Origin of the sequence: Lichenicola cladoniae (assembly GCF_013201075.1) — a bacterium.
Classification (GTDB): domain Bacteria; phylum Pseudomonadota; class Alphaproteobacteria; order Acetobacterales; family Acetobacteraceae; genus Lichenicola; species Lichenicola cladoniae.
Map to the genome: position 1 here is coordinate 57,672 of NZ_CP053712.1, position 57,671 is coordinate 115,342.

Genomic DNA, 57,671 nt, shown 5'->3' on the forward strand with positions numbered 1-57,671 from the left:
CACCTGCTCCTGCCTCTGGCGGATGCGCGTAGCCATCTCCCGGAACAGCGGCCCGGCCGCGCCAAGCGCCTGCTCCACCTTCTCCCGAAGCCGAGGCACGGCCGCCTGCAGCTGGGCAACCACCCCGCCCTGCTGCCGAACCGCGTCCCGCAGCCCCTGCGCCATCCCCGCAACCTGCTCGGCGACGGTTTTCCGCCGCAGGCTGTGACGCAGCGTGGTCTTCTCCAGTCCCTCGGCCTGCCGCTGTTCCGCAGGCTGCAGTCCCGCCTGCAGCGCCCGCACAGCCCCGTGCCGCACGTCCCGTGCCCGCTCCAGGAACGCCAGCGCGTTCTCCTTCTCCGGCGCCCGCGCCAAGTTCCGCCCCATGTTTGCCCAGACGTCCGCTTCGCGGATGATCCGCATGTCGCCGAGCGGCCGGCGGCCCATGATCTCCTGCCGCTCCGCCCCATCCGAGGTTACCAGATACGTCGCCTGCCGGTGCCGGCTGGCCTGGGTGTAGGCCTTGTAGGCATTCACGTGCCGGGTGCCGGCCGGCATCGCCTCGATGTGCTCGCTGCTGGTCAGGCCCTGGGTCGCGTCGATCGACAACACGTCGCCGTAGCTCAGCCGAATACGCCGGCTCTCGACATCGCGCAGCGTGTCCCACTTCACCACGCCTTCACGACCCTGGGCGTTGCGCAGCGTGACGCCAGCCGCCGCGATCGCGCACACCTCCAGCACCGAACCATTGTTGCCGATGATGCCGCGGCTGCGGTCTGGATAGGCCGCGTTCGTGCGCGCAAACAGCCGCACGCGATCGCCGACAGCAAGCGGCAGGTCAAAGGCGACGTCATTCTGATCGGCCGCCTGCAGCACCACCTGGTCGGGCCTGAGTTCGCCCGCTGCCCGACGATGAACCCGGATCGCTGCCGCGATCTCCCGCGCATCGGCATTGGTCGGCGCGCTGACGCTCAGCGTGTACGCCGGATCATGCGCATTGGCCTGCCGCCGCGCCTGCCATAGCGCAGCGACGTACTCGACCGCTTCCCGATATCCGCCCGGCACGATCTGCGCAGTGCCGTCTTCGCGCTTCCGTGCCAGCGCCTCTGCCGCCTGACCTTCACGGAACAGCAGGCTGGTCTTACGCTCCTGCTCGGTCTGCTGCCGAACGGTGGAAAGCAGCTCCGGAACTGCCTCCGGCCCGAGCGCCTGGCGCAGCAGGTCGATGACCGCGCCGGCCTCGATCGACCGGCACTGCTTCGGATCTCCGACCGCCACCAGCTGGAAGCCGTGCTCCTTCTGCAGCCGCAGCAGGTCGAGCAGCTGGCGGGTGCCGAGCAGCCCGAGCTCATCGACCACCACCACGCTCTGCCGGTCGAGGCTGATCTGCTGGCGTGTCGCCCGGTCGAGGAACACCGACATCGCCGCCTGCCTTTCGGGCGCGATGCCGGCCTTCTGCAGGTCTTCCGACTGCCGCCACGCCAGTGCTGCGCCATAAACGGTGCGACCCTCTGCCGCCCAGGCGTCGACCAACGGAGACAGCAGCGTCGACTTGCCGGCGCCGGCGACGCCGATCGCGACCTCAAGCCGGCCACCCTGCCCCAGCCGGTCCATCACCGCGCGCTGCTTCTGGCCGTGCTCGCTGGTGAAGTCGTAGTCGCTGCGGTCGACCGCGGCATCGATCGCGCCGGCCGCCAGTGCACCGCTTCGGTCGGCCGCCGCTGATTGCGCCAGCGCTACCAGCTCCTCTTCGCGGGCCGCGTGCAGCGTCGTCGTGAGCTTGACCGCTTCCTGGCCGCGCGCATCCGTCACGACGCCCCAGATGAGCCCGGCCTCCTGCCCGTCATGCCGCACGCCGCGCTGCGCGAAGGCGCGCGTCACCGCGCTGATATCCTGCGGTCCCTCGATGCCGCTCGCTACCAGCGCCCGCGCCGCCGCCACACGCGCATCCGCGCCATCCAGAACAGAGTGTCGTTGCCACTGCCGGTCGAGCAGATCGCGCCCGACCTCGAAGGCGTGCTCGAGCCGCTCGGCGCGGTCCGGCATCGCCTGCGCTGCCTCGGGTCGCAGCACGCTGTCATGTTGCCATGCGAGTTCGCGGGCTTGGCGCTGCCATGATGGCCAGTCGCTCTGGTCGTCCTGCTTCACCTGCTTCGCGTCGCCCTGAATGCCCTGCTTGGCCAAGCCGACCTTCCGATCGGCATCCAGGCTGTCCCAGTCCAGCCCGAGCCCGCGCGCATAGATCCGTGCCGCCTCGGTGCCGTTGCGCGTGCGCTTGGAAAAGGCATCCCGCGCCTGACTCGGAATGGCCGTCACCCGGGCCGCACCCGTTTCCGGATCCAGCGCCATCTCGATCCCATGCCGGCGCAGGTTGGTAGCGAGATAGGCATGGTAGGTGGCGCCGAACTCCTTGATGCATCCCTCGAGCCGCTGCAGGTCGAGACCCCCGATCCGACCTTCCTCGGTCAGCACGACGTTCGGGATGGCAACATGGGTGTGCAGCTGCGGATCGCCGGCCACCTTCATGGTCACCAGCTGCGTGTAGGACTCGCCAGTGGTGCGATCGATGCGTGGCACCTCGACCGTCGGCCGGCTGGTGTAGTGGTCGAACCGCACCCACGCGATCCGCCCCGGGTCGTGGCCGTCCCGACCCGCTTTGCCTTTGCGAGCGCGGCCGATTTCCGTCTCAACGTACTCGAGTGCTGAACCGACGGCATCGCGGTGCGCCTGCATGACGATGTTCCGCTCGGCCTCGGTCGGCGCGAACGCCCAGGCCAGCGAAACCGACTTGTCGGCCGACCAGCACAGGTCGATGTAGCCGATGCGGGCTCGGGTGGCTGACAGCGCCTGCGCCAGCGGCGCCAGCCGCAGTTCGGCTCCGTCCGCCCGGCGGCCGGCCTGGATGTGAGCAAGCTCCTCTGCGGAGGCGTCGCGCTTGGTCGGGACGCCATACAAGGCGAGCAGCCGCTTGGCGGTGCTGCCCGGCATGGCTTCACTCAGCGCTTCCCCGTTCGCCCGTCGCCCGGCCGCGACATGCTCGATCTCCCCGGCCGACGGCACACGAGCCGCATCCAAGCCCAGAAGTTCAGCCAGGCTCTCAGTCGCCTTCTGGACCTGCTTGCCAGCGATCGGCGCGCCGTCCGTGCGGTTACCGCTGAGCAGCTGGGCGATCTCGTCCCGCGTCGGCGCCCGGTTCGGATCCAGGTTGAGCAGTTCGACCAGGCGCGGATCCAGATCGCGCCGCGGCTCCGCCACCGTCACATCCGGTGTCTGTGCCTGCAGACCTTCCTGGTAGTACTGCGCGAGATCAGCCTGGGCCGGCGACAGCGTCTGCTCGAGCAGATGATCGGCCATGCCTGCTGCCGAGGATGGCGCGCCGGCGGCTCCGGTTCGGTAGGTAAGCATTCTACAGCCCGGCTAGCGCCGCCTGCAGGCTTTGCGTGACAGCGGCGCCGACCTCTGTCGGCAATTGTGCCAGCGTGCGCTGCACACTGTTCAGCGAGGTCATCTGCTCCCGCAAACCAGACGCCACCTCGGCCAGCGCATCGCTCAGGATACTGGTCTTTGGTTCCGGTGCTGCCGCAGCTACGAGAAGCTCCTGGAGCATTTTGCTGTGCGTCTGCTGTGTCTCCACCACCATCTGCAGGCCTTGGGTCAGGCGCTCGATCGCAAGCCGAAGCCGCGCCAAATCGTCTTGCCGGTCGTCCGCCATCTGCTTGCATCCCGTCTCGTCGATGGGCACAATCATGGCACATGATCCGCCACGAGAAAGCACCAAAGGTGCCTTGGTCTGTAGAAGACTGCTGACCTTCCAATTGTCCCGTGTCTGGGTAAGGTTCATGCTCAAGAAGGTCGATCACGGTCCTGGATGGAGACCACAGGAAGCGGATGGCACGCAAGAAAACGGCCCTGAAGGGCTTCATGCAGGACATTGAGGCAGCCCGTGCTGAAAGCGGGCGCAACACCCTCGCAGCCTGGTTTCGGGCCCATCATGACGAGCTCCTGGCCGAGCTTGGCGGCCGACCAATTGAGTGGGACCTCTACCTGGCCGTGTTCACCAAGCGCGGTCTCAAGGACGCCAACGGCAACACCCCGACCAGGAACACAGCGAGCAAAACCTGGCACCGGGTTCAGAGCGCCATCGCCGCGGACCAGGCACGCAAGCAAGCCCGAGCGTCCGCTGTGCCCGCACTTGCCGCGAACGAAATCGCGCCAGGCGTCCGACATCTGGAACCAGTCACGTCAGGCCAGAGCGATGTCACGCCAGAGCCGGCGCGACCCAGGCTGAAGCTCGACATCAGGCCATCTCGACCGCTGATGGACGCGCCACCCCAGGATCAAGCCGCCTCCAAACCACTCGCGCCCCAAGCAGAGGCTGCGAGGCTGGTAGACGCCCAGGAGCAGATCCGGCGCACGCTCGACGCCCTCGACAGCAAGCGGACCCCAATGCCTCGGATCGTTCGATGATGAAGGCTGACGCACAAACCAGACGCTTTGAACTGGTTCACGAAGCCCATCCCCGTTCGCGCCGAGTATCGCCACGATGACCCTGGACGACAGAAAGGAGGCCAGCATGGCCAAGCCAGCACCCACCGTTTCGACGCAAATTCCAAGTTTCATTGTGCCACTCGGTCGCGGCGGCCGTGGCAAGACCTGGTGGATCCGCTGGGTCGTGGAGCGCGCGCAAAGTCAGGGCAGAGAGATCGTGGTCGCCGACGCGGACCGCACCAATGCGACCCTCTCGGCCTATTTCGAGGGTGTCGTGTCACCGCCCTCCGCTGACGATCGCGACGTGCGTGAATGGCTGGCCGCCTTTGTCGAACAGCAGATCGAGAGCCGGTTCACCTCCGTCCTGGACTTCGGCGGCGGGGATCTTATCCTCAAGCGGGTTGCCCGAGAAATCGGTCTGGTCGACTTCCTGCTCGAGCACGGTATCCGGCCGATTGCGGTGCATCTCATCGGTCCCGATCGCGACGACCTTGCCTACCTCCAGGAGGTCGAGCGGGACGGTGTGTTCGCCCCCGAAGCAACCATTCTGGTGCTCAACGAGGCGCTGGTGTCGCCGCACAAAACGGCTGCCACGGCATTTGCGGAAACAGTGCGGTCGCATCCGATCCTCGAGCAGACGGTCGCTCGCGGTGCCCGCCTGGTCACCATGCCGCGCCTTGAGCCGGCGAGCGAAATCGACATGCGCCGGTTGACGTTCGCCGCCGCCGAAGCTGGCCGGGTCAAACCGGGACAGGATCCGATCGGTCCGTGGAAGCGCCAGCAGATCGCCCTGTGGCGGCGCAGCATGGAAGAGGCCTTTGCTCCCGTGGCGGACTGGCTGCCGTGATCACCGCCGCAGACTATTGGCAGCGGGTTCGCAAGGGCGTGAGTCCGCCAGTTCCCGCAGCCAGTCCACCTTCTGCACCCGCCGCCGTACCGGCCATCGTGCCGACACCGCCGCAGCCGGACCCGAGCGGCGAAGAGGTCGAGAAGCTTCTGGCCGAGATGCGTGAGGGCGCTCGACGCGCCGGCATGCAACGTGATGACCCGTTGATGCCGTTGCTGACGTCCCTGGCGCACTCCATCCGCTTCCTGGGCGATCGCACCTCTCGCAGCGACAAGGTGGCCCAGGATGCCAGCACACAGATCATCCAGGCCCTTCTGCAGAGCCGACAGAACGCGGATGCCGAGATCGCTCGCTTCCAGGCCGGGGTTGCTAGCAGCGAGGCAGACACCATTCAGCGTGTCGGCAGCGCGATTGCCCAAAGCGCTGATGCGGCTCTTACGCGGCGGGTGAAGGTCTTCGACCGCAACACGGCCCTGTCGGCTGCGGCGACTCTGTTTGGCGTGGCGATTGCATGTCTCGGCGGTGGCTACTGGTGGGGCCATCGCTCGGCAGCTGCGGAGATCCACGAGACCGAGCTAGGGTTGCAGGCAGCCTTCAAGGACGACCCCGCGACCGCCAAGATGTGGCTGGGCCTGATGCAGTGGAACAGCCTGTCCGATGCACTCACCCACTGCCGTGATCCCAGATTTGCCAATGTCCAAGATGGACGTCGTGGATGCGCAGTTCCGTTCTGGATCCAGGCGCCGGTTGGCACGACCCCTGATCTTCATTCGTGAATGAGAGGGTTTCATGTCGATCGGTTCGCCCAAGTGCAACGTCATCGCGGGTCCTCAACCTACATCGGCCACCTGCTAGATCAGAAAGATGTAGCCACTGTTGCGAGGATCGCAAAAGTTGAAGGATGGTCTGTACGGTTTGATGTCTTCAATTTCCTGGGCTCGTCATGTGGCTAGCTTCAGGGCAGCTTGGAGGGCCGGTAGATGCCGTAGTGGGCTGGGCGTGAACCCAGCCAGGCGCTGCAGGCGTTCGAGGAGGTGGGGCATCATTCCACCGACCAGAAGCGCCTGAGGATGGCGACATCTCGCGGCCAGAAGGCATGCTAGGATAATCGCACTAGCGATGCACGCAGCGCGCATATGACCTCTGGTTTATTTCTAACGAGAGAAACCAGATCCTTGTTGATACGTATGTAGTAGGATGATATATGTCTGACGATGGGATGCGGCGCCTACTGGACTATCATCGGCGACGTATCTGGATGGCAAATGGCTGGTGCCTCCGGTTCCAGGTCAAGGAAGTAGCTCTCACACAGGAGCGGCCGTATGGGATTAAGTACTCATTCACGCTTCATGACATGGACATGGCTCGCCTTCTCGGCTTCGATAATGCGCATGGTCTGCCGCGTCGAATAGCTTACGACCACCAACATAAGTTCAAGCGAACCGAACGCCTGGTTCCGTACATCTACCACGGCACAGACGAGCTTTTGGTCGACTTTTTTGATGAAGTTGAACGAGCATGTCTGGCTGACGGCGTCGAATTTGAGTTCGACGATCAAGAAATTGAGCTGGAAGAAGAACTAGACGATGGCAAAGAGGTCTCTGATTGAGCTCCGTGAAGAAATGCGTGCTGTTGCACGTGGAGATCGCCAGGCCTCGGCTCTCCCAGCCGGCGCCGTTCTTGACGTACTGTCGGTTCCGGAGAACCTCGACCTTCTGCGAATGATCGCAAACAGTGCGCCTGCGTCGGTATCCGAGTTGGCCGCATTGGCGAACCGCGCGCAGGCCAATGTGTCGCGGGCGCTCCATCGTCTGGCAACGCACGGGTTGATCAGCCTTGAGCGTGAGGGCAAGCAGGTTCGTCCCGTGCTAATTGCTCAAGAAATTCGGGTCAATCTTGCCCAAAGCACCTACCGGACCGTACGAGTTCTGGAGACCGCATAAGCAACGCGACCGGAATTTCGTTTACCAGCTGCAGCTGGCAAACTGGTATCTGGCTGCCAGTTTATCTAAAGGATCAACCTCGCGGACCGGCGTTGTTGCGTGGACCGGGCGGGAGGCAAGAGCTTGCCCTACCCGGTGATCGCTTCAGACGGTGGGAACGGAGATGGGCCTGGCGATCCGGATCATTTGGTTGAGGGCACAGATGGCGATGGCGACCTCAGCTTTCTGACCGGCGGTCGACCGCGCTCTGAGCTGCGGATTCCGAGGCAAAGCGGCCGGTGATTCCGGGCTCATCCGTGCTTTTGGTGCAGCTTGACGGCAAACATGGAGGAAACGGTCGTTATCATGCGGCAATCAGAACGCGGCGGCGAAGGAGGTCATATCCGGCGCGGCCATACATGGTCCGTTTCAGCACCTTCAATCGATTGATCTGTCCCTCAACCGGACTGGTGCTCCAAGGTTCAGTGAGTGCTGCCAATACGGCGCCGTGATCACGATCGATACCGCGGACGAAAGCATCGAGCTCCGTACCTCTGGCACCAGCCAACCAGTTCTTGAACTCCTTTGTCGGATCCGCCTTCGACCTCTTCTGCATGAGTGCCGCAAAACCGGTCGCCAGTTCTCCCGCCTGGGAAAGGCCCGGAGCCAGTCCAGCTAATTGGCTGATGAAGATACCTTCCTGATCGCTAAGCTTGTCGGATGGCGTCGTGAGCCATCGTGCGCAGCGTCGGCTCGAAGGCACAGGCCAGGCTGCTGCACGTCGTACTTCTGCTGCGTATGGCGACGGATCCTCATGGCGACGCCGTGCTACCCAGCGGGCCACAGGCCCTCGGCTGCCTGTAAAACCGCCTTGGCGCAGTTCCCGCCATAGCCGGCTCGCATTGCGACATCCTTCGCGCCAACGGTCTTCGAGAACCGGAATATGCACGTCCAGTGGCTGGGGCTGCCTGGGCTTGCTGTGCGCGGGCGGTCCACTCGCCTTCAGCCAGCGGCGGACCACGATCGCACTCATCCCCAATGCCGGGGCGATCGCCTCGGCCGATAGGCCACTCGAATGCAACCGGCGCAATTCCTTAAAGCGTGCCTGTCGCTGACCCTGTCGTTCTGCTCGCTGCCGCGATGCGCTCGTACTGTACGGTGACAACATCGTCTCTTCCGGCGCCGAACTTTCCCCTTGCACGACGGCCTTCGCTGCCTGACGCACCGCGCCACGATTGCGATCGACGGCTGCCTGCAGCGTGTCTCCGAGGTTGCGTAGCAGGTGCCAGCGGTCGGCAACCTGTATGGCCGCCGGCGCGCCTTGCCGAGCCCCTTCTGCGTAAGCCCCGGCACGATCACGGGCGATCACCTCTACGCCTGGATGTTGATGCAGCCAGCTCGCGACAACCTCGGCGCTGCGCTCGGGCAGTATATCAATGACACGCCTACGCTCCAGGTCGCAGATGATCGTTCCATAGCGTTTCCCGCGCCGCCACGCCCAATCATCGATCCCCACCACCCGAGGTGAAGGCTGCTGCTCCAGATAGGTCGCTCTGATCAGGCGTAGCAACGTGTCGCCGCTGATCGGCATGGCCAGACGACCTGCGAGCCGGGCTCCGGCTTCACCGCCCAAAGCAAAGCCGATATGGCGCTGGATGCTTTCCAGACGCGCAGTCCGGCGGGCGCTGGGGCACACGACATTAGGCAGTCGTTCAGTGAAGATCCGACGTGGGCAATCGGTAGTCACACAGCGAAACCGCCGCGCGTGCAACTCGACAACGACGGTACGTCCTTGCCACGGAAGGTCGGCCAGGGTTCGCCTGTAGCGGCTGTGGATCTGTCCAGACTGGATGCAACACAGTGGACATGGACTCTGGACCGACTTCGGCGCGGTGATGATGGTGACAAGATCAGGCCCGGGTATGACCTGCAGAACAGAAAGGCCGACTGGGATCAGCGGCAAAAGACAGCGAGACAAGGCAGAAAATCAAACCTTTCAAAGCACTGACCCTCATATGGAGCTCGCTAGCCCTCGCGCCATGAAGCTGCACCAAAAGCACGGATGAGCCCGGAATGCATGATCAGGATCCACCGGAATGAATGATCACGATCAACCGGAATACGCATACCGCGCAGTGTCAGGCGGTTGAGCGCCTGATATTTCGCCGTCTTGCTCTTGGTCTCAGACAGCAGACCGGAGAACCCCTTGCAGGGCGCCGACAGGAACAGGATGTGCGGGTGCTGGTGGCCGAACGCCCGATGGATGTCGGCCGCCGTCGCCTCGCGCCAGTCTGCCGGCGGCTCGCAGCCGTGGAACGCGCGGAATTGATCGTGGTCGAACAGGTTGAGCACCGTGCCGGGCACCCCGGCCAGCCGGCCGAAGTCGCGGATCGCCGCGGCGTCGACGTCGATGCCGCCGAGGCAGCGGAACTCGGCGGTCAGGCTCCTGACGCGCGCGCTCGCGTTGTTGAAGCCGCGCGCACCGCCGCCGAGCCCCGCGAAAAGGTGGGCATGGTTGATGACGTGATGAGTGCCGTCGTTCGTTTGCAGCATGTGAGGATCTCCCTGATCCCCTTCCCGCCGTCAGCTGGCGGTTGGCCGTGCAACGGCGACGCTCTGGCGTCGGGACCGGAGCCACGCGCAGGCCGGCTCGCCGGGCGAGCATGGCGAGGACTCAACCGTTGCGCGGGCGACCGCCAGATGAGAGGCCGGTTTTCTCCTGTCCGTCTCCGTTCTGCTTTTGAGGTCGCCTTATACCAACCCCGCTAGAGACTGACACACGCCCATTCACGCGTGCCGATTGATTTGATGCGAGCCGGGTCGGCGATTAGCCAGTTCCAGGCGCGTCTGCAGGCGTCCACGATGGAGGCGTAGCTTTCCCAAACCAGGGCGCAGAGTTTATTTTGGCGCAGGTAGTCCCAGACATTCTCCATCGGGTTCAGCTCGGGGCTGTAGGGTGGCAAATGCAGCAGGACGATGTTGTCCGGCACCACCAGCTCCCTGCCTGGCTGGTGCCAGCCTGCGCCGTCGCAAGTTAAGACAGCGATGGCGTCCTTTGCGACCTGCGTGCTGATCTCTGCTAGGTGCAGGTTCATCATTTCGGTATTGGCAGTCGGCGTAATCATCGCGGCGCCGACGCCGCGCGCCGGGCAGATGGCCCCAAAAATATAGGCGTTGTCATGCCGGTTATCGCGAACCATCGATGGCCTTGAGCCGACCGGCGCCCAGATATAGGCATGGGTGCCTTTCTGGCCGAACCTGGCTTCGTCCTGGAACCAGATTTCTATCGGCGTATTGGCCGTGGTGCCGGCGAGCTTGGCACGCACCAGGCTGGTGAAGTTTTTTTAAAAGCCTCCTCGGCCGCAGCATCCTTCTTCGGATGCACCGGACCCGGCTGCAGCCGGGTCAAACCAAGTTCGCCCAGCCAGACGCCGATCGTGTTCTCATGCACGTCCACCGACCACAGGCGCGCCACTTCCGCCCGTAGGTCGGAGCATCGCCAGCGCACCACCTTGTGGATGTCAGGGTCAGGGCCCTGGATCACCAGCGCGCGCAACTCTGCCTTCTGCGCCTCGGTCAGGAAGGGCTCGCGGCCCGGGCTTTTGCGCGACTTCAGGCCAGCAATGCCCTCGGCGTTATAGCGGTGCACCCAATCGCTCAGGGTCTGGCGATCCATGCCGTTCAGCGCAGCCGCCTCGCTGCGGGCGCGACCTTCGAGCACCAATGCCAGCGCCAGGATGCGCCGGACCTGTCCGCCGTCAGTGCATCTCGCCGAGGCCGCACGAAGCTCCGTCGCCGTATGCTCATCCCGCGTGATCGTAACCGGCGCGCCCATGCCCTACCCCTAACTGCGAATCGCAACACCGCGCTATCGAGTCAGACTTTGAGGCACATGGAAATCCCTGGAGAGTCAGGGTCATCCAGGGTTGGTATTATCTATGCAGCAGCCTTCAGCGCCATCGCTTGCCGGCGCCGGTAGAACCGTTCGAGGTCGGGGAGATCGGGATAGGCGGTTGGCACCTTCCAAAGTCCCTCGTCGTCGTGAAGGATCAGCATCCGCACGCTTATCGTCTGTCGGCGGCCGTCGCGGAGCGACCGCACGACCGCCAGATCCGACCGGCCGCTGATGAAGCGGCTTTCCCATTGGCCGGTCCGGGGATTGCGCCATGCTGCCCCGAGCGTTCCGTTCAGGAACGCCTCGACCATCCACGGCACCCGACAGACCGGCGTGCCACCGAACCGGTCACGAAAGAACCCTTGGTCCTGCAAGTAATAAATGCTGCCCACAGCGATGACGCCGACGCGCAGCGGGTTGAGGCCGCCTCGGGAGCTATGCCGGAATTTGGGTGACGCGGGTGATCAGGCGGCGTTGTGTGCTGGCGTGTTGATGACCTCGACGCCGTTCTTGAATGTGACGCCCTCGATGACCTTGGGCGACTGGTTCTCGCCTTTCAGCCGGCGCCATGTTTTTGCAGCAGCTGTAACAAGCTTGAACACCATGAGTCTGGCCGTGTCCTGCGACAGCGCACCCTTGGTGCGGACGGTGCGGTGCCTGACAGTAGCGAACACGCTCTCGATCGGGTTTGATGTGCGCAAATGGTCCCAGTGCTCGGCAGGGAAGTCGTAGAAGGTCAGCAGCCGGTCACGATCCTTGACCAGGCAGGTGACCGCCTTCTCGTATTTGACCACATACTTTTCGGCAAATGTCGCGATCGCTACTTCGGCCGTGGCACGATCCGGCGCTGTCCAGATCTCACGCAGATCGGCTTTGACCGCCGGCTGGAGGGACTTGGGCATCTTGTTCAGCACATTTGCCGTTTTGTGCACCGTGCAGCGCTGATGCCGCGTCGCCGGGCAGACCTCCTCAAGCGCCTTCCAGAAGCCCAGGGCGCCGTCGCCGGTGGCGAGCTCGGGTGCGATCGTCAAGCCGCGGGCCTTCAGGTCGACCAGCAGCTCGCGCCAGCTCTGGGTACTTTCCCGCATGCCCACCTGGAAGCCGACCAGCTCCTTCCGGCCCTCCGGGGTGGCGCCTATCAGCACCAGCATGCATTCCGCCTGCGGCTCCATCCGCGCCTGCAGATAGACGCCGTTTGCCCAGATGTAGACGGAGCGCCGGGCCGACAGGTCGCGCCGTTGCCAGCGCGTGTAATCGGCCTGCCATTCGTCGCGCAGCCGGGCGATCACCGACGGCGACAGGTTCGGCGCGTCGCGACCCAACAGCGCGCCAAGTGCCTCCTGGAAATCGCCCATCGAGACGCCGCGCAGGTAGAGTGTTGATTTGCATTGAGATCTGCCCCGGGTAGGGCCTGAGTTTTCGCTGAGATTTGACCCGTGTCTGTTCACATCCCTTGCCGAATGGTTGGGGTTATTGGAGTGATCGACATGGAGTTGTTGAGTGTGATCCGCCGTTGGCGTCACAGGGATCAGATTTCGATCCGAGACATTGAGAGGCGGACGGGGTTGTCGCGGAACACGATCCGCAAATACCTGCGTTCGGACGCGGTCGAAGTCAGGTTCAAGGTGCCGGAGCGCCCGAGCCGGCTGGACCCGTTCGCAGACAAGCTGTCGGGATGGCTGGCGGTGGAGGCAGGCAAAGGGCGCAAGTCGCGCCGGACCGCTCGCCGGTTGCACGCGGACCTCGTCGTGCTGGGTTATGACGGCTCCTACGCACGGGTTGCCGCTTTTGCCCGGCATTGGCGAGCGGAGCGCATGGTCGCGCAGCGCACTACCGGGCGCGGAGTGTTCGTGCCGCTGGTTTTCTCTCCGGGAGATGCTTTCCAGTTCGACTGGAGCGAGGACTGGGCAACGATCGCCGGCAAACGGGTCAAGCTGCAGGCCGCGCACACCAAGCTCGCGCATAGCCGGGCCTTCGTGGTCAGGGCCTACAGGCTACAGACGCACGAGATGCTGTTCGACGCCCTGGCCGAGGCGTTCCGGGTGCTGGGCGGGGTTCCGCGCCGGGGCATCTTCGACAACATGCGAACCGCCGTGGACCGGATCGGGGTGGGCAAGGCGCGGCAGGTCAACGCACGCTTTGCCGCCATGGCCAGCCATTACCTGTTCGAGCCCACGTTCTGCAGCCCAGCCTCGGGCTGGGAGAAAGGTCAGGTCGAGAAAAACGTACAGGATGCGCGGCGGCAGCTCTGGCAGGCCGTGCCGTCCTTTGCCGACCTGCCAGAACTCAACGCGTGGCTCGAGACGCGCTGCATCGAGCGCTGGGGCGAGCTCGTGCACGGGGTGCTGCCGGGCAGCGTCGCTGACGTTCACGCCGAGGAGCGGGCGAGCCTGATGCCGGTGGGCCGGGCGTTCGATGGCTTTGTCGAGCACCCCAAACGGGTGTCGCCGACCTGCCTGCTGCATTTCGAGGCCAACCGCTACAGCGTGCCCGCCTCGTTTGCCAACCGGCCGGTCAGCCTGCGGGTCTATCCCGATCGCCTGATCGTGGTAGCCGAGGGGCAGGTCTTATGCGAGCACGTCCGCATCGTCGAACGCTCGCACGATGTCCCCCGCCGCACCGTCTACGACTGGCGGCATTACCTGGCGGTGATCCAGCGCAAGCCGGGGGCTCTGCGCAATGGCGCGCCCTTTGCCGAAATGCCGGAAGCGTTTCGCACACTCCAGACCGCACTGCTGCGGCGGCCAGGGGGCGATCGGGAGATGGTGGACGTCCTTGCCCTGGTACTGCAACACGATGAGCAGGCGGTGTTGTGCGCGGTGGAACTGGCTCTCGAGGACGGTGTCGCCACTAAGACCCATGTCCTCAACATCCTCCACCGCCTGACGGACGGCCATGGCGCAACTGCCGCCATCAACGCACCGCAGGCTCTCGTGCTGCGACAGGAGCCCAAGGCCGATATCGAGCGCTACGACGCGCTGCGGGACCGGGAGCTGCGCCATGCGTCATGATCCCGCCAGCGCCGCCCTCGTGGTCATGCTGCGCGGGCTCAAGATGTTCGGCATGGCTCAGGCGGTGGGAGAACTGGCCGAGCAAGGCGGCCCTGCGTTCGAGGCGGCCGTCCCCACCATGTCGCAGCTGCTTAAGGCCGAGATGGCCGAGCGCGAGGTACGCTCCATCGCCTATCACACCAAGGCAGCACGGTTTCCGGCCTACAAGGACCTGGCCAGCTTCGACTTCGCCGCCAGCGAGGTCAACGAGGCCACGGTGAGGCAACTGCACCGAGGCGAGTTCACCGACCGGGCCGACAACGTCGTGCTCATCGGCGGGCCCGGCACCGGAAAGAGCCACCTCGCCACGGCACTGGGCGTCCAGGCCATCGAACAAAGCCGCAAGAAGGTCAGGTTCTTTTCCACCGTGGACCTGGTCAACACGCTGGAACAGGAGAAAGCCGCCAACAAGGCCGGACACCTCGCCGACCATCTGATCCGTCTCGACCTCGTCATCCTGGACGAACTTGGCTACCTGCCGTTCAGTTCGTCGGGCGGCGCGCTGTTATTTCACCTGCTCAGCAAGCTCTACGAGCAGACCAGCGTCGTCATTACCACCAACCTGAGCTTTAGCGAGTGGGGCCAGGTGTTCGGCGATACCAAGATGACGACCGCGCTGCTCGACCGGCTCACCCACCACTGCCACATCCTGGAAACCGGGAACGACAGCTTCAGGTTCAGAAGCAGTTCGACCGAACCCAAAACCAGGAGAACCAAAACATCGGCTTGACCCGCACCAGCAGTGCGACAGAAATACCCTTGGCCGGGTCACTTCTCAATGAAAACGCCGGGTCAGCTCTCAGTGAAAATTAACAACCGCCCTTCGACTGCTCTCCTTGCCATCCATCTCCCAACCGCCGCGCTCGAGAACGGTTCGGCAATCGACACGCTGCCGCAGCTCAGCCAGCTCGTCCTGATCTGTAGTCACAGACGCCTCCAGCTCAGGATGGAACGATCCTCGAAATGCTCCGGATCAAGCCATAATACCGTCGTGGAATAGACCGTCAGCAGGACGGCGCAGACGAACGCATCAACCCCGCCTCGCCGGCATCGCGCCAGTCATGGCGCAAGGCAAACATAAGGGCAGCGCCAAGTCCGCCGATCATGAGCAAGAGGAGCGGAGACATGACGAAGGGACGGAGTAGCCGCAGCACCACAACCGCCATCGCCCGAACGGCTTCAATCAAGAAGAGCGCGAGGTCGTAGAAACGCCGTTGCCCGACCAAGGCTAATCCCCGATCGGGCAAGAGGGAGAAGGGAAAGGCTGATCCCTGTCGCATCACCCTCTCCCTGACTTTCAGTCAACGTCCACGGTGCGAAGCTCTGCGAAGGCCGCTGTGATTTCCTCGCCGTCCACGTCCAACAGCGCCATACCCTTGGTGCCGGTGCGCCTCCCCGTGATCAGCACGCCGCGCCGTCCATCTGTCAGCTCCATCACGAACACCGGCAGTCCTGTAGAAGGTGCCGGCTGCTCTGGCGCTGTCGGCCCCTTGTTTAGTGAACGTGAAGCCGAAGCAGTGGACGGAGCAGGCGATGCCGACGCCACATCCTCACGCCGCCCTCGCACCGCGGGCTCGCCATTGAGCGTCGGCTGCTCCGGAGAGGTAGCCGGAAAAGGCAGCACCGGTCCCTCGGGCTCCTGCGCCTCGCCCGCCTGATCCTCCTTAGTGCGAAAGCCGCCAGTTGCCGCTTTGCCTGTGATCCCCTCGATGATGCGCCGGGCCTCGGTGATCGTGATGTAAGTGCCTTCGTCCGGCAGCGCGGCTTCTACGTCGGCTGGCTGCTTCTCCCAAATACGCGACAGGTCATAAAGCGCGCGCATGTCAGCCGTATCCAGGCGCGACAAGAGACATGCCGGAAGCTTCTCGACCGACCGAAATGCGGCAACCTGATATTCTTTGATGTTGCACACGACTGCGATCTGCTTGACCGTCATCTTGTCAGCGAACAAGCGATTTACCGCTGCTGCTAAGTCGCTGTTTGCCAAACCGGCGCGGGCCTGGTTCTCGATCACCTGGACAGCAAGCGTAGCCTGGTCCTTCGGCACCAGTACCGCAGGAATGGTCGTCTTGCCGGCCAGCCGCGATCCCCGCAAGCGCCGCGCGCCATAAATGAGGACGTAGCCACCACCGTCACGTTTACGAACACCGACAGGCGACAGCACCCCGACAAGCCGGATCGTCTCGGCCATCTGTTCAAGCTCGACTTCGCTGAACACGCTCCGGGGCTGGTCCGGATCTTCCGCAATCTGATCTAGCGGCAAATGTAGCGGCTCGCCGCCCTGCGTCGTGCCAGCCGCTTGGCGCAAGCCCGACAGAACGCCCGTGCCAAAGCTCGGCTTGACGGCTGGTGTTTTACCCATGGGACAGCTCCATCATCTTTTCGACCTTGGCAAACACGCCTCGGATTTCCTCGCCGGCGTCGCGGGCGGACGGCCCCTTCATCTGCCAGACCGGAATGCGTTCGCTGGCCGTCCTGGCGTAAACGTCACGCTTGCCAACAACTCCGGGGAACAGCAGCCCGCCAATTTCCTCGGCCAAGCCCTCGAATAGCGCTCGCTCGCGTGGGCTTCTGCGGTCAAACTTGGAAGCCAGCAAACCAAGGAAGTTAGGCTCGTCCCGACCGTAGTGCTGTGAGACGCCTTTGATCGCCTGCAAGAGCCGCTGCACACCGGTAATCGAGTAGTCACCCAGCTCGATCGGGGCCAGAACCGCATCGGCAGAAAGCAGCGCGGCAAAGGTCCGCAAACCCAGCAACGGCGGCGTATCGATGATGCAGAAATCATAGTCGTCTGCGTTGATCTTCATGCTCTCGCGGAAAGTCTCGATTGCGGACTGTTCCGCACGCTCTGCGTCGAACAGCTCCGGCGTAGCGCCGGCAACGGTGAAATGCCCCGTACGCGGAACCTTCGTCGGCTCATTGAACAGGGACACCGCATCGACATCGGAAACATTGGCCTCAAGCGTAAAAGATAGGTTCGCCTGTTGGTCTAAGAGCGCCTTTCAAAACCTTGTACTGCCCGGCGATCTGATTCATGAGGAGACATGGCTTCTCCTCTCGTCTCCGACGCCCTCTGGTCGATCATCGAGCCGTTGCTGCCCGTGCCTCCGCCACGACCGCGGGGCGGTAGGCCGCGGGTACCGGATCGGGCGGCGCTGACCGGGATCCTGTTCGTGCTACGGACCGGCATCCAGTGGGAGATGCTACCGCTTGAGGTGGGGTGCGGCTCGGGCATCACGTGCTGGCGTCGCTTGCGGGATTGGCAAGAGGCGGGCGTGTGGGATGCACTGCACCGCGAACTGCTGCGTCGGCTGCGGGCGGCCGACCGGATCGACTGGAGCCGGGCCTGCCTGGACAGCGCATCGCTCGCTGCAAAAAGGGGGGCGACAAGACAGGGCCAAACCGGACCGATCGAGGCAGGCTCGGCACGAAACGCCATCTCGTCACGGACCGGAGCGGCATCCCGCTCGCCTTCATACTGACCGGCGCCAACACCAACGACAGCATGCCGTTCGAGGAACTGCTCGACAGCATCCTGCCGATCGGCGGCAAGCCGGGCCGGGCACGACACCGGCCGGACAAGCTGCACGCCGACAAGGCCTACGATCACCGACGTTGCCGCCAGGCCTGCCGCCGCCGTGGGATCTCACCCCGCATCGCCCGGCGCGGCGTCGAGACCAGCCAGAAGCTGGGCCGACACAGGTGGGTCATCGAGCGGACCTTCGCGTGGATCAACCGCTACCGCCGGCTCGTCACGCGCTACGAGCGCAGAAGCGATATCCACCACGCGTTCACCGCTCTCGCCTGCTCATTGATCTGCTTCAACACGCTGCAGAAGAGGTTTTGAAAGGCGCTCTAAGTCGAGAACAAGGGTCCGATAGCGTTCTGCAAAGAACCACGCGCCATGAAGGGAAAGGGTCGTTTTGCCGACGCCGCCTTTCTCGTTGAATACAACGAGGGTCTTCACGTCCGATCCTTTCGGCCCGATCGGCCTGGCCTGCGGTCAAGTAAATCGGCCTCCGGTACGTCCAGCCCGACCAACTTCAAGCCCTTCATCATCATGCCGCGCACTGTCGTCCGCTCCTGGGCTGCCCGAATTTTCAGGGCGTAATGCAGGCTTTCGGAAACAGGGAACGAGACGGTCACTGTGCGCTCCACAGGTGACGTCCTGTCCTCGGTCGGGGGCACCGTGTCATGTGCTGACTGCCTCGGCATCGGATGGCTCTCCTAAGGAAACGATCCCTTGTCACACGACACTCCTTCCGAAACAACATAGTCTAGCAAGAGTATGAAACGCCATTTTGTTTAAAGTAACGTGTTATTTCAACATTGGAAGGTGCCGCCGCTTGGCTCGCGGTGATCGCCGCCGTCGGCACCGGTTTCGGCACGGCGATCCTGTCATCGGTCATGAACAACATGCCAAGCGTCCTGGCCGGCGCGCTGTCCCATCGACCAGGCGCATGCACGTCCCGCCGCGACACGCGAACTTATGGCCTACGCCCACGTCATCGGCTGCGATCTCGGGCCGAATTTCACTCCGATCGGCAGTCTGGCAACGCTGCTTTGGCTGCACGTGCTCGGCGACAAGGGCGTCCGGATCACCTGGGGCCAGTGAATGCGGGTCGGGCTCGTCATCACACCGCCGGTGCTGCTCGTGGCGCTGCTGGCACTGGCATTCTGGATGCCGATCGTCTCGGCTGGCTGATTACGCGACGAGACATCCGCATCAAGGAGACCGTCATGGCAACCGATGCAGCCACCGACCTTCCCGCGTCGCAGGCGGATCTGCTGGCGCCGACAGATCCGGACCGACTGGAGCCGGCGGTCCGGGCAACCCACCCTCCCCGGATCCTGCTCCTTTACGGTTCCCTTCGGCCGTGCTCCTACAGCCGTCTGCTGACGCTGGAGGCGGAGCGAATTCTGCGTCATCTCGGCGCCGAGACCCGTGCTCAATCTGAGCGACCTGTCGATGACGGACAGCGTGCCGGCAGACCATCCGAAGGTCGTCGAACTCCGCGAGCTGTCGCTTTGGTCCGAAGGACAGGTGTGGTGCAGCCCGGAGCGACATGGTGCTGTTACCAGTGTGCTCAAGAACCGGATCGACTGAATCCCTCTGGAGATCGGCTCCACCCTGCCGACGCAAGGCCGCACCCTGGCGGTGATGCAGGTGTCGGGCGGCTCGCAGTTCTTAAACGCCGTGAATACCCTGCGCCTGCTCGGGCGCTGGATGCGGATGTTCACCATCCCAAACCAGTCCAGCGTGCCTCGGGCACGAAGGAGCCTAGATGGTCGGCCGTAAAGAATTGCCTCACCTCGACAGAGAAGTAGGCCAAGCTGCTTGTCGAGCGGAGCAGACTTGATCCAGACGAACTGGTGAACAGGTAGCTCGATTAATCGGGCTGGCGTTGCACCATTACGATTATGACTGTTGCCACGTTCTTCGGTGGACCGTGGCTGCCCTGAACGTACCAATTATCATTATCTAACACCTCTTCTCTTTTTGTTGGTGAGCCTGTGGGGATGTGGACAGAGCAGCAACCATGTGGGCAGAGGCCGAAGGCCGGTGCGTGCTCTTGGCGCGCACTGTCCACATGGCTGCTGCGGTCGCGTAGCGACTGTCCACATATCCACAGGCTTGGGTTTTAGCTATAAGAATAGCTATCGGTTTTAGAGGTACATATAGGTAATAAGTATGCGCGACAGATTGCACGAGGATGCCGCGACAGATTGCATGAACATCGCGCGACACTTTGCACGATCACCGCGCGACACTTCGCACGAGGATAACTTTACTTATCCACAACCAAGTGATCTCTCTTCTTGAGAGATGGATGTTTCGGTTAGGTGATCCAGTACTTTTCCGCTGCTTTCCGTAAGTACGACCGATTTTGTTGATTGGTCCCAACGATTTGGGTTGCTGGATGCATAAAGCGGCGAATATGATCATAAGCATGGATCCGATAGACACCGATTCACTAACGCCTGTGCAATGCCGAATGGCTCGTGCCGCGCTGTCGGTCTCAATTGATAGGGCGGCCGAGGTATCAATGGTCAGTCGCGCAAGCATCACCCGCTTTGAGCATGGTGGTGAGATTCGGCCGGTGCTGCGAGCGGCCCTGCGGACGTTCTTTGAGCAGTCCGGGGTTATGTTCACGCGGCGAGGCGTCGAACTACGATCGAACGGTTCTCAGGATGGGGTGGCCGCATGAGCAAGCTGCCAACACAGCGTCGCGTTAACGAGGCTAAGTCCCTGTCAACTGACCTAGAGGGTCAGGGCACGTTTCCAGGCCTAACAGTTCAGCGGCGGAAAGTTATCAACGCAGCGGGCGAAATCGCGACGACGCGCCCAGAGCTGGTGGCTTTCCAGCACGCCATCCTCTGTCAGGTCGGTTTACCGCGCGCTCGCGTAGCCGAGCGCACCTTCGAGCGTACCAGTGGGAGCGCGTCGATTTTGGTAGAGGCCGGCAAACTTTGGGATGCTCGATCTGCGACGTGGATTGAAGAAGCGCTTCCATACGGATCGAAACCAAGGCTTGCCCTTGTACACATCATCAGCGAAGCAGTGCGAACACGATCACGGAGCGTCGATGTTGGACGCAGTCTTTACGACTTCATGAAGACGCTTGGTATCGACACCAATGGTCGCAGCTACGCTTCCTTCCGTCAGCAGCTTTCTGCTCTTTCTGCGTGCCGCATCACGCTCGGCTTTGGGGCGGAGACGATCGACTCGAAGCCAATTGAACGCTTCCGTGCCTGGACCGACGAGGGCGGAGAGGCGGATGGCAGACTTTCACCTGGAGCTGTGGTGCTATCGCCTACCTTCTACGAAAGTCTTATTGATCACGCTGTTCCGCTAGATCCAAGGGCAATCGTTGCGCTTCAAAAATCACCGCTCGCTCTCGACCTCTACACCTGGCTCTCACACCGTCTGCATCGAGTTAGTCGCGTGACCGGGGAGCGGGTGTCCTGGCAGGCTCTCCAGCAGCAGTTTGGGCAAGAGTATGACCGGGGGCGTGATTTTCGTCGCCGAATGATGGAAAGCCTGCGGGACGTTCAGGCCGTCTATCCTACGGCAAGGGTTGAGGAAGTAGCAGGGGCTTTGGTCCTTCTGCCTTCGCCTCCGCCGGTGAGGAAGACGCTTGTCGCCCTGCCGGCTGGCTAATTCTGCCAACCGAGCGACGACCGTTTCGTGCGTTCTATAGCGTCTTCCGCGTTCATAGGCGGTGGCCAGACGATCCTGAGCGCGGAGGTGATGTGATTTGTCGTGTTTGCTCCAAAGCAACTGACCGGTGACAGACGAGGTAATTCCCGTTTAGCCCGAGGCGCCTTCTAACGAGCAGGGCCGCCGAAAACTTTCAACAAACCATACAATCTGTCGCGCCCGTCACTGCTAAGCTTCTGGCTGGCGGCGGCTAGAGGTCAGTCGTGCAATCTGTCGCGCCCGTCGCTGCTGAACTCCTGTCTGGTGGCGGCCAGAGGTCAGTCGTGCAATCTGTCGCGCCTGTCGCTGCTGAACTCCTGTCTGGTGGCGGCCAGAGATCGTTCGGGCGATCTGTCGCGCCCGTCACTGCTGGACATCGGTTTGGCGGCAGCCAAAGGTCATTCGTGCAATCTGTCGCGGCCGTCACTGCTGAAGTCCTGGCTGGTGGCGGCCAAAGATCGTTCGGGCGATCTGTCGCGCCCGTCACTGCTGGACTTCTGGCCGGCGGCGGCCAGAGGTCATTCGTGCAATCTGTCGCGTCCGTCACTGCTGAGCTTCTGGCTGGCAGCGGCCAGAGGTCGGTCGTGCAGTCTGTCGCGCCCGTCACTGCTGAGCTTCTGGCTGCGGGCGGCCAGAGGTCATTCGTGCAATCTGTCGCGCCCGTCGCTGCTGAACTCCTGGCTGGGGGCGGCCAGAGATCGTTCGTGCGATCTGTCGCGGCCGCCACTTGCGTGTTCCGGCTGATCCTGATCACTGATTCCGTTTGATGGTGATCATTGAATCCGTTCGATCTCGATCATGCATTCCGTTTGATGGCGATCATCGGTTCCGGTGATCCTGATCATGCTGGAGATGACGATGCCGGTCGGCTGCCGCTGACAGTCTTCAACCGAGGGTAGTGTCGACCTGTTGCCGGGGAGCAAGGGGTCGGGATGCCAGGCGAGAGAGTGTCGATGCGCAAGATACGCGAGCTTCTGCGGCTGCGGTTGGAACAGCGGCTGCCGCAGCGAACGATCGGACTGAGCCTGCGGCTGGGCCAGGGAACGATCAGTGATTACCTGGGCCGGGCCCATCGTGCTGGCCTGGATTGGCCATTACCGGATGACATGGACGACACGCAGCTTGAGGCGCTGCTGTTTCCGCCACTGCCGGATGTGCCGCTGGATCAGCGGCCGGTGCCAGACTGGGCGGCGGTTCACCGCGATTTGCGCCGGCCAAACATGACGCTGGCCCTGTTATGGGAAGAATACCGCGCAGGATCGGCTCACGCGTTTGGCTACTCGTGGTTTTGTGATCTCTATCGCGCGTGGGCCGGACGGTTGAAACCGACGCTGCGCCAGGTGCACACGGCCGGCGAAAAGCTGTTCGTCGACTTCGCCGGTCAGAGCATGTCCGTCATCGACGGGGCAAGCGGGGAGAAGCATCAGGCCGAAATCTTCGTGGCTGTGCTGGGGGCGTCGAGTTTTGTCTACGTGGAGGCGACCTGGAGCCAGACGCTGCCGGACTGGATTTCGGCTCATGTCAACGCTCTGGCCTTCTTTGGCGGCGTGCCGCACCAGATCGTCAGCGACAATCTCAAGGCCGGCGTCACCAGGGCCTGTTTCTTTGAGCCGACGATCAATCGCACCTACGCCGAGATGGCGGCGCATTATCGCAGTGCGGTCATTCCGGCCCGGCCCTACAAGCCGCGCGACAAGGCCAAGGTCGAAGTCGGCGTGCAGGTGGTCCAGCGCTGGGTTCTGGCCCAGCTCCGTAACCGGCAGTTCTTCTCGCTGGCCGATCTCAACTTGGCGATCCGTGAGCTGGTCGAGCAGATCAACGACCGGCCGATGCGCGGCTGGGGCACGACGCGCCGTGCCCTGTATGAACAGCTCGATCGTCCGGCCCTGCTGGCGTTGCCAGAAGTGCCTTACGAGTATGCGGACTGGCGGTACTGCCGGGTTAATCTCGATTATCACATCGAGATCGCCCGGCATTTCTATTCGGTGCCGTTCCGGCTGGTCCGTCAGCCTGTGGAGGCACGCATCACAACCAGGACGGTGGAGATTTTCCACCGCGGCAGCCTCGTGGCCACGCATCTTCGCAGCGTGCGCCAGCATCAGCCAAGCACGGTGAGCGACCACATGCCGAGCACGCACCGGCGCTACCGCGACTGGACCCATGAGCGGATCACACGCGAGGCGATGGCAACCGGCGACGATACCGCGGCTCTGATCGAGATCGTGCTGCGCTCGCGGCCACATCCCGAACAGGGTTTGCGCTCCTGCATCGGTATCCTCGGCCTGCGTGGCCGTTACGGCCCGGAACGGGTGGACGCTGCCTGTGCCAAGGCCCTGGCACTCGGCACCCGCTCCTACGGCTCTGTCGCCGCGATCCTGAAGAATGCCCAGGAGAAAAAGTCCGCCATCACTGACCAGCCCAGCCTGATGCACGAGAACATTCGCGGTCCTGGCTACTATCATTGAAAGGAAAGACAATGCTGATCCATCCCATGGTGGACCGTCTGCGCGATCTTGGCCTGGCCGCGATGGCCGACGCATTCATCGAAATGAGCCGCCAAAGTGCGGCCGATGATCTGTCGCGCGAAGACTGGCTCGGCCTGCTGGTCGATCGCGAGGTGACCGCGCGAGACAACAAGCGGCTCGGCCGGCGGCTCAGCCATGCCCGGTTGCGCCAGAATGCGGTGGTCGAGGACACTGATCTGCGCACGCCCCGCGGGCTCGATCGTGGCCTGTTCCAGAGCCTGGCGGCCTGCGGTTGGATCCGCGACAGCCAGCATCTGCTGATCGTCGGCCCGACCGGCGTGGGTAAATCCTGGCTGGCCTGTGCGCTGGGACACAAAGCCTGCCGGGAAGGTTACGCTGTGCTCTACCGCCGTGCGCCGCGGCTGTTTGCCGACATCGCCACGGCGCGTGGCGAAGGGCGCCTGCCGCGCCTGATGCGGACAATCGAGCGCACACGCCTGCTCATCATCGACGATTGGGGCCCGGAGCCGCTGTCGGCTGAACAGCGTCGCGACCTGATGGAGATCGTCGATGACCGCGATGGGAAAGGCTCGTTGCTGATCACCAGCCAGGTCCCAACGAGCCGCTGGCACGAGATCATTGGCGATCCCACTCTGGGCGATGCAATTCTCGACCGCATCATTCACCGGTCCCATCGCATCGAGCTGAAAGGCGAAAGTCTGCGCAAGCGCCAGGTCCTGAACACGGCAGAAGGCTTGACGAGCGCCAAGGAGAAGTGAGACCTGTTCAACCGTCAGTGGTAGCTCACCGGCACCACGTCATGCTGTCCGCCATGCCCTCCCCAGGCAGGGTGAACACCGTGATCCGGATCACCATGAACGGTGATCACGATCAGCTGGAATGGCTGATCAGCATCAACGGAATACGCACGCCACTGCTGGACTCCTGTCTGGTGGCGGCCAGAGATCGTTCGTGCGATCTGTCGCGGCCGTCACTGCTGAAGTCCTGGCTGATGGCAGCCAGAGATCGTTCGTGCGATCTGTCGCGGCCGTCACTGCTGAAGTCCTGGCTGATGGCGGCCAGAGATCGTTCGTGCGATCTGTCGCGGCCGTCACTGCTGGACTCCTGTCTGGTGGCGGCCAGAGGTCATTCGTGCAATCTGTCGCGCCCGTCGCTGCTGAGCTTCTGGCTGCGGGCGGCCAGAGGTCATTCGTGCAATCTGTCGCGCCCGTCGCTGCTGAACTCCTGGCTGGGGGCGGCCAGAGATCGTTCGTGCGATCTGTCGCGGCCGCCACTGCTGGACTCCTGTCTGGTGGCGGCCAGAGGTCATTCATGCAATCTGTCGCGCCCGTTCATCGTGAACGCCGGCAATGGCATGTCCTCGATCGAAGGCATCATCGTGGACGGCGTCTGGTCGAACGGCGTTGTCTGATGGTGTCTCGTCAAGCAGTTCATTAAGCCTCCGTCCTCGAGGCTGTGCCGGATGCCGGGTGCCGCGTCCATATGATACTCGTGCTGCCTGGACGATTGCCGTATTGTTACCCGTGTAGTCCACAACCCCCAGAAACCCGTGGTCAAGCACAGGGAAGGGCTTGGACATGATCTCCTCTAGTCCGGGTGACGATGGACGGCGTGTAGAAGTCGATTGCGCTTACTATGCTTCAATATCAGCTAGAGCAGATTGTGATCATTCCGGTTCGTGTCGCGCGGCGGTGCAAGAGTTTCACACTCGCGTCGGCTGAAGGTTGCGAGTGGATCACAAGTGGCGTTCCAGAGGTCGTCGATGGTGCAAGCGGCGGCGTTGCGCAGCACTGCCGACGGATGGTCATGAGTTCTCCAAGTCTACCTGGCGCTCGAGGGCTGCGACCGCATATTCGAACGTCTCTCCAGCCTTCCAGCCATTCTGTTTGGCAAGGAAGTAAAAGCGTTCGACAGTCGCGGCGGTGGTTTTAGCGCTAAAAACGACGTTCCGACCAGTGCGATAGACCATAGGTTGACGTCGCGTCGATGGGGCATCGACTACTGGTTGGCCAGACGCTGCGTCGGAACTTTCTCTCGGAGCTGCCTCTCGGCTTTTGAAGCGAGTTCCGGCAGCCTGATCAATCTCTGCTGGTGTTGGCCGCCTGGCGTCGTGAGGCTTTGGAGCAAAGTCGCTGACGTTGAATTCTTCTTTCAACGGATCCGCGAAAATCGAGGTTCGCTCTATCATGCCGCAACCCCTGCCCTGGCGGTTCGGAGTATGGTCACGACTTCGCGTGCAAAAGCTTCGGCGTTTACGATGGCGGCCGGAATGTTGGGAGCCGAGGTTTTATCCAACGTTCGCAGCGTTCCGCCGAATGAGAAGATCGCCCGAAAGGCATCGCGTTCATTGAGTCGCACGGACATGACCGGCACTTGGTTTAGGATTAGGTCCTTCTCGATACTCTGCAGTGTGCGAGTTCTGATCGCGGCGCTGGTGCAGGTGAACAGGATTGTCGCTGGAATTTTAAGCCGGAACGCTTCCTCCTGTTGCTTCACCTCCCTCACGGCGGCTACGGCTTCAACTGCATCAAGCGTCGACGCTCTGGTCGGGATGATGACCAAGTCGGCTCGGCTCATCGCATATGGGATCATGCGGGACGCTGTGCCTTCTAGATCGACAATAACGAAGGCAACTCGCGACGCCTCATCGTCGATCACGCGGATGATGGTTTTCTCCGTGACATCGTCAAGGACCCGAAGATTGGCCGGAAGGCCTGGCAGCCGGGCCCATCGAGCAACCGGGCGGTTAGGATCGGCGTCGATAATTGTGACTGCGGCGCCGCTCGCTGCGAGCTCGGTCCCTAACAAAACAGCTGACGTTGATTTGCCAGCACCTCCTTTTGGCGATGCGAAGACAATGGTGGGCATGTCGCTTCCTTCTTCCGATAGAGACGTAGACCGAGCATTGACCCGAGCAGTAAGCGACAACTTTTGCCGCAAGAACCGGTGTTTACAGACAAACACGATGGTCTGCCCTTAGTCAATCTCTGGTAGACCTCTAGTAGAAGGTAGACTTTCGGTCGACTGTAGGTCATTCGTAGTTTTAGTTTCGCTGCAGGGTCGACGACGTAGCGGTCCAGCTCAACTATCGATCCGCGTTGTCCTTCAAGTGGCATGGGGTGGCATGCCCGAAGGTGTCGATGACGACGCCTCTGCGTAATGTCTCCAAAGTTCCGTAGGGCATCTCGCCCGCGGCGCAGGGGCAGTCCGTTCATATTGATGTTGCGGTAGCCGCGTCCTCAACGAGACCTCGCGTGGAAGGAGAGAGATCAATAGTCCCGGCCCTGGGTGTCCGGCCGGCTGGTGGCCGCTTCGTACCCTCTGCAGGTTGGGACTGGCAGAGGATATGCACGACGCGGAGCAGGTCGATGGCACCGCGCGGCAAGCCGTCAGCATTGGTCTTAATTCAGCGAGCGCCAAGTGACCCTTAGCAAGATGTTCCTTTCGATCCGCGGCCGAATAGGTCCCGCCGCAACGGTCGATGCGTTCTGCCGGATGCGAAGTCTGTCTCTGTTTCAACGTGCGGGTAGACCGTTGATCTACGGTTGGGAGGCTTCAGCACAGTTATGGAGATGACTGGTCGGCCATGGCTTCAGCGAACAGTCAGGTAGCGGACTTGGCTGAACATTATGACGAACTGCTTTTAGCTAACCAGGGCCAGGTCATCATCCAGCATCTACCGACGGTAGATAGCCGGTAGGCCAATCGTAGACCATCGGCCTTCTGTTTGGCTGTCGCCGGTAGGTAGCGCTGTGTTTCCCGGCGTTGCCATAGCAGATCGCGTTCAGGCTAAGATCAGTCCTGAGGTTCAGGCTTGGCCCGTCGATGTTGTCGGCAGTTGACTACAGGTAGACTATCGGTCGGGATCTGCCTTCCTTAGATCTTTTCTTTCTCGGTTGCCCCTCCCCCACCTGCTTCCTGCCTGCCGGCAGCTGAAACGCGACGACCAATGGTCTACCGTCGGCCAACCGTGCGCGGCACGCCTGACGATATACCTGCCGTCCGCGCTGGCTTCGATGTGCCACGGTGCTTGAGGGGAGGGGGCCTACTGTTCCAGAGCGATGTGCATACGTGTCGGCGCATTGCAAACCAATGGTCGACCGTTGGTTAGCCGGGAGGTAAGCCGATCTCCGGGATCAACCGTAGACGGTAGGCTGACGGTAGACTGGTAGCTAAACAGTAGACTGGTAGGCCGACGGTAGACCACTGGGTCAACAAGGGTGGCAGGTCTACCGTTGGTACATGAGATACTGGCTGGGCCCAAGCCTGTTTGACACGATGGCGGGCGCTGATTGCTGACCGCCCGAGGCAGGAGATGTCTTCTTCGTCAAACGGTAGATTGACCGTCTACCGTTGGCCGACCGGGGATAATTGGTCTTGCTGCGTCGAAGCCTACGGAAGGCTGACCGTTATGCCGCGTCGTAGGTCGATGCGCACGGGCAGCTCTAAAGAGCCAATCTCAACTCAGGTGCCTTACCAATGTCTAAGGCATGACAGGCAACGAGAAGCTCGCCCGTCATGGTGCCGTAGGCCTGCCCGTAAAAATAAAGGGCAATGGCACCCCGAGGTTTGGGACGTCACGACCGAGCAGCTCGCGGCGTTGTATGGCCGCGACCAGCACGCGGAGGGCCGCAGGGCATACATTTTAGTCTGGTTTGGAAACGTCTCAGGCAAATTATTGACGCCCTACCCCGACGGCCGCCTGCGACCTCGTGCTCCTGGCGAGCTGCGCGCGATGCTGATTGACCGTATACACAAGAAATTAGAGGCGTAATCGATGTCTATGTCGTCGACGTCTCTCGATTGCGGTGACCTTGTCTTACTGATCCGGCGCTTGACCGCATTTCGACAGTTCAGTCTACCTTCTAAAGGTACTGATAATGCAGCCTACGCGCTCAGGTGGAACCAAGAGCGACGTGGTGATGCTTTAGCCTTACAAAACTCCTTGCATGGGATGGCTCTCGAACGGGTCGCCCATCTCGAGATACTCGTCCAGCACGGCGTAGCTCTTGTGCCGGCCATGCTGCTTCAGTCGTGTCGGGTGCACCCCGCGTTCCATTCCTTCCGTGAGGGCTCCCCGCTTGAGGCTGTGGCCGCCCAAAACACCGCGATCGAACCCGACCGCCTCGGATCGCGTCTGGATGATCCGGGCAACCGTGCGGGGATCGATTGCCTGGCTGCCCAGGATCTGGCTGCGTGCAGACGTCTGGTCATGTCCCCCGCCGGCCGGCGGCTGCCACACTCTCCGGAAGACCGCCCCCTCGCGGATCCCGGCCGCCTCCATCCAGCGATACACCGCCTTCACCGGGCAGAAGGCCGTCGTGCCGGCAGGGATAGCGATGGTTACAATGGCGCCGGTCCGTGCCCCTTTGGAGCGTGGCAGGGTCAGCTGCAGGCCGCCCGCGCGCGGCTCGAGATGCTCGACGCGGATGCCGGCCAGCTCGGAGCGTCGCAGCGCGCCGGCGAAGCCGATCAGCAGCAGCGCCCGGTCGCGCAGCCCGACCAGGTCGTCGCCGATCGGCGCCAGGATCCTGGTAAGCACCGCGAGCGTCGCGGCTGCTTTCTTGCGCGGGTGCTCGCCGGCCAGGCCGGCGGCTCGGCGGATGCCGGCGATGGTCTCGGTCACCCGCGCATGCTGGGTCGGCAGGGCGACGCCGGCCAGGTGGTGCAGGTAGCGGATCGCAGCACTACGCAGCTGGATGGTGGTGACCGAGCGGCCGCGGCCGCGCTCGTGCGCCAGGAAGGCGACGATGTCCTCCGGTTGCGCCGGCAGCGCCTTGAGATAGTGGAGGTCGCACCAGTCACACCAGGCGCGGACCCCGGCCCGGTAGGCACGGCGGGTGTTCTCCGCCTTGGCCTGACGGGCGTAGGCGTCGGCGGCGCGGCGTGCGGTGGCCAGGGTGCCGTCATGGAGTGGCACCACGGCGTCGGCGGCGTCATCGAACCAGGCGCGGATCAGCGCCGGCTGGTGGTTCAGCGGTGCCGGCCGCAGCACGATCGTCGGCTCAAGCTCGGGGTCAGGCGCCTGCAGGAGCCAGGTTTCGCCGTCGTCGATCGGCTGGGTCAGGGGTGCATCTCCGGTGGCCCAAGATCGGGCGTTCGTTAGCCGATCCTACTCTGTTCCGTATGCCCGACAAGCACATTTATCGGGCATAGGGAGATTGGGGTGTTGAAGGGTCGATGGGCGCCTAAGCTGTAAAATAGCATGCTATATCAGTAACTTAAGTTAGTCCTACAGGTCGTGACCTGCGACGTAAACCGGAAAAGCACCCTTAAGCTTGCGAACGGACGACTAAGGCAGGATGATCCGCGTCGTCACGCCGCTGCGTCGATGCGCCGGCTGCACGGGAGAGGGAGCTCAATGATCGCCAGCCCGCATTGGCTTTGGGTTGCCAGGACCTGCACCGGTTTCCCGCACAGGCTCGGCGGCGCGGACGGCGGCGCGCCAGGACGAAAATCATGTCGATGAGCCGGCCGCCATTGCCGCGGCAGCAGGCCGACGCCATCCGACATGCGGGCCAGCGCGCCTGTCGTGCCGGGCTGCCGGAGACGGTGAACCCGTATAACCAGTGCCTGGCTGCCAAAGCCTGGACGCTGTGGCGTAAGGGCTGGCACCTCGGCGCTGAGGAGCGTGTCGACGCGGCGATGGAGGTGATCGCGCTGTGTGACGACTGCGCAGCCGCGGTCGAAAGCGAAAGGGATCCGCTGGACCGTCCCGGCCTGCTCGGCATCATCAAGGGATGTTGGCCGGCACATGACCGCTCCTGGGCGATGACGAGGACGGCGATGTCGACGATATGCCGGATGACCTGGACGATGACATCGACCTGCTCCTGTCGCAGGAGCCCTGCGCCGGCTGTGGCGATCCACAACCCGGGCCACGCTGGCACGCGCTTGCCGTCCGCCGTGCTTTGATGCCAAGTCCGCTCGGGCCACCGCCTCCATCCCGCGGTCCGGTGCCGATCGCCACCATCCTGTCCACGCTTCCCGCGCTCGAGCGGGCCGGTATCATGGTTCAGGCGTCCCGACAGCCGGTATCAAGGTCACCGTTCGACGAGAGCCTGTTGGCAGCCGCGACCGGAGACCGGACCCAGGGTCAGCTGATCCTGCTGACTGGCCAGCCCGGCACCGGCCGCACCAGCCTGGCGCTGCAGATCGCCACCGTCGCCGCAAGCCGGGACAGAGCGGTGGCCTGGTTTGCTCATGATCGACGTGCCGACCAGGTGGCCGCGCACCTGCTGGCGCAGGCCGGCCTGCCGACGAATAGTTCCATGCTGTCACGACCAGCCGCGCGGGCGACGGTGGAAAGGCTCGCCGCGCTGACGCTGCGCATCGATGACCAGCCTGAGCCCGCGGTCGACGCGGTGCGACAACGCTGTGCAGAGGTGGCGGATGGCGGCGGATTGGCCCTGGTCGTCATCGACTATGTCCAGCTGATGAAACTCGATCGGCGCGCCCCGAGCTTCGAAGCGGCACTGCAGCTGGCGAAGCAGGATCTGCGCGCGATGTCGCGCGCCCTCGATGTGCCGGTGCTGATCATCGGCTCGCAGCGCCGCCAACAGCCAGGGGAGACACAGTCCCCGCCTGGCCCTGATCTGCAGCGGCTGGATCCGCACTCGGTGTGTGATCGTGTGCTCGTGCTGCAGCGAACCGGCGAGGCCGGGCGGCTGCTCATCGTCAGGCCGGCCGAGCCGGCAATCCCGATGCGCTTCGATCCGGTCGGTTTGCGCTTCGAGCCAGCAGCAGGCGTTGCCTGATGAACAGCCCGGGTGATGGCTCCGCCGTTGCCGCTTTCCCGGCATCGGCGAGATCGGTGCTCTCTCCGGAGACGCAACGGGTCTACGCCGGCGCCTGGCGGGACTTCTGCACCTGGCGCACCAGCATGGGACTGGGATCGTCCCTACCGGTGCCGGCCGAGCACATCGTCAGCTACATTGAAAGCCTGATGCCGACCGCAAGCCACAGCACCATCAAGCTGCGGCTGGCCGCGATCGCCTTGCACAGCAACCAGGCCGGCGGAGTCTCCTGCAACGCCCACGCCGCCGTCCGGGCTGCGCTGCGTCGGTGCCAGCGTGCTGCAGACGGTTCGACCGAGCAGGCGATCGACATCCAGCTCGCCTGTTGCGGCGAGGATCTGGCCGGCCTGCGTGACCGGGCGGTGCTGCTGATGAACCACGTCGGCGGCCTGGCCCCAGCCGACATCGCCGGTTTGGATCGGGAGGATCTCGAGTTCAGGAACACCGAGCTCGTCTTGCGGGTCCGGCTACCCAATGCCCCGGTCGAAGAGCCGGGTCAGCCCGTGCATCTGCCGCGCCGCCGCGGCGACCTGCTCTGCCCGGCCGTGGCCCTCGAGCGCTGGCTGCAGCGCTCCGGCATCGTGTATGACGCGATCTTCCAGGGGGTCACCGTGCATGGGACCCTGGACCGCCGGCTGGGTGTCGTGGGCGTGCGTCGGATCCTGCAGCGGATCGAGACGCAGGCCGCTGCGCAGGCCATGCCACCGGCACGACCGCTTGTGCCGGCAACTCCGACACCGCGATCCAATCCGAAGGCCCGGCTGTCCGCGCCTGCCAAAAAGTCCAAGCGGTCAGAGCCCGCAGGAACTGCACGCCTGTCGCAACGACCGCTTCGGTGAGGAGCGCCGTGGGCGACAGCGAGACCGGCCCAGGTACGGGTGCCGATGGCATCCTAGCGCCGGCGCACACCGAGTGGCTTCGAAACGTCCTGACCGTCGCCGGTCCGATCGACGACGTCGCTGCGTTCGAGCTCAAGGCAAAGGGCCCGTCGGCAGTGCCGTGGCATCTCGATCTCGATCACGAGGAGCTGCGCCTGCTGGCGCCAATCGCCGCGGCCGGCCCGGCGGCACGTGGACTGGCGCGGGCGTTGCGGGCGCAGGTGGAGGCCCATCATCAGCGCGTGCTGGCGGCCGCGGATCAACCCGGCGGGGGCTGCCCGCTCGACCTGCACCGGCTGGTGCCGATCCCGGCCCGCATCCTGCAGCTGGGTGACGACGCGCCAGCCAGCCGCCTGTGGCTGTGGACGCACTGGGGCGCGCTGCAGCCGCTGCGGCATGTGCGCCGGCTGGACCCGGTCGCCGATCGCTGGCGCAAGCGCACGGTCCGGGTGGATTGGGAGTTCTGGTCGGCCGACTGGACGCCGTGGCGGGCCATCGTGCAGCTGCGGCAGGACTGGCCCAACCTAAGGTTTGACGTTCGACCAGACTATGGCGATGCCTCTGATGGCTGAGGATGAGGCCGACCTCCCGCCGGCACCCACCGACGTCATGAACGTCGACCCTGTTTGGGACAACTGGGAAACGCCGCCGCGTGTGCCGAGCATCCCGGAGCTGCATGTCGACGGCTTCGATGGACCGCTTGACCTGCTGCTGGATCTGGCCGAGCGACAGCAGATCGATCTTGGCCGCCTGTCCGCGCTGGAGCTGATCACCCAGTTCGTCGTGGCGATGCAGAGGTTGGCCGGGCGAGTGACCCTGGAACGACGCGCGGACTGGCTGGTGCTGGCAGCCCGGCTGCTGCTGCTGCGATCGCGACTGATGTTCCCAGCCAGCCCGGCCGAGGCCGCCACCGCCGAGCAGGATGCCGCCGCGGAAGAGCTGCGGCTCAGCGAGATGCTCCGCATCCGGGCTGCGGCGACCTGGCTGGAGGCAAGGCCGCAACTGGGACAAGAGGTGTTTGCCAGGCCACGGCAGAAACAGGAGGGCCGCACCGAGACCACGATGGCGCTGCTTGAGGCCTGCCTCGTGGTGCTGCGTGGTCCGCGCAGCCGTCCGGAGACGGCGCCGCTCTACAGGCCGGTGCTGATGCAGTTCTGGCGGGTGGATCAGGCGCTGGCGCGGATCCGCGAGCTGCTGGCGGCAGATCCGTTGGGCGGTGAGTTGGGGATCTTCCTGCCGGCACTGGAGCCAGAAACGGGGCAGGGGGGCAACCGGACGAAGCAGGCGCGCGGGGCGCTGGCGGGGACCTTCGTGGCGTGCCTGGAGATGGCCAAGCAGGGCGAGATCGATGCATATCAGGACGGCCTGTTCGACCCGATCCGGATCAGCCTGCCGCAGGCCGCATTCTAGAGTGCTCGCTTAGCTGATCTGTGGAAGCGCTTCGAGATTTTCTCCCGCGGGAGCGGCTGCTGAGGGGGCGACCGCTATCTCCGACGGAGCGTCGGCGCTCCACGGAGGGCGACAAGCGTGGACGTCGTTGCCGCATCCATCATGCGCGGCCGATATTACCTCGCCAGTAATTGAGAGCATGATGTGCACCGTTTAGATCGCTGCGCACAGTCCAGGCAGTTCTGGTGCTGAGAATACCCAAAGGCGCAGTCATGAAAGACTTCATTTTAAAGAGCATTGAAACTGCGCCGGTGGCATCCCGCCCTGCGCTGCAGCAGTTGCAGGCCGCCTTCGGGGGCACCCTGCCCAACATCGCACGTGCTATGTCGACCTCCTCCGTTCTCATCGACAGCCTCGTGGTGCTCTTCGGAAAAGTTCATGGCGGCAGCTTCTCCGAGCCTCAAATCCAGGTGGTCCTGCTGACGGACGCCGTGGCTAACGAGGCGAACTGGGCCGTCGCCTTCCACTCCTTCCTGGCTCTCCAGGCCGGCCTCGCTAATGAGGATGTAGAGGCCATCCGGAATGGCCGGGCGCCCGCTGAGGCGAAGCTTGGCGCCCTGTCCACCCTTGCCAGGACGCTGATCGAGAAGCGCGGTCACATCACAGAGGCTGAAGGCCAGGTCTTCCTCGCTCAAGGTTTCGGCCGGGATCACCTGCTCGAGGTCATCGCGATCGTCGCAGCCTCGACGATTACGAACTACACGGCCAATGTCACCGAGCCCCCACTCGAGCCGGAGTTCCAGCCCTACGCCTGGACCGCTCCGAGCGCCTGAACCCTCAACGTCGGGCGAATGCCTCATCGCATTCGCCCGACAGGATGATGATATCTCCATGTTGATTGAACCCCGTCGCAACGCGGTTACGGAACTCGGTTCGCTGCTTCGTCGCTGGCGATCGCTTCGCGGCAAAAGCCAGCTTGATCTGGCGCTGGAGGCTGGTCTCTCTCAACGCCATCTCAGCTTCATTGAGAGTGGCCGGAGTATGCCAGGCCGACAGAAGGTCATCGACCTAGCCGAAGCGCTCGACGTCCCGTTGCGCGATCGAAACACCCTCCTGCTCGCAGCCGGGTACGCTCCGGTCTACCCTGAGGGTGACTGGGACGCGCCGGAGATGCGCAGCATCACACGCGCGGTCAATCGGATGCTCCGCCAGCAGGAACCATATCCGGCGATCCTGATGGACCGGTACTGGAACTTGCTGGCGACCAACGAAGCCGCGCCGAACTTCTTCAGCCAGTTCGTTGACATCCGGGCGCGGAAAGGGCCGCGTAACGTTCTGCACCTGATGTTCGACCCGGCCGGCATGCGCCCATTCATCCGCGATTGGGACCGGGTCGAGCGGGCTCTGATCGCGCGCGTGTATCGCGAGGCTGTCGGCCGCCTCGTCGACGAGCGCACGCGCGATCTCCTGGACGCTCTCAGGGCCTACCGGGGAGCTGGCGATGAGAGCACAGGCTCGGGCGAGCTTCTCCCGATGATACCGTTGAGCTTCGAGAAGGAGGGTATGATCCTCAACTACTTCTCGATCATCTCGACTATCGGCACGCCCACGACGGTCGCCGCGCAGGAGCTGCGCGTGGAGTGCATGTTTCCGGTCGACGAAGCGACTGAGAAGCAGCATGTCGCGTTACTCAACCGAAGGACCAAACCCTAAGAACCTACCCAGAAGCCCACGTCGCGCGACGTGCGGGAATGCTCGATTGCAAGGTGCCGCAGGTCGCCGACCAAGCCCATGTTGACGTTCGAAGGCCGTGCATCCGGCCAAGAGCATCCATGTGCGTGTCGCTGGCCCGTGTTAGCTTTTTGGCGTGCACCCGCAACGAGGTACGCCATTGATAGACTGGAGTCGCTTCGGATTTTGACGCGGACTATGCGATCGCCGGCTGCAAGTTCCGCACTGGGCTTCTCGCCTCCAGTGCGGTGGCAAGATGCAGAATGGTGGACTCCGCATGCCACGCGGCGACGAGCTGCACCCCGATCGGCAAGCCCTCTAAGCTGGTGCAAAACCGGATAGACAGCCCGGGTAGACCGGTGACGTTCAGCGGCGTCGTGGCACCCATCACCTGCAAGGCTGACACCGTCTGACCGTCAATCATCAGCTCCGAAAGGTCGTGCCGGTGTGCAGGCAACGGCAGCGTCGGCGTCAGCAAGGCGTCGAAACGGCTGAAGTAATCGGCGAAGCCGTCACACATCCGCTCCGCACTCTGGGTGGCGTCGATGAAGGCGTCCATTGGCGTTTCGCTGGAAGCGAGCATGCCTTTGGCGATCTTGAAGAGGTTGCTGTCCGGATGTCCCGCTGTGGCCTCGATAAGGCCGGCTTCATCTCGTTGAGGTGGAGCTTCAGGAAGATGTCGAGGGCGTTGTCGCGTTCCAGGGCCGGGATGTGCACGGCTTCGGGTTCTGTCGCAAGTTTTCCGCTACTGATGTTTGGTATAGGATCTAGGGCCCAATTCAGGCTGGGCGGACGATGGCGATTGAGTTCAAGGGCAGTCACTTCGAGCGTGACGTGATCCTGTGGAGGGTGCGCTGGTAAGTGGCGTATCCGCTCAGCTACCGCCAGATCGAAGAGATGATGCAGGAGCGCGGTGTGGAGGTCGATCACTCGACCTTGCATCGCTGGGTTCTCAGATATGTGCCGCTGTTGGAGAAGGCGTTCCTTGGACGCAAGCGCCCGGTGGGTGACAGCTGGCGGATGGACGAGACCTACGTGCGGATCAAGGGAGCCTGGAAGTATCTATATCGTGCGGTCGACACGGCCGGCGCCACGGTGGACTTCCTTTTGACCGCTAAGCGCGACCGTAAGGCGGCGCTGCGCTTCCTGTGCAAGGCCGCCAGCCGGCATGGGATCCCCCGCACGATCACCATCGACAAGAGCGGTTCCAACATCGCGGCGATCGACAGCTACAACGCCGAGCATGACGCTGGGATCAAGACCCGCCAAGTCAAATACCTCAACAACATCGTTGAACAGGACCATCGGGCGGTCAAACGGATGACCAGGCCGATGCTCGGCTTCAAGCGTTTCTGGTCGGTAGCAGTCACCCTCGCCGGCATCGAGATCATGCATATGATCCGCAAGGGCCAGTTGCGCTCCACAGGAAAGTTGCGTCCAGCACAGCAGTTTTATTCCCTCGCAGGATAATCCACTCCGCAGTTCCGGCGCCTACCTCATCCACCGTCAAAGTTTGCGACAGAACCCCCAGAGCGGTAGCGCGGCGGATGGCAGAACTGGATGCCGTTGTCGGTCAGAACGGTGTGGATGCGATACGGAACGGCATCGATCAAGGCATCCAAAAACGCCACTGCGCTTCGTCGGTCTGCTGTCTGCGCTAGATGCGCGATAGCGAACTTCAAGGTCCGGTCGATGGCAACGAACAGATACAGCTTGCCCTCGCCGGTACGCACCTCGGCAATATCGACGTGGAAAAAGCCGATCGGGTAGATCTTGAACATCCGCTTGCCGGGTTTGTCGCCCTCAAGTATCCGCCCGGCGAGTGACGTCTTGCTGGAATAAGCGGATGCCGATCTGCTTAGCCTCATGGTGAACACAGCAGATGAGGCTGCCACAGTGGCAGCCACTCAGGCAGCTTCGATGCATCGGATCGAGATCGTCAGCGATCGACGTCGGGCCCATGATCCAGCGTTTCGCGCGCATGTGGTTGCGAACTCCTACGTACCCGGCACCCGGATACGAGAACTGGCGGCCAGACACGGGATCTACACAAGCCTTGTCTACCGGTGGCGCCGCGAGCGGGTGGTAGCCGCGGTAGTAAAGACACGATCCGCGTTGCGGCTTGTTCCGGTTCAACTCGTTGACGAGCTGCGTGCTGCCGGGAAACAACCCGACCAATCACGCCCACTACCGCCGCCGACACCGAAAGCAGCGGCAAAGCCTGCATTGATCGAGATCGAGTTTCCGGGCGGCCGCACACCGCTATTACCAGCACGTATAGCCACCATCGACGGTCAGCACGCTCCCTGTACAGTAGCTCGCCGCATCACTCGCCAGAAACAGGACGGCTGACGCAATCTCACGAGGATCCGCAAAACGTTTCATAGGCGTCATGTCAATGTTCATCTCGTGGATCTGCCGATCGTCGCGGATCCCTTGCGTCTGGTCCGTCATGGTATAGCCGGGTGCCACCGCATTCACGCGGACATTGTGCTCGGCCCACTCGACGGCCAGCGCCTTGGTTATCTGATGCACCCCAGCCTTGCTCGCCATGTAATGGGCAGCGAGGAACGAACGATTGATGATTATACCCGACATCGAGCCGATATTGACAATCGAGCCGGCGCCACACTGGATCATGTGCCGCCCGAATGCTCGCGAGCACCAAAAGACCGAGTTCGTGTTTATCTCGATCATACGACGCCACTCGTCATCGGAGATGTCGAGAGACCTGTTCAGGCAACCGACACCAGCGTTGTTGACGAGAATGTCCACGCGTCCCAACCGATCGATGACACGCCCAGCAACACTGTTGGCAGCTGCGGAGTCGGTAACATCCAAAGGTATCGAGATGGCCTCGATGCCTTCCTGCGCCAGAAGGCTGGCGGCGGCTTCGCTGCTGTCGACCCGGAGGTCGGAAATGACGACCCGCGCACCGGCCTGACCGAGCGCGCGGGCGATCTCTAGGCCGATGCCGCGTCCGCTTCCCGTCACGAATGCGACCTTACCGTCGAGCTTGAAGCGATTAAGGATCACACAGCTCTCCTTGTTGTCGCCGTGACCACTTTCTGGCTCTGGCGATCGTTGAATCTACCATGAATTCAGCGCCGGTCGTTCAGGTGAAAATCCTTACAACTTTCTTCCCCTCCGGCTTCTTTACATTTGCAAGGTTCGCTTCCATATGTCAAGAAGGTTCGCCGGTGCCGCGGTGGGATCGGCAAGTCGAACGGCATCCTTAAAGTAAGCGACAAGGTGTTTGTGAGGGACGGTGGACAGGAGATACGATCGTAAAATCAATCGCATCCGGCGCGGTGATTACGAAGTGGGCGACTTCATTATCGCTGACGCCAAGGACGCGGACCTATCCGGTGGGGTCGTCGTCACCGGTCCCACGAGAGACGCGCTTGGTGCCAGGACAGGATGGCGGTCCCGGCCCCAATTCCTGCAGGCGATTGAGCGTATCGTCGCAGATGATGTCATCGATATCATGCTGCTATCGACGTCTAATCTGCAGCAGCTTGATCGGTCCGGAGCGTTCGACGGGTCCGACGTGCAGCCCGCGTATCGAGCTAACGACCCGAGCGATGTCTGGGGCGGGATCCGCGGTGCTACTTATTGCGCATCGGCCTCAAGTCCATACCAATCAGCCGACCTGTCCCTGACAGACAGTCTTAAAACGCTCGCACTTTTTTCGATTACATTTAACAACTCATTGCACGACGACCTGCGGTCGCTGGAGGCATTCGCGGCATTCCGCAGCGGTGCGCGCGCCAGTGGACAGCGTTACTTCCTGGAAGTATTCAATCCGAACATCGAATGTGGCATCGCGCCCAACGACATTTCGGCCTATGTCAATGATTGCATCCTGCGCACCCTGGCCGGACTGAGATCGGAAGAACGTCCTGAGTTCCTCAAGATCGTTTTCAACGGCGCAAGGGCGCTGGATGAGCTTGTCCACCATGACCCGTCGCTCATCGTCGGCATCCTCGGCGGCGGCGCCGGCACCTCCCGTGACGCATTCGAACTCGTAGCGCAAGGCGAACGATATGGTGCACGTGTAGCGCTGTTCGGTCGCAAGATCAACTTCGCCGAGGATGAGGTTCTTTTCATTGGATTCCTCCGTAAGGTCGCCGACCGCGTGATGACGCCGGTCGATGCCGTCAAGGGTTACCACGACGCTCTCCGGCACTGCGGCAGACAAGCCGATCGCTCGCTCGATGACGATCTGGTGCTGTCGTCAGGCCCTCTGCGCCAGGCGGCAAACCAATAGACCGGGACTGCGATCCGTGATGACTGATTCGAAATTGTGGCTAGACCAGGAAGGCGGACGAAGCAATGCTTAAGAAGGCGATCAACGATCCCGAAGACATTGTCGACGAAGTGATCCAAGGCATCGTCTTTGCTTCGCACGGTCGAGTGAGAAGCGAGCCCAAGTCACGCGTGATCTTGCGGATGGAACTCGACGAAGGCCGGCCGATGCTGCTGATCGGCGGCGGAAGCGGGCACGAGCCGATGTACGCGCAGTTCGTGGGACCTGGCTATGCCGACGCCGTGGCGGTCGGCAACGTATTCGCCGCACCTACTCCGAATACCATCCTGGCGGGGATGCGGGCGATTGATCGCGGCCAGGGCGTGTTACTAGCCTATGCGAACTTCGCCGGTGACAACATGAACTTCGACGTAGCCGCAGAGATGGCGGAAGATCTCGGCATAAGGACTATGACCGTCCGCGCGATGGACGACATCGCGCTACCCGTTTCGGCAGGGCGTCGTGGCATGGCCGGAATCTTCTTTCTCGTCAAGATCGCGGGCGCCGCCTGTGCCTCGGGGCGTGACCTTGACGCGGCCTGCGCCATCACCACAAGGGCGCGCAACGAGACGAGGTCTCTTAGCGTCGCCTTTCGGCCAGGCTCGCTGCCTGAGACCGGCGAGCCGACATTTTCGATCGCCGATGATGAGATTGAGATCGGCGCAGGCGGACATGGTGAGAGAGGCATTGAGACCCGCAAGGTCATGCCGGCCGACAAGCTGGTCGAACTCATGCTTGAACGCCTGATTGACGACTTCGCCCTGTCGCGCGGCCATCGGGTCGCCCTTCTCGTTAACGATTCCGGTGCGACGACGATGATGGAGCTGCTCATCGTCAACCGGCGTGTTCACGAAGTTCTAGAAGGTATTGGCGTCACGGTCGTCGACACCTGGATCGGCCCCTATGTCACCACGCAGGAGATGGCTGGTTTCTCAATCGCTATGCTCCGCCTCGACGACGAAATCGAACACCTACTTGCAGTAGCTTGCAAGAATGAAACCTTCTTGAGGCCATGATATGACCGGCTTGAGCTTGCAAGACCTGCGCATTGCCCTCATAGCAGCCGCACAGACCGTCATCGACAGCCAGGACATGCTGACGAAGGCCGATCAGGCGATCGGCGACGGCGACCACGGACTGGGAATGGCGCGCGGCTTTAAGGCGTTCCGCGACGTCCTGGAGATCAACTCCTACCCGGACGTGCCGGCGATGCTGAAGGCAGCCGGGCAGGCGATCATGATGACGAGCGGGGGCGCGTCAGGCGTGATTTTCGGCACGCTGTTCATGGGTGCCGCGAAACCGGTCACCGGAACCGTCCTCGACGGTAAAGGTTTGGCCGCGGCCCTGGTAAGCGGCCTCGAAGCTGTGAGGGCGCGTGGAAAGGCGAACGTTGGAGACAAGACTATGGTCGATGCGCTCGCCCCGGCTGCCGGGGCAGCGCTCGTCGCCTCCGAGCGCACCAGCGTCTTCGCCGAAGTGGCCTACAGCGCAGCAGCAGCCGCCGAAGCGGGACTGGAGGCGACGAAAGCCATGGTCGCGACAACGGGGAAGGCCAAGGGTTTGGGGGAGCGAGCGATCGGCTTCATCGACCCGGGCGCTTTGACCCTGTCCTTATTCCTGCGGTCTTTCGCGTGTGCGGCAGCTGGATCGGGCAGCGTCGCACCATAATGATGGCGATGCATGGCAATCCACCTGGGAGGTGGGCGTGCTTACGTCTCTGCGTCCTTGGCCAGGAGGCTTGTCGCAGCGGCATGGTCGATGACCAGACGGTTGATCGAGCCGCCCCTGAGCGCAGCCAGGGTCGGGACCACCTTCTCCAAACCGCAGACAACCAGCAGGATATCGGCGATCTCCTTCAACTCGATCAGCGTGATTCCGATCATTCGATCATCGAGAATGCCGAGGACCGGTTGGCCGGCAGCGTTCATGAACCGCATGGCCATGCTGCCGACAGCGCCTCTCGCGCGGTAATCGCCGATGGCCTGTGTTGATGACACGCCAAGCGTGTATGCGGCCATCGATAGATCACACGGGCTCAGGGACAGAACCGCCTTGTTGCATTGCCTCAGTTCCGCGAGCTGCTGCTGGATGATTGGCTCTCGTTTCAGGGCAGTCGCAAGATCAGCGTTGCTGCAGATGGCTGGTGCGACCAATGTCACACAATGGCCCGATAGCTTGCGGGCGATCTCGAGAGTACAGGCCTCGGCCGACTGAACGACCGGGTTGGCCAGCGATCCGATCAACTGTCGGACAACCACGTTTTCGACCGTATGGACCGGCATGAACTTGGACACCAGAGAAACCGTTTCACCGCATGAAACGCCGAGCTGATCGCCTGGACGGAGGCTGTCGGCCAACACGTAGCCTGCTGCCGTGCACACCGCCTTCAACAGGTCTCCACCCGCCAGATCGGGCTCGTCGACAATATGGACGTCCGTGAGCTTGAAGCGCGTCCTCAACTTGCTCGACAACTGGTGAACCTTGAAATGTCCGGGCTGCAGACGGATCTCAAACAGCCGGCGTTCCTTCGCCTGTTTCAGGTAGGAAAGAACCGTAGGACGCGAGACCGACAACTTCTTGGCGATCTCACCCTGGCTGAGGTCATCGATGTAGTACATCCAGATGACCTCGGAAAGCTGCCGGTCACTGATCTCCTTACCTCTGAGCATGATCATCCTCTCGTGAACGTTCTCTAACTTCGATTGTCCGGCGATCGGTCCGCCGGAGTAGTGACTTGATATGGCATATCAGATTGCACGGCTCGACCACCAACCACAGGGTTTAAGACACAAGGTTCGAGTCTTTACACTTGTAAGTCCGCCGTGCGTATGTAAACTCACACGGTATGCATTCGCATGGCGTGAGCACAACTGACGCCCGCCGATCGGCGGATCCAGGCTCATGTAAGCATGTAGACGTCATCGACTTGCCTGAAGCCCTCTGGGAGTAAAATCATGGTTGATCATCGTGACATGAAATATGTCGAGGTGCTCGGCTCGAAGATCGCCTATGTTGATACCGGTGGTCATCATAAAAAGCCAGTCGTCCTGTTCCAGCACGGCAATCCGACGTCGTCTTATTTATGGCGCGATGTAATTCCGCACGTCGCGCCGCACGCGCGCTGCATAGCCGCCGATTTGATCGGATTCGGCTATTCGGACAAACCGGATATCGCCTATCGCGTAGAGGATCACGCACGCTACTTCGAGTCGTTTATCGAAGCGCTCTCCATCGAAGACGTCGTGTTGGTTCTGCACGATTGGGGTTCGGCGCTGGGGCTGGACTGGGCGCGGCGGCACGAAAAGCGTGTCCGAGGCCTCGTGTTGATGGAGTTCATCCCGCCGATCCCGACCTGGGGAGACATGCTCCCGAAGGTCGCCCAGGCTTTCCGCTGCTTCCGAGACCCGGTGCAGGGTCGCAAGATGGTCGTCGACGAGAACGGCTTCGTCGAGCAGACGCTGCCCGGAGATGTCGTCGGCGGCCTGTCCGAGGAAGTCATGGAGGTCTATCGAGCACCATTTCTCGATCCCGCCCATCGCGAACCAGTCTATCGCTTTCCCAACGAGTTGCCGATCGCGGGTCTACCCGTCGACGTCTGGGCGATGGCGACCGCCTATCATAACTGGCTGCTCGGTAACGATGTGTCGAAACTGTTTTTCTGGGTTGAGCCGGGCGCGCTTATCCCGGCCGAGCGTGGTGCTTGGTATGCGGAGCATCTCCGCAATTGCCGCTCGGTCGCTCTCGGTGCCGGCGAGCACTTTCTCCAGGAGAACCACGCCGATATTATCGGACAGGAGATCACACAGTGGCTTCTGACGCTCCGCTAAAACTAATCGCCGCGATAGTGTTCGACAGAGTCGATGCGAATGGCCCTGATTAGGGAAAGACGAGTGGATAGCAGTGCAATCATTCACGTTTCATACCGTTCAGGCAATTCACGTAGCACCGGGACTGGCTGCGAAGCTTCCCGCCAAACTGGCGTTGTCGCTCGGCAGCCGAGTGCTCGTCGTGACCGACGCGTCGATCCGTCGGCTCGGGCTGCTCGACCCATTTATCGCCTGCCTCTCGGCTGCCGGGGCTGATTTCGCGGTCTTCGACGGCGTCTTCGCCGATCCGCCGGAGGATAACATCCATGCGGCCGTCGCGCTGGCGGTGGACTTTCCGGCGACAGGTATCGTCGGCTTTGGCGGGGGCTCGGCGATGGATGTCGCCAAGGTCGTGGCGCTGATCGCCGGGAGCGGTCAGACGCTCGATCAGGTCTACGGAATGCATGTGGCTACCGGGCCTCGGCTTCCCCTAATGCTCGTCCCTACAACGGCCGGCACCGGCTCGGAGGTGACGCCGATCGCGATCATCACCGCCGATGGCGTCAAAAAGGGCGTGATCTCCCAGCACCTGCTTCCCGACATCGCGATTCTGGACGCGGAGCTGACGATCGGACTGCCGCCAGCGGTGACCGCGATGACTGGCCTCGACGCAATGGTCCATGCAATTGAGGCCTTCGCCTCGGCATCGCCCAACAGGAACCCGGTTTCGCAGGGTCTGGCGAGACAAGCGCTGCGCCTCCTGGGCACCAATTTGCGTCGCGTCGTCGCGGACGGAACCCTGATCGATGCCCGTGCCTCGATGCTTCTCGGGTCGTTGCTGGCCGGGCAGGCGTTCGCGAACTCTCCGGTCGCGGCCGTGCACGCACTATCCTATCCGATCGGCGGACAGTTCCACATCCCGCACGGTCTCTCGAACGCGCTCGTCCTACCGCATGTTCTGCGGTTTAATCTACCGAACGCGACCGAGGACTATGCCGCGATCGCGGCCGACGCTTTTCCCGACCTCGCCACCGTGCCGCACGCCGAGCGGGGTCTGGCGCTGATCGAGGCGCTGGTCGCCCTCATAGGAGACGTCGGGCTTCCCACGACGCTCGAAGCTGTCGGGATCCCGGAAGGAAGCCTCGAAAGCATGGCCGACGAAGCCATGCAACAGACCCGTCTGCTCGTGAACAATCCCCGTCCCGTCACGCGCGAGGACGCCCTGCGGATCTACCGTGCAGCGTACAGTTGATCGCCCGAGACACTTCCGAAACGCAACACTGGAGAACAACCGTCATGTCGACCGCCACTACCGAAAAGCTAGCCCGTATCTTCGACGGCCCCTATTATCTCAGCATTGCCGGCAAGCTGGTCGAAGCGAAGTATAGCTTCGACGTCTTCAACCCCGCAACGGGTGAGATTCTGGCGAAGGCGCCCGCAGCAAGCCCGGCACAGCTCGACGAGGCAATCGCTGCGGCCAAGACCGCGTTCAAGAGCTGGTCGACTCTCGGCTATGACGAGCGTGAGACGTATCTGAACGCTTATGCGGATGCCCTTGAAAAGAGCCGCGACGAGTTAGCCCGTCTTCTGACCGCGGAACAGGGCAAGCCGCTTAAGACCGGAGCCGAGCCGGAAATCGATCAATCGATCTCCTACATCCGCCAGATCGCGGCGCGGCGCGTTCCGATCGAGATCGTAGAGGAGACCGATACGCATTGTGTCGAGCTGCACCATCCGCCGCTGGGCGTAGTCGGTGCGATAACGCCATGGAATTTCCCGGTCGTGCTGGCCCTGTGGAAGGTGGCGCCGGCGCTGATCACCGGCAACACCATCGTCATAAAGCCGTCGCCGTTCACGCCGCTCTCGACGCTGCGCTTCGGCGAGATCGCTCAGGGCGTGCTGCCGCCCGGCGTGCTTTCTGTCGTTTCGGGTGGGAATGAGCTGGGCACACAAATGACGGCTCACCCTGACCTCGCGAAGATCAGCTTCACCGGCTCGACCGCGACGGGTAAGGAGGTGATCCGCTCGACCGCCGACACGGTCAAGCGTCTGACCCTGGAGATGGGCGGGAACGACGCGGCGATCGTACTGCCCGATGCTGACTGGAAATCGATCATTCCGCAGCTGTTTTGGGGAGCGGTCGGCAATTCGGGACAGTGGTGTGTCGGCATCAAGCGCCTCTACGTCCACCGCTCCGTGCACGAGGAGTTCGTTGCGGCGTTCGTCGACTATGCAAAGCAACAGAAGATGGGCGACGGCCTCGATCCGGATGTCACGATCGGTCCCGTGCAAAACAAGATGCAGTTCGAAAAGGTCAAGACCCTCCTCGACGACATCAAGGCCAACGGTCAGAAGATTGCCCTCGGCGGCGAGATCGACGAGCGCCGTCCGGGCTACTTCATTCCCGTCACGGTGATCGACAACCCACCCGAGGCTGCCAGGATCGTGCAGGAAGAGCAGTTCGCCCCGATCGTACCGATTGTCATGTATGATGACGTCGAGGATGCCATAGGCCGTGCCAACGACACTCCTTTTGGGCTCGGAGGCTCGGTCTGGGGCCGCGACACCCGCGCGGCGGTGGCCGTCGCCAACAGGCTGGAGACGGGCATGGTATGGGTTAACGAGATCCACACCCAGGGCGTGGACATCCCCTTCGGCGGCCACAAGCAATCCGGGCTCGGAACCGAGCATGGCAGGGAGGGGCGCCTGCTTTTTACCAATGCAAAGACCGTGCTGGTCCACAAGTAGCCAAGCAAGATGGTGCGCGGACGCCCAATCGGTTGAAGCAAGGTGCAAGGGGAGTTGCCGGAAATGGATATTCTGCAAACGCTCAGGACTGACGGCTGGCTGAGGGAAGACAACGCGATCGGAGGAGCGTGGCTAGGTGCCGACAGCGGTGAGAGCCACGAGGTCGCCAACCCGGCGACCGGACAGGTGGTCGGCACGATCGCCTGGTCCGGCGCTGCCGAGACTAGGGCGGCGATCGACGCGGCCCAGGGCGCCTTCGCAACTTGGTCCACTACCACGGCCGAAGAGCGGGCCGGCGCGTTGTCTCAAATGGCGACCATCATCCGAAGCAATGCCGATCTGCTGGCGTCTATGCTCACGATCGAGCAGGGCAAACCGCTTGCCGAGGCACGCGGCGAAATTCTTCTCGGCGCCAACTACGTCCAATGGTTCGCTGAGGAGGCCCGCCGAGTCAACGGCGAGATCATTCCCTCTCCTTGGAAAGGACGCCAAATCCTGGTCACGCGTGAGCCGGTCGGGGTCGTTGCCGCAATCTCGCCATGGAACTTTCCGTTCCTGATGCTTTCGCGAAAGATCGCGCCGGCGTTGGCGGCCGGATGCACCGTGGTCGTAAAGCCGGCGGATCTGACGCCGTTCTGTGGCCTCCTGTGGGCAGTTCTTGCTGAGAAGTCTGGCGTCCCGGCCGGCGTCGTCAACGTGGTGACCGGGGATGCGGCGACGATCGGGGGCGAGATGACCGCAAATCCCCTGGTCCGTAAGCTCACTTTTACCGGCTCGACCCGTGTCGGAAAGCTGTTATACCAGCAGTCGGCCGCGACGATGAAGAAGCTGTCAATGGAATTGGGCGGGAATGCCCCCTTCATCGTGTTTGACGATGCCGATCTAGATCGCGCGGTCGATGGCGCGATTGCTGCCAAGTATCGCAACTCCGGCCAGACCTGCGTCTGCGTAAACCGCTTCTACGTACAGCACGGGATCCACGACGCTTTCGCGGCGCGCTTGGCCGAGCGTGTGCGCACGCTCAAGGTCGGCGATGGGTTCGAGACCGGGGTCCAGCAGGGACCGCTCATCAACGAGGCCACTGTCCGGAAGGTCGCAATCCATGTCGAGGACGCCGTGGCGAAGGGAGGTAAGGTCCTGGTGGGGGGCAAGCGTCACGAGCTGGGGGGCACCTTTTACGAGCCGACCGTCATCACAGATGCATCCAACGATATGTTAGTCGCTCGTGAAGAGACCTTCGGGCCGCTCTCGGCACTGTTCCGCTTCCGTGACGAGCAAGAGGCTATTGATGCGGCCAACGCGACCGAATATGGTCTGGCTGCCTATTTCTACACCACAAATCTTGCACGCGCGTTCCGCGTCGCGCGAGTGCTCCAGACTGGCATGATCGGCATCAATGATGGCCTTATCACGACCGAGGTAGCACCCTTCGGCGGCATCAAGGATAGCGGGATTGGCCGTGAGGGATCTAGCAACGGTATCACGGAGTATCTCAACCTTAAATATCTTAGTGTAGGTGGCCTGTAGACGCGTCTCGACAAGCCGTGGACGAGCACACCCACATGTCAAGTCAGGTCCGGGATACGTGCGAAACTCGTCATAGATCTATGCGCACCGGCAGGCGGTGGCTATGTTGCATAGCGTGCGACTTTCTGGTCTGTTTTAACGCCAATGACGCCCAATGCCTCGCTGCTAATGCGGCCGTTGAAGCGCTCCACCATGGCATTGGTTTGTGGCGTTCGCGGCTTGGTATGGCGATAGTGCGCGCCTAGGCTCGCGCATACCTTTGCGAAGGCCGGCGTGAAGCTGCTGCCGTTATCGGTCAGGACGTGGGTGAGCGAAAAGGGAAAAGCAGTGGCCGCTTCGCGGAGGAAGGCGATGGCGCCCTTTTCGGTTTCGTTATCCTTGACGGCTAGATTAACCGAGGGTGAGCATCGATCGATAGCCACATAGAGATACCGTTTGTGTCTTTCGGCATATTCGTCTGAAGCTTTGGCAGATGCTCAATGTCAATATGCACGAAGCCAAGGTCGTATTCGGGACGTTCCATAGCCTTTGGTGGGCTGTTCAGATGAGGGCTTAGGTCTGCGATTGAGAGCGGCCGCCTTGAGGATACGCCAGATACTGTCGCGATTGAGGTGTGGCAGGAAGTGGCAGACGACGAAAGTCAGATCATCCAGAGGAAAGTTGGTATCACGTCGCATGGTGCAGACGATTGCACGCTCTTCATCAGTCGCCTTCCAGGGAAGTCGGTGCGGGCGCGTCGAGTGATCGAGGCAGTCAGCGGCACCTCGCTTGCGCCACTTGCGTATCGTTTCGGCGCTGATGCCGTAGCGCCTGGCCACAGTGCTACTCGGCTCCGTGGATCGGGCGATCTCAATACGGGTGGCGGGTGTGGTACAGGCTTGCGGATGGATCTGCGGCATGCGTCACCTGTGTCCGGTTACAGCGGCAAGGCGGTTAAACCTGTAGGCATAGTCCTGCATCGCCAACCCTACCGGATCCCAACAATATTCCGCAACCAAACAACTTAGCACTATAGTTGCATTCTGCGTTTACTGTAGTGCTAGTCGGAGCGGTTTAATTCGGATGAACCCTTCGCGGGGCCGGACAAGGCGGGCCGAAGCGTCGCAGCTGCCAAGTCCAGGAAGGCCCGAGTTTTCAGTGGCAGGTTCGCGTGGCCTGCATGGAGCAGGTTCACCGGTAGTGGCGCGGCTTCAAATTCCTTCAGCACGACCCGTAGCGCGCCCGCCCTTACGGCCAGGGCGACTTGGTAGGAGGCTACTTGTGTCAGGCCCACACCGGCAACAGCGGCATCGATGGCCGCCTCGGCCGTGTTAACCGACAGCCGGGGGCATATCGGTACGTCTATACTCATTCCCGACCCAGGACTGACGAAGCTCCATACCGACGGCCTGTCCAGGCAGTCGAACGTGATGCAACCAATCCGCTGCAGGTCGCCAGGAGTGCGAACTTTGTCCGCCCGAGCGAGGTAGCCTGGGCTGCCGCACACCACCCGGCCGACCATACCCACACGTACAGCCAACAGAGCGCTATCGGCCAGCACCCCAATCCGAACGGCGACATCGACACCATCGTCGATCAGGTCGGCGTTGCGGTCTGTAAGCATGAGTCGCACCCGTACATCCGGAAAGGCCGCGAGATATTCGTGCACCACCGGCAGCACGTGCATACGGCCGAGCATGATTGGGGCCGACACTACTAGTTCCCCCCGGACGGCCGCGTGCTCGCCCGCCGCAGTGCGACCAGCGGCCAGCACGTCGTCGAGGATTCCCCGGGCGGCTGAGAGGTAGGCCGTGCCCACCGGGGTCAGCGCCAGCTTTCGGGTCGAGCGGACCAGCAGGGGCGTGCCAAGATGGGCTTCAAGCTCCGACAATTTGCGGCTGATTGTCGGCAGCGATAGGCCCAGCCGCTTCCCCGCTGCAGAGAGGCTTCTCGCCTCAGCAGTCGCGACAAAGGCCGACATCGCGTCCAGGAGGTCCAATATATTGTTCCAATCTTTAAAACATTCATTTGCAGTATTGCGTAATTGTCCTGAACAACGGAAGGGGCCACTCTTTTCAATACCTTTTGCGCAAAGGACGCCTCATGCCACGTATCGCACTTCCTGCTCCCTACACCATCCCGGAGGCGTCCCGCCCGATCCTGGACGCGATTGGCAAGCAGCTCGGGTTCGTGCCCAACATGTTCCATACAGCCTCGATCAGTCCGGCCGTCCTGGTGGCCATGACGGGGTTTTCGGCGGCGCTGTCTAGGACACTCGACGTGAAGACGCGCGAGCGGATTGCCCTTGCGATATCTGCGGCGAACAAATGTGGCTATTGCCTCGCGGCGCACACCTACGTGGGTGTCAATATGGCGAAGCTGACGGTAGAAGAGATAATGCTGAACCGTCAGGGCGGCTCCTCAGACTCGAAGGCTGATGCGGCCGTGCGCTTCGCCGTGGCGGTTGCTGAGAGCCGAGGGCGAGTGGGTGATGCCGAGATTGCGGCGGTGAACGCAGCAGGATTCAGTGAGGCACAGGTGCTGGAGATCGTCGCCGTTGTGGCCCTGAGCCTCTTGAATAACCTGGTTAACAACGTGGCCCGCCCCGAGATCGACTTCCCCTTCCAGGGCGCGAAGGCAGCCGCCGCCTGAACGGGCCTGCTGCCAAGGATACCATCAGGGAGACGGACGATGACCTTGCAATTCGATAACCCGGCCGCCATCGCCCCGCCGCAGGGCGCTTACAGCCATTCGGTAGAGGTGCCTCCCGGGGCTGGGCTGATCTTTTTGTCGGGCCAAGTGCCGACCGGACTGGATGGAAAGGCGCCAGTTACCCTCGCGGAGCAGGCGGATCTGGTGTTCGCGAACATTGTCGCCGTTCTAGCGGCAAAGAGCATCGGACCAGATGCCATTATCAAACTCACCACGTTTCTGATTGAGCCCGATACTGGACGTTCCGTGCCGCAGGCCCGTGCAAAGCATTTCGCCACTCATCGGCCGGCATCCACTATCATGTACGTCAAGGGCCTCATGAACCCCGCGTGGAAGATTGAGGTCGAAGTGATCGCCATGGCTCGCCCGGCCGCACAGGCCCACAACACCATTAAGGACAAACCATGAGTGGAAAGACGCGCATCGCCCACGTAGCGGGACTGCGAGCTGCGATCCAGAACAAGCCACCACTCGTGACGTCCAACAAGGCACGGGCGAAGCGGGGTCTCCCGCCGCAGCTGAACGCGGAGGGGAGCGCAGCGCCCTTCGACGCGCTGCGCACCCAGCGCCTGGCAGCCCCGGCCACGATCTATGTTGAGCAATTTTTCGGACCATCCCCTGGAGGACGGGGGTCCGGTAGATGCCGTAATGAGCTTGCACCGTGGCTGACATCCGGAGCGGGTCTCTTCCAAAATGGTGGCACAACACGGACCTGAGCAGCTCGGGTCCGTCCATCAGGAGGGCGGTCATGGAACATCATGGTTGGATCGACGTATCACTGGAGTTGAGCAGCCTGTGCGTGCTGGATGTGACCGGAAAGGTCGTTCGAGAAGCGAAAGTCGCAAGTGAACCGGAGGCACTGGTCGCGTTCCTGCGCAGCCTCGGGGTTACCACCGTCCGCGTTGGCTTTGAGGCAGGACCGTTGTCGCAGTGGCTGTATGACGGGCTTCAGGCGGCGGGCTTCGAGACGATCCTGCTCGAGACGCGTCACGTCAAAGCGGCACTATCGGCGATGGCAATTAAGACCGACCGCCGTGACGCCTGTGAGATTGCGCAACTCCTACGCATGAGATGGTATCGTCCGGTGCATCGTAAATCGGTCCCGTCCCAGCACGTCCGGGTACTCCTCGCTGCGCGCAAGCAGATGCAACCCTTGCGTGGGCTGCTACGCGGCTTCGGCCTCAAGGTTGGCAAGGTGAGCCGCGGCCGATTGGCGATCCGCATCCGGGAGCTGGTCAGCGGCCACACGATGCTGGAACGGATTGCTAAGCCGATGCTGACAGCGCGGGAGACGCTCTGGCGCGAGTTCGCCAAGTTGCACCGCGAGGTCCTGGCGATCGTCAAGGAGGACAGGGTCTGTTGGCAGCTGATGACGGTGCCAAGTGTCGGTGCCCTAGTGTCGCTGACCTATCGCGCTGGCGTCGATGACCCGGCACGATTTGCCAAATCGAATCGGTCGGCGCCTTCTGCGGCTTGACGCCCAAGCGCTACTAATCCGGCGAGATGGACGCCACTGGCGCCGTCACGAAAGTCGGCGACGCCAGCGTGAAAACAGCGTTGCACGACGTAGCCAACGCATTGCTGACGCGAGCGACCAGATTCAGCACGTTCAAGCGCTGGGCGCTCGACGTCGCCAAGCGGCGGGGCATGCGGAGGGCGAAGGTGGCGCTGGCACGCAAGCTCGCCACCGTGCTGCATCGGATCTGGGCGGACGGGACGGAGTTCGTCTGGGGCAAGGACCCAGCCGCGGCAGCAGCCGCATAACGCCAAGGAGGCAGACAGTTCGGAGCAGGGCCAACGAGGCTCAGCTCCCACGATGTCCAGTCGCCGGGACGCGGAGATGGTGAAGCAGGTTCCGCTGCAGTGACTGGGAGAGATCCTGAGACTACGCCCGGTAGATTGCTCCGCCACTCCCTCTGACAGCATGAAGTGGCGGTCTCGCGCCGACCACGGACAGAAGCACGAAACCGGCGACTGGACCCACTTAAGGGTTGACGACCAAAGGCCCATTACAGAATCAGCGGAACCGAAAGTGCAGTTAAGACCAGCTCTGCTCCAAATGGGTCTAGACCCCGCGAGGGGCGAGGTTCCGGAAGCCTGAATCGAGCCTAATGGGACAGCTGCGAAAGCGCTCTGAGCACACGAGTTGCGTAGGCCCATCAAGTCCAAAATCACCTCTCGTCCAACTCGTAGTATGCTGCCGCGCCGAAGGCGTAAGCGTATTTTGGAAGTTGGCGAACGAACCCGTGCCGGTCAGCATGAGGAGGGCAACGCCTAAACCGGCTTGGATGACCCAAACGATGTCGCCATACGTTGGGGAAAGCGGGCCGCCACCTCCGCGTGAAGTACAGCCATTCCACAAGTCGCGAGCCCAAGCACAGCTGCGGGCGTCATGTCGCGGCAGCCGTCGGGCATCCGAAGGAAATACAATTTGAAGGCCGACATAGGGAGGCTTGTATTGCAGGTCGCGGCAATAACTGCGTATTCCGACGCAAAGCAGCCGGCGATTCCGATCCATTCCAGCCACTGATTCCGACGGAAGCCAGCCACTGATTCCGATGCATTCCAGCCACCCCTGAGGGGGCTTGGGGTGGCGCGGTTCGCGAGCAGTCATCCACCGACGGCACGGTGGCTCTCCAATGATCGGGGAGCGCCATGCCAGGCCAGAGACTGCCAATGCGTCAGGTTCGAGAAGTCCTCCGCCTCAAACACGTCTGCGGCCATAGCGGGCATCAGATCGCCACCATCGTGGGCGTCAGCCGCTACACTGTGGCCGAGTACCTGCGCCGTGCCGGCGTGGTTGGCATCACCTGGCCGGTGCCGGCGGCGCTCGACGACGTGGCGCTGGAGCGCAAGCTGTTCACCCCGCCGTTCACATCCGAGCCGGGACGGCCACAGCCCGACTGGGCACGCATACACGGCGAGCTCCGCCGCCCCGGCGTGACCCTGATGCTGCTCTGGGAAGAGTATCGAGCTGGGCAACCGGATGGGTATGGCTACAGCCGTTTCTGTGATCTGCATGCCAGTTGGCGCGGCCGACTGTCGCCGACGATGCGGCAGACCCATCCAGCCGGCGAGCGCATGTTTGTTGATTAAGCCGGCCAGACAGCCGAGGTGATCGACGGTGCCACGGGCGAGGTCAGGCGGGCGCACGTCTTCGTGGCGGTGCTGGGTGCATCCAATTTCACCTACGCGGAAGCGCGGTGGACGCAGTCGCTGCCTGATTTAATCGGTTGCCACGTCGGCGCGTTCGCCAGCCTTGGCGGCGCCGCGCGACAGATCGTCTGCGACAATCTTAAAGCCGGCGTCACCGCGGCCAGCCGCTACGAGCCGGGGATCAGCCGCACCTACCAGGACATGGCGACCCACTACGGCACCGCGATCCTGCCGGCCCGGGTGCGCAAGCCCCGCGACAAGGCCAAAGTCGAGGTTGCCGTCCAAGTCGTTCAACGCTGGGTGCTGGCCCGGCTACGCAACCGTTGGTTCTTCTCCTTGCCAGAGCTGAACGGCGCGATCCGCGAGTTGATCGCCGACCTGAACAACCGGCCCATGCGCCATCTTGGCACCACCCGCCGCGCGCTGTTCGAGGCGATCGAGCGCGACGCTCTGCTGCCCATGCCTGTTGATCCGTATGCCTACGCGGAATGGCGACGCTGCCGAGCAGGGCTGGACTACCACGTCGAGGTGTATGGCCATTTCTACTCAGTGCCCTATCGCCTGACGCGCGAGGTGATCGAGGCCCGCGTCACCGACCAGACCATCGAGCTGTTCCACCAGAACAACCGCGTGGCTTGCCACGTCCGCAATCCACGGCAGCATCGGCACACCACGATCGCCGAGCATATGCCGAGCTCCCATCGGCGCCACGCCGAATGGACGCCGACCCGGCTGCTCCGTGAGGCTGAGGCGATCGGCTCGTCCACCATCGCGCTGGTCGAGCTCATCCTGGCCGCCAAGCCGCATCCCGAGCAGGGTTTCCGCGCCTACCTGGGCATCCTGCGCCTCGTTCGCAGCTATGGCCCCGAGCGGCTGGAGACGGCCTGTCAGCGCGGCCTGAATATCGGCGCCCGGACCTATGGATCGGTGCAGTCGATCCTGTGCCGCGGCCTCGACCGGGCCTACCGCCCCGAACCCGTGCCCGACGAGCTGCCCGTCCAGCACGAGAACATCCACGGCAGCGGCTATTACCATTGAGGAGATCCCCATGCTGACCCACCCCACCACGGACCGCCTGCGCGAGCTCGGCCTCGCCGGCATGGCCAGAGCACTCGAGGAGCAGCGCCGGCACGCCGATGCCGCCGATCTCGGCTTCGAGGACCGCCTGGCCATGCTGGTCGAGCGTGAGGCGCTGGAGCGCGACACCAAGCGGCTGGCGACACGGCTGAGGTTTGCCGGCCTGCGCCAGCAGGCGACCCCGGAAGATGTCGACCATCGCGCCGCTCGTGGTCTTGACCGCGCGCTGTTCCAAAAGCTCACGGGCGGCGAATGGATCGAACGCCATCAGGATCTGCTGGTTACGGGGCCGACTGGCACGGGAAAAACCTGGTTATCCTGCGCTCTCGGGCATCGTGCCTGCCGCGACAACCCCTCCGTGCTGTATCAGCGTGTGCCGCGGCTGCTGGAGGCACTCGGCATCGCCCGCGGCGACGGACGCTATGGCCGCATGCTGAAAAGCCTCGCGCGGGTGCAGCTGCTGATCCTCGACGCTTGAGCGCAAGTGACGCTCAAGGCGATCATTCCGCTGACCGCTGAACAGCGGCGCGACCTGATGGAAATCGTTGATGACCGGCATGACCAGGCCTCCACCATCATCACCAGCCAGGTGCCCGTGGAGCTGTGGCACGAGCACATCGGCAACCCCACCATCGCTGATGCCGTGCTGGACAGGCTGGTGCACGGTGCACACCGTCTCGAACTGAAAGGAGAGAGCATGCGAAAGCTGAAAGCCGCGAAAGCCAAGCTTGACGAAGCCGTCATTCAGTAGCCCAACTTCACCCGCTCGCGACACGCAACTCTACCCGGCTGGGATCATCGGAATGCCCGGCTGGCTTCGACCGGAACAGATGGCTGGTTTCAATCGGAATCGGTGGCTGCAATCGTCGGAATGCGCAGCTGGGCTATTCCGCACGATCGGCGCCGGGTAGTCCGGGAAGATCCCCGGCAAGGGCGGCAGGTTGCCAGTGCTGTCGAAGACCATCTTGAAGGCGGCGCTGAGAGCCGCCTGCCCCGTCATACTGCTGTAGAGGTTACAGATATGCCTGCTCCCTTAATTAGAGTTTCATGCGACATCAAGACATGCGATGTGTTTTGAGACAGCGTCGCAAGTTTGGAATGAGTATGGCGAGATTTTCAATTGGACAAGTCGTTCGCTGCAAATCCGGCAGCCGGCCGATGATTTTCGGAGGAACGCTGGGGGACACGGATACTGCATATCTCACCTGGACCGATGGAACTGATGCTTATGCCACGGTGATAGATAAAGACGCGCTAGTGGGTTGCCTAAAAACTCAGCATAGTTTCCAAATCGTATTCGATATCTACAGTGCCCTCCGCGATCGGATACCGTTCATGAGCAAAGCCTTCATCACCGCCGTGCTGCAGGACAGCCTCAACTGCACTGGTGTTGCGGCCAACCAGGCCGCAGAGGACCTCATCACGGCCATCGTCCACGAGATGAAGAAGGAAGGCGGGTTTACACTGCCATCCTTTGGCACATTCAGGGTTGTCAAGACGAAGGCCCGTAAGACGTTGAACCCACGCACCGGAGAGGCAGTCAAGGTGAAAGCCGGCAAGACAGTGCGGTTCAAAGCAAGCCCGAACCTTAAAAAGGCGATCTAGTATCGCCCGCGCATGCTTCTCTGACGAGCGCAGAGCCTGCATGTGTAGCGCCGCGGTCACAAGCCTAATGTGATGACCGGCCCAAGCTCTCGTGAATAGCGGTTCTGTTTAACATGTAGGCTTACTGACTGAGTTTCAGCGAGTGCCTAGCGTGTTCCATTTTGACGACAAAAATAAGGAAGCAGGCTTAATCGAACGCGGCCAGGCTATAATTGAAGAAAGTCGGGTCACTCGGGCCTGGGTGGAGCTTTTGGCAGCTGAACGGCGAAAGACTGTTGCTGAGGCTGCTAAAGCGAGAGCTTTCCGTCGTTTAAATGTTGTCAAACACATTTGATATTAAAACGACACCTTAAAAGACAACGTGGACCGCTTCACTAGCTAGGCTCAGGACTCATTGATCACAGCCAAAAGATGACGGTTGCTGCGATGCAAATTGCGGACATGAAGGTGTGGGCGCAGCGATCATAGCGGGTATGAATGCGCCGCCAGTCTTTCAGCTTGCCGAACATGTTTTCGATCTTGTGGCGCTGGCGGTAAAGGGTGCGGTCGTGCGGGATCACCACCTTGCGATTGACCTTTGACGGGATGCACGCAGTGATGCCACGTGCGCTTAGCGCGGTGCGGAACCAGGTGGCGTCGTAGCCCCGATCGCCGAGCATGACCTTAGCTTTGGGAAGTGCCTCGATCATCAGTGCGGCGCCCTTGTAGTCGCTCATCTGCCCTTCACTGAGCAGCATAACCAGCGGTCGCCCCTGACCATCACAGACGGCATGGAGCTTGGAGTTCAGGCCGCCTTTGGTGCGTCCGATACGTCGGGGAACAGGCCCTTTTTTAAAAGGCTCGCAGCTGTCCGGTGCGCTTTCAGGTGTGTCGCGTCAATCATCAACTGGTCAGGTTTGCCAGCCTTGGCCACCAGGGCCGCAAAGATGCGGTTAAAGACGCCCAGACGGCTCCAGCGAATGAACCGGTTGTAGATCGTCTTGTGCGGTCCATACTCCTTAGGAGCATCGCGCCAGCGTAGGCCGTTGCGGATCACAAAGATGATGCCGCTGATGACCCGCTGGTCATCGACCCGTGGGACCCCGTGCGA

The 57,671-nt window shown here is 62.4% G+C and carries 48 protein-coding genes and 11 pseudogenes (2 of these 59 cut by a window edge); 37 read left to right on the forward strand and 22 right to left on the reverse strand.

Annotation, left to right across the window (positions count from 1 at the left end; genetic code table 11):
- Positions 1-3,333, reverse strand: the 5' portion of a protein-coding gene (gene mobF, locus HN018_RS27360) for a MobF family relaxase (RefSeq protein ID WP_171837546.1). Its footprint begins 267 nt before the window's first position; 3,333 of the gene's 3,600 nt are visible here — the first part of the coding sequence; the start codon lies at positions 3,331-3,333; the stop codon falls past the left edge of the window.
- A gap of 52 nt (positions 3,334-3,385) precedes the next feature.
- Complete coding sequence (locus HN018_RS27365; RefSeq protein WP_172443610.1) at positions 3,386-3,727, reverse strand: hypothetical protein; 342 nt, start codon at positions 3,725-3,727, stop codon at positions 3,386-3,388.
- A gap of 140 nt (positions 3,728-3,867) precedes the next feature.
- Here HN018_RS27365 and HN018_RS27370 point away from each other — a divergent pair, with 140 nt between their 5' ends.
- The 5 genes from HN018_RS27370 (at position 3,868) to HN018_RS27390 (ending at position 7,257) form a co-directional block, all read left to right on the forward strand.
- Positions 3,868-4,446: a hypothetical protein gene (locus HN018_RS27370; RefSeq protein ID WP_171837544.1), complete on the forward strand. Its 579-nt coding sequence runs from the start codon at positions 3,868-3,870 to the stop codon at positions 4,444-4,446.
- A 76-nt stretch (positions 4,447-4,522) separates the two neighbouring features.
- On the forward strand, positions 4,523-5,314 hold the full coding sequence (locus HN018_RS27375; RefSeq protein ID WP_171837543.1) for a P-loop NTPase family protein: 792 nt from the start codon (positions 4,523-4,525) through the stop codon (positions 5,312-5,314).
- A complete protein-coding gene (locus HN018_RS27380) occupies positions 5,311-6,090 on the forward strand; it encodes a hypothetical protein (protein ID WP_171837542.1) in 780 nt (259 codons plus the stop codon). Before HN018_RS27375 ends, HN018_RS27380 begins: the two co-directional genes overlap by 4 nt.
- Before the next feature lie 428 nt (positions 6,091-6,518).
- Complete coding sequence (locus HN018_RS27385) at positions 6,519-6,923, forward strand: DUF6516 family protein (protein WP_172443611.1); 405 nt, start codon at positions 6,519-6,521, stop codon at positions 6,921-6,923.
- Positions 6,901-7,257 carry an HVO_A0114 family putative DNA-binding protein gene (locus tag HN018_RS27390; RefSeq protein ID WP_171837540.1) on the forward strand — a complete coding sequence of 119 codons (357 nt, stop codon included), beginning with the start codon at positions 6,901-6,903 and terminating at the stop codon, positions 7,255-7,257. Before HN018_RS27385 ends, HN018_RS27390 begins: the two co-directional genes overlap by 23 nt.
- Before the next feature lie 343 nt (positions 7,258-7,600).
- Here the strand turns inward: HN018_RS27390 and HN018_RS27395 are convergent, their stop codons facing one another.
- The 5 genes and pseudogenes from HN018_RS27395 to HN018_RS27415 form a co-directional block, all read right to left on the reverse strand.
- Entirely contained in the window at positions 7,601-9,214 is a 1,614-nt protein-coding gene (locus HN018_RS27395) for an ISL3 family transposase (RefSeq protein WP_456307032.1), read from the reverse strand.
- A gap of 146 nt (positions 9,215-9,360) precedes the next feature.
- A pseudogene (locus HN018_RS27400) lies at positions 9,361-9,789 on the reverse strand (DNA cytosine methyltransferase); the annotation flags it as partial.
- Between the two features lie 212 nt (positions 9,790-10,001).
- A protein-coding gene (locus HN018_RS27405) for an IS630 family transposase (protein WP_171837539.1) occupies positions 10,002-11,071 on the reverse strand; the annotation gives its coding sequence in 2 pieces (ribosomal slippage) (positions 10,002-10,582 and positions 10,582-11,071; 1,071 coding nt in all).
- Between the two features lie 101 nt (positions 11,072-11,172).
- Positions 11,173-11,505, reverse strand: a complete 333-nt coding sequence (locus HN018_RS27410) for a hypothetical protein (protein ID WP_239479492.1) — start codon at positions 11,503-11,505, stop codon at positions 11,173-11,175.
- A gap of 90 nt (positions 11,506-11,595) precedes the next feature.
- A pseudogene (locus tag HN018_RS27415) lies at positions 11,596-12,537 on the reverse strand (IS256 family transposase); the annotation flags it as partial.
- A gap of 81 nt (positions 12,538-12,618) precedes the next feature.
- Between HN018_RS27415 and istA (HN018_RS27420) the strand changes: the two are divergent.
- Complete coding sequence (gene istA, locus HN018_RS27420; protein WP_171837289.1) at positions 12,619-14,142, forward strand: IS21 family transposase; 1,524 nt, start codon at positions 12,619-12,621, stop codon at positions 14,140-14,142.
- Positions 14,132-14,911 (forward strand): IS21-like element helper ATPase IstB, encoded by a 780-nt coding sequence (gene istB, locus HN018_RS27425; RefSeq protein ID WP_171837288.1) that lies wholly within the window; start codon positions 14,132-14,134, stop codon positions 14,909-14,911. Before istA (HN018_RS27420) ends, istB (HN018_RS27425) begins: the two co-directional genes overlap by 11 nt.
- Positions 14,912-15,185: 274 nt before the next feature.
- Here istB (HN018_RS27425) and HN018_RS27430 read toward each other — a convergent pair whose 3' ends face one another.
- Genes HN018_RS27430 through HN018_RS27440 form a run of 3 tightly spaced genes read right to left on the reverse strand, consistent with a single transcriptional unit; the run spans position 15,186 to position 17,114 of the window.
- Positions 15,186-15,461, reverse strand: a complete 276-nt coding sequence (locus HN018_RS27430; RefSeq protein ID WP_172443612.1) for a hypothetical protein — start codon at positions 15,459-15,461, stop codon at positions 15,186-15,188.
- Between the two features lie 17 nt (positions 15,462-15,478).
- Complete coding sequence (locus HN018_RS27435) at positions 15,479-16,543, reverse strand: ParB/RepB/Spo0J family partition protein (RefSeq protein ID WP_172443613.1); 1,065 nt, start codon at positions 16,541-16,543, stop codon at positions 15,479-15,481.
- Positions 16,536-17,114 carry a ParA family protein gene (locus HN018_RS27440; protein WP_171837981.1) on the reverse strand — a complete coding sequence of 193 codons (579 nt, stop codon included), beginning with the start codon at positions 17,112-17,114 and terminating at the stop codon, positions 16,536-16,538. The genes HN018_RS27435 and HN018_RS27440 overlap by 8 nt, the downstream gene beginning before the upstream one ends.
- 111 nt (positions 17,115-17,225) lie before the next feature.
- Between HN018_RS27440 and HN018_RS27445 the strand changes: the two genes are divergently transcribed.
- Positions 17,226-18,028 (forward strand): IS5 family transposase gene (locus tag HN018_RS27445; protein WP_172443614.1). Its coding sequence is split into 2 segments (ribosomal slippage): positions 17,226-17,562 and positions 17,562-18,028, totalling 804 coding nucleotides; the frame shifts between segments, so codons are not numbered across the junction.
- Here HN018_RS27445 and HN018_RS27450 read toward each other — a convergent pair.
- Both HN018_RS27450 and HN018_RS27455 read right to left on the reverse strand, forming a co-directional pair.
- Positions 17,990-18,148, reverse strand: coding sequence for a ParA family protein (locus HN018_RS27450; protein WP_171837668.1), 159 nt, complete (start codon positions 18,146-18,148; stop codon positions 17,990-17,992). The genes HN018_RS27445 and HN018_RS27450 overlap by 39 nt on opposite strands.
- Positions 18,145-18,327, reverse strand: a complete 183-nt coding sequence (locus tag HN018_RS27455) for a hypothetical protein (RefSeq protein ID WP_171837667.1) — start codon at positions 18,325-18,327, stop codon at positions 18,145-18,147. Before HN018_RS27455 ends, HN018_RS27450 begins: the two co-directional genes overlap by 4 nt.
- Before the next feature lie 183 nt (positions 18,328-18,510).
- Here HN018_RS27455 and HN018_RS27465 point away from each other — a divergent pair.
- The 7 genes and pseudogenes from HN018_RS27465 to HN018_RS27495 all read left to right on the forward strand — a co-directional run.
- Positions 18,511-18,886 (forward strand): annotated as a pseudogene (locus HN018_RS27465) (ArsB/NhaD family transporter); the annotation flags it as partial.
- Between the two features lie 35 nt (positions 18,887-18,921).
- Positions 18,922-19,453: pseudogene (locus HN018_RS27470) on the forward strand (NAD(P)H-dependent oxidoreductase); the annotation flags it as partial.
- A 933-nt stretch (positions 19,454-20,386) separates the two neighbouring features.
- Complete coding sequence (locus HN018_RS27475) at positions 20,387-21,343, forward strand: replication protein RepA (RefSeq protein WP_171837666.1); 957 nt, start codon at positions 20,387-20,389, stop codon at positions 21,341-21,343.
- Positions 21,344-21,646: 303 nt separating this feature from the next.
- Complete coding sequence (locus HN018_RS27480; RefSeq protein ID WP_171837665.1) at positions 21,647-22,126, forward strand: hypothetical protein; 480 nt, start codon at positions 21,647-21,649, stop codon at positions 22,124-22,126.
- 209 nt (positions 22,127-22,335) lie between these two features.
- Positions 22,336-23,847 (forward strand): IS21 family transposase, encoded by a 1,512-nt coding sequence (gene istA, locus HN018_RS27485; RefSeq protein WP_408886729.1) that lies wholly within the window; start codon positions 22,336-22,338, stop codon positions 23,845-23,847.
- 11 nt (positions 23,848-23,858) lie between these two features.
- On the forward strand, positions 23,859-24,626 hold the full coding sequence (gene istB, locus HN018_RS27490) for an IS21-like element helper ATPase IstB (protein WP_171837390.1): 768 nt from the start codon (positions 23,859-23,861) through the stop codon (positions 24,624-24,626).
- Between the two features lie 80 nt (positions 24,627-24,706).
- Positions 24,707-25,279: a pentapeptide repeat-containing protein gene (locus HN018_RS27495; RefSeq protein ID WP_171837941.1), complete on the forward strand. Its 573-nt coding sequence runs from the start codon at positions 24,707-24,709 to the stop codon at positions 25,277-25,279.
- Between the two features lie 773 nt (positions 25,280-26,052).
- Here the strand turns inward: HN018_RS27495 and HN018_RS27500 are convergent.
- Together HN018_RS27500 and HN018_RS27505 are read right to left on the reverse strand one after the other, a co-directional pair.
- Positions 26,053-26,736: a ParA family protein gene (locus HN018_RS27500; RefSeq protein WP_171837940.1), complete on the reverse strand. Its 684-nt coding sequence runs from the start codon at positions 26,734-26,736 to the stop codon at positions 26,053-26,055.
- Positions 26,737-28,801: 2,065 nt separating this feature from the next.
- Positions 28,802-29,863, reverse strand: coding sequence for a site-specific integrase (locus tag HN018_RS27505; protein WP_239479480.1), 1,062 nt, complete (start codon positions 29,861-29,863; stop codon positions 28,802-28,804).
- Between the two features lie 464 nt (positions 29,864-30,327).
- Between HN018_RS27505 and HN018_RS27510 the strand changes: the two genes are divergently transcribed.
- The 7 genes from HN018_RS27510 (at position 30,328) to HN018_RS27540 (ending at position 35,644) form a co-directional block, all read left to right on the forward strand.
- Entirely contained in the window at positions 30,328-30,783 is a 456-nt protein-coding gene (locus tag HN018_RS27510) for a hypothetical protein (protein ID WP_171835752.1), read from the forward strand.
- The gene (locus tag HN018_RS27515; protein ID WP_172443615.1) at positions 30,783-31,625 is read left to right on the forward strand and encodes a DnaB-like helicase C-terminal domain-containing protein; all 843 of its coding nucleotides are present in this window, start codon (positions 30,783-30,785) and stop codon (positions 31,623-31,625) included. The genes HN018_RS27510 and HN018_RS27515 overlap by 1 nt, the downstream gene beginning before the upstream one ends.
- Positions 31,625-32,503 carry a site-specific integrase gene (locus tag HN018_RS27520; RefSeq protein WP_171836848.1) on the forward strand — a complete coding sequence of 293 codons (879 nt, stop codon included), beginning with the start codon at positions 31,625-31,627 and terminating at the stop codon, positions 32,501-32,503. Before HN018_RS27515 ends, HN018_RS27520 begins: the two co-directional genes overlap by 1 nt.
- Positions 32,504-32,511: 8 nt before the next feature.
- A complete protein-coding gene (locus HN018_RS27525; RefSeq protein ID WP_171836849.1) occupies positions 32,512-33,114 on the forward strand; it encodes a hypothetical protein in 603 nt (200 codons plus the stop codon).
- Positions 33,107-33,952, forward strand: coding sequence for a segregation/condensation protein A (locus HN018_RS27530; protein WP_171836850.1), 846 nt, complete (start codon positions 33,107-33,109; stop codon positions 33,950-33,952). Before HN018_RS27525 ends, HN018_RS27530 begins: the two co-directional genes overlap by 8 nt.
- A gap of 251 nt (positions 33,953-34,203) precedes the next feature.
- On the forward strand, positions 34,204-34,764 hold the full coding sequence (locus HN018_RS27535; protein WP_171836851.1) for a carboxymuconolactone decarboxylase family protein: 561 nt from the start codon (positions 34,204-34,206) through the stop codon (positions 34,762-34,764).
- 58 nt (positions 34,765-34,822) lie between these two features.
- A complete protein-coding gene (locus tag HN018_RS27540; protein WP_171836852.1) occupies positions 34,823-35,644 on the forward strand; it encodes a helix-turn-helix domain-containing protein in 822 nt (273 codons plus the stop codon).
- Positions 35,645-35,858: 214 nt separating this feature from the next.
- Here the strand turns inward: HN018_RS27540 and HN018_RS27545 are convergent, their stop codons facing one another.
- Complete coding sequence (locus HN018_RS27545; protein ID WP_239479481.1) at positions 35,859-36,245, reverse strand: amidase family protein; 387 nt, start codon at positions 36,243-36,245, stop codon at positions 35,859-35,861.
- A gap of 212 nt (positions 36,246-36,457) precedes the next feature.
- On the opposite strand from HN018_RS27545, the pseudogene HN018_RS27550 reads away from it, so the two are divergent.
- A pseudogene (locus tag HN018_RS27550) lies at positions 36,458-37,132 on the forward strand (IS6 family transposase).
- Between the two features lie 77 nt (positions 37,133-37,209).
- Here HN018_RS27550 and HN018_RS27555 read toward each other — a convergent pair.
- Positions 37,210-37,470: pseudogene (locus HN018_RS27555) on the reverse strand (DDE-type integrase/transposase/recombinase); the annotation flags it as partial.
- 112 nt (positions 37,471-37,582) lie between these two features.
- Here HN018_RS27555 and HN018_RS27560 point away from each other — a divergent pair.
- Entirely contained in the window at positions 37,583-38,014 is a 432-nt protein-coding gene (locus tag HN018_RS27560) for a transposase (protein WP_171836854.1), read from the forward strand.
- On the opposite strand, the gene HN018_RS27565 is transcribed toward HN018_RS27560, so the two are convergent.
- Positions 37,928-38,698 (reverse strand): SDR family NAD(P)-dependent oxidoreductase, encoded by a 771-nt coding sequence (locus HN018_RS27565; protein WP_171836855.1) that lies wholly within the window; start codon positions 38,696-38,698, stop codon positions 37,928-37,930. The genes HN018_RS27560 and HN018_RS27565 overlap by 87 nt on opposite strands.
- 232 nt (positions 38,699-38,930) lie before the next feature.
- Here HN018_RS27565 and HN018_RS27570 point away from each other — a divergent pair, with 232 nt between their 5' ends.
- From HN018_RS27570 to dhaL, 3 genes are all read left to right on the forward strand, one after another.
- On the forward strand, positions 38,931-39,932 hold the full coding sequence (locus HN018_RS27570; RefSeq protein WP_171836856.1) for a hypothetical protein: 1,002 nt from the start codon (positions 38,931-38,933) through the stop codon (positions 39,930-39,932).
- Between the two features lie 65 nt (positions 39,933-39,997).
- Positions 39,998-40,987, forward strand: a complete 990-nt coding sequence (locus HN018_RS27575; protein ID WP_171836857.1) for a dihydroxyacetone kinase subunit DhaK — start codon at positions 39,998-40,000, stop codon at positions 40,985-40,987.
- Positions 40,988-40,997: 10 nt separating this feature from the next.
- Positions 40,998-41,639, forward strand: a complete 642-nt coding sequence (gene dhaL / locus HN018_RS27580; protein ID WP_408886858.1) for a dihydroxyacetone kinase subunit DhaL — start codon at positions 40,998-41,000, stop codon at positions 41,637-41,639.
- A 41-nt stretch (positions 41,640-41,680) separates the two neighbouring features.
- Here the strand turns inward: dhaL and HN018_RS27585 are convergent, their stop codons facing one another.
- Positions 41,681-42,646, reverse strand: coding sequence for a sugar-binding transcriptional regulator (locus tag HN018_RS27585; protein ID WP_172443616.1), 966 nt, complete (start codon positions 42,644-42,646; stop codon positions 41,681-41,683).
- Between the two features lie 279 nt (positions 42,647-42,925).
- On the opposite strand from HN018_RS27585, the gene HN018_RS27590 reads away from it, so the two are divergent.
- The 4 genes from HN018_RS27590 (at position 42,926) to HN018_RS27605 (ending at position 48,052) form a co-directional block, all read left to right on the forward strand.
- Positions 42,926-43,798 carry a haloalkane dehalogenase gene (locus HN018_RS27590; RefSeq protein ID WP_171836860.1) on the forward strand — a complete coding sequence of 291 codons (873 nt, stop codon included), beginning with the start codon at positions 42,926-42,928 and terminating at the stop codon, positions 43,796-43,798.
- Between the two features lie 73 nt (positions 43,799-43,871).
- A complete protein-coding gene (locus HN018_RS27595) occupies positions 43,872-45,029 on the forward strand; it encodes an iron-containing alcohol dehydrogenase (protein WP_171836861.1) in 1,158 nt (385 codons plus the stop codon).
- Between the two features lie 44 nt (positions 45,030-45,073).
- The gene (locus HN018_RS27600) at positions 45,074-46,525 is read left to right on the forward strand and encodes an aldehyde dehydrogenase family protein (protein WP_171836862.1); all 1,452 of its coding nucleotides are present in this window, start codon (positions 45,074-45,076) and stop codon (positions 46,523-46,525) included.
- Positions 46,526-46,588: 63 nt separating this feature from the next.
- Entirely contained in the window at positions 46,589-48,052 is a 1,464-nt protein-coding gene (locus HN018_RS27605; RefSeq protein WP_171836863.1) for an NAD-dependent succinate-semialdehyde dehydrogenase, read from the forward strand.
- A gap of 146 nt (positions 48,053-48,198) precedes the next feature.
- Here HN018_RS27605 and HN018_RS28995 read toward each other — a convergent pair.
- Both HN018_RS28995 and HN018_RS27615 read right to left on the reverse strand, forming a co-directional pair.
- Positions 48,199-48,951: pseudogene (locus HN018_RS28995) on the reverse strand (DDE-type integrase/transposase/recombinase); the annotation flags it as partial.
- A 140-nt stretch (positions 48,952-49,091) separates the two neighbouring features.
- Positions 49,092-50,030, reverse strand: a complete 939-nt coding sequence (locus HN018_RS27615; RefSeq protein WP_171836866.1) for a LysR family transcriptional regulator — start codon at positions 50,028-50,030, stop codon at positions 49,092-49,094.
- A 104-nt stretch (positions 50,031-50,134) separates the two neighbouring features.
- Here HN018_RS27615 and HN018_RS27620 point away from each other — a divergent pair, with 104 nt between their 5' ends.
- From HN018_RS27620 to istB (HN018_RS27640), 5 genes and pseudogenes are all read left to right on the forward strand, one after another.
- A complete protein-coding gene (locus tag HN018_RS27620) occupies positions 50,135-50,683 on the forward strand; it encodes a carboxymuconolactone decarboxylase family protein (protein WP_171836867.1) in 549 nt (182 codons plus the stop codon).
- A 39-nt stretch (positions 50,684-50,722) separates the two neighbouring features.
- Positions 50,723-51,151 carry a RidA family protein gene (locus tag HN018_RS27625; protein WP_171836868.1) on the forward strand — a complete coding sequence of 143 codons (429 nt, stop codon included), beginning with the start codon at positions 50,723-50,725 and terminating at the stop codon, positions 51,149-51,151.
- Between the two features lie 340 nt (positions 51,152-51,491).
- A pseudogene (locus HN018_RS27630) lies at positions 51,492-52,507 on the forward strand (IS110 family RNA-guided transposase).
- Positions 52,508-53,398: 891 nt separating this feature from the next.
- Positions 53,399-54,937 (forward strand): annotated as a pseudogene (gene istA / locus HN018_RS27635) (IS21 family transposase).
- 10 nt (positions 54,938-54,947) lie between these two features.
- A pseudogene (gene istB / locus HN018_RS27640) lies at positions 54,948-55,727 on the forward strand (IS21-like element helper ATPase IstB).
- Positions 55,728-55,862: 135 nt separating this feature from the next.
- Here istB (HN018_RS27640) and HN018_RS29000 read toward each other — a convergent pair.
- Positions 55,863-55,997, reverse strand: a pseudogene (locus tag HN018_RS29000) (SOS response-associated peptidase); the annotation flags it as partial.
- A 314-nt stretch (positions 55,998-56,311) separates the two neighbouring features.
- Between HN018_RS29000 and HN018_RS27645 the strand changes: the two are divergent.
- Complete coding sequence (locus HN018_RS27645) at positions 56,312-56,581, forward strand: HU family DNA-binding protein (RefSeq protein ID WP_171836869.1); 270 nt, start codon at positions 56,312-56,314, stop codon at positions 56,579-56,581.
- 398 nt (positions 56,582-56,979) lie between these two features.
- Here HN018_RS27645 and HN018_RS27650 read toward each other — a convergent pair.
- A protein-coding gene (locus tag HN018_RS27650) for an IS5 family transposase (RefSeq protein WP_171836870.1) occupies positions 56,980-57,671 on the reverse strand; the annotation gives its coding sequence in 2 pieces (ribosomal slippage) (positions 56,980-57,401 and positions 57,401-57,671; 756 coding nt in all); it runs 63 nt beyond the window's last position.

Coding starts and splice junctions, on each gene's coding strand:
- HN018_RS27365 (WP_172443610.1), bottom strand. CDS start 3,727: ATGATTGTGCCCATCGACGAGACGGGATGCAAGCAGATGGCGGACGAC.
- HN018_RS27370 (WP_171837544.1), top strand. CDS start 3,868: ATGGCACGCAAGAAAACGGCCCTGAAGGGCTTCATGCAGGACATTGAG.
- HN018_RS27375 (WP_171837543.1), top strand. CDS start 4,523: ATGACCCTGGACGACAGAAAGGAGGCCAGCATGGCCAAGCCAGCACCC.
- HN018_RS27385 (WP_172443611.1), top strand. CDS start 6,519: ATGTCTGACGATGGGATGCGGCGCCTACTGGACTATCATCGGCGACGT.
- HN018_RS27390 (WP_171837540.1), top strand. CDS start 6,901: ATGGCAAAGAGGTCTCTGATTGAGCTCCGTGAAGAAATGCGTGCTGTT.
- istA (WP_171837289.1), top strand. CDS start 12,619: ATGGAGTTGTTGAGTGTGATCCGCCGTTGGCGTCACAGGGATCAGATT.
- istB (WP_171837288.1), top strand. CDS start 14,132: ATGCGTCATGATCCCGCCAGCGCCGCCCTCGTGGTCATGCTGCGCGGG.
- HN018_RS27430 (WP_172443612.1), bottom strand. CDS start 15,461: ATGCGACAGGGATCAGCCTTTCCCTTCTCCCTCTTGCCCGATCGGGGA.
- HN018_RS27435 (WP_172443613.1), bottom strand. CDS start 16,543: ATGGGTAAAACACCAGCCGTCAAGCCGAGCTTTGGCACGGGCGTTCTG.
- HN018_RS27475 (WP_171837666.1), top strand. CDS start 20,387: ATGAGCAAGCTGCCAACACAGCGTCGCGTTAACGAGGCTAAGTCCCTG.
- istA (WP_408886729.1), top strand. CDS start 22,336: ATGCGCAAGATACGCGAGCTTCTGCGGCTGCGGTTGGAACAGCGGCTG.
- istB (WP_171837390.1), top strand. CDS start 23,859: ATGCTGATCCATCCCATGGTGGACCGTCTGCGCGATCTTGGCCTGGCC.
- HN018_RS27500 (WP_171837940.1), bottom strand. CDS start 26,736: ATGCCCACCATTGTCTTCGCATCGCCAAAAGGAGGTGCTGGCAAATCA.
- HN018_RS27510 (WP_171835752.1), top strand. CDS start 30,328: ATGTCGATGAGCCGGCCGCCATTGCCGCGGCAGCAGGCCGACGCCATC.
- HN018_RS27515 (WP_172443615.1), top strand. CDS start 30,783: ATGCCAAGTCCGCTCGGGCCACCGCCTCCATCCCGCGGTCCGGTGCCG.
- HN018_RS27520 (WP_171836848.1), top strand. CDS start 31,625: ATGAACAGCCCGGGTGATGGCTCCGCCGTTGCCGCTTTCCCGGCATCG.
- HN018_RS27530 (WP_171836850.1), top strand. CDS start 33,107: ATGGCTGAGGATGAGGCCGACCTCCCGCCGGCACCCACCGACGTCATG.
- HN018_RS27535 (WP_171836851.1), top strand. CDS start 34,204: ATGAAAGACTTCATTTTAAAGAGCATTGAAACTGCGCCGGTGGCATCC.
- HN018_RS27540 (WP_171836852.1), top strand. CDS start 34,823: ATGTTGATTGAACCCCGTCGCAACGCGGTTACGGAACTCGGTTCGCTG.
- HN018_RS27545 (WP_239479481.1), bottom strand. CDS start 36,245: ATGCTCGCTTCCAGCGAAACGCCAATGGACGCCTTCATCGACGCCACC.
- HN018_RS27560 (WP_171836854.1), top strand. CDS start 37,583: ATGCATCGGATCGAGATCGTCAGCGATCGACGTCGGGCCCATGATCCA.
- HN018_RS27575 (WP_171836857.1), top strand. CDS start 39,998: ATGCTTAAGAAGGCGATCAACGATCCCGAAGACATTGTCGACGAAGTG.
- HN018_RS27585 (WP_172443616.1), bottom strand. CDS start 42,646: ATGATCATGCTCAGAGGTAAGGAGATCAGTGACCGGCAGCTTTCCGAG.
- HN018_RS27590 (WP_171836860.1), top strand. CDS start 42,926: ATGGTTGATCATCGTGACATGAAATATGTCGAGGTGCTCGGCTCGAAG.
- HN018_RS27600 (WP_171836862.1), top strand. CDS start 45,074: ATGTCGACCGCCACTACCGAAAAGCTAGCCCGTATCTTCGACGGCCCC.
- HN018_RS27605 (WP_171836863.1), top strand. CDS start 46,589: ATGGATATTCTGCAAACGCTCAGGACTGACGGCTGGCTGAGGGAAGAC.
- HN018_RS27620 (WP_171836867.1), top strand. CDS start 50,135: ATGCCACGTATCGCACTTCCTGCTCCCTACACCATCCCGGAGGCGTCC.
- HN018_RS27625 (WP_171836868.1), top strand. CDS start 50,723: ATGACCTTGCAATTCGATAACCCGGCCGCCATCGCCCCGCCGCAGGGC.
- HN018_RS27645 (WP_171836869.1), top strand. CDS start 56,312: ATGAGCAAAGCCTTCATCACCGCCGTGCTGCAGGACAGCCTCAACTGC.